The following is a 57,671-nucleotide window of genomic DNA, read 5'->3' as shown; positions in this document are numbered from 1 at the left end:
GGCTCTGAGATAAACTCCAGACTGAAATTTTAAATTATTCCCCGCTATAGTAATCCTATAGCGGTTTTTTTTCATTATATGTATACAAAAAACTTATTTTTCTTATTTATCTTGATAATTGGCGCAACCTTATTATCAGGTTGTCAAAAGATGGAAGCAAATTCAGTCTCAAAAGCATCTAGAAGTTGCCCTGGCAAAGATGCTAAGTTCAGCATTAATTTTTTTAAAACCAATAATCAAGGTGAAAGAAATCAAAGAGGTATTAACAATGTGATTATTTTTAATCCCAAATCAGCAGAATTAGATTTCAAAGTTAATGTTGGTTTATCTCATAAACTCTACGCCAAAGATGCTAGGGGGAAACTCCGTAAAGAATATGTACCAAAACAGTTTCGTGAACTCATCGGCGATGAGAATGCCAAATTAAATGGACAGCTACCCATTGCTGTAATTAATGCCGACTATATAGGTACTGATGATAAACCACAAGGCTTAAATGTTTCTCGTGGTGTCGAGTATTCGGGAGTATTTAAAAATAAGCGTTCTTCCTTTGGGATATCAGGAGGTACACCCAAACAGCGACAGGCTACTATCCAAGCTGGTAGAAGAAAAAGTGATATTCTCAATTACAATTTAGTGGGTGGTAATGGCAGATTCTATCGTCAGGGGAAATTTAAAGATATTTGTCAAGATTTAGGAGAATTTGCCTGTAAAAATGCTAAAAACCGCTCTATGGCAGCTATCACTAATCAAGGGTATGTAATACTATTAGTTAATGACTTGAAAGCTAATTCAGATATTCAATTATCTCAACTTAATCAAGAGTTACTGCCAGAGATGTTTGATAATGTTCTAGAAGGTATTGCTAGCAATAACTGTTTAGGTAAGATTCAAGAAGCGATATTATTTGATGGCGGTATGTCTCCAGGATTGTATTATAACCAGAAAACTTATGTAGAAAACCTTGGGCCGATTGGTTCAGTTTTTTTGATTTACAAGAAATAAAATATTTGTAGAGTTTTATCTTTCAATTCTTTTATTCATAAGACATCTCCAGAAATTAAATATGCGTAACCTGAAACCCTTGTAGAGACGCGAAATTGCACTTCTCTACGAGACGCTCCGCGAACGTGCCGCGACGAAGAAAGCGTCTCTACATTCATTGTCGGAGATGTCTATAATACTCAGAAAGTGACACAAGAGGGGTAAATGCCAGTGAATAATTAACTATCAAGTTGATGGCGGCTGGACAAATTGAGTTATTGTCTAGGAAAATAGACGCGATCGCAGTAAAATTACCAATGGTGTGGTCACTGAGGAAAAACAAGCAACTCATTAGAAATAACTTTCATGCGATCAACGTTAATGGAGATGTTATGGAACCTGCTCTGCCCCTTGCTGGCTTAAACATCCTCGTAGTTGATGATGATGACGATAGCCGCTTTTACATTACTACCGTGTTGGAAGCTGATGGAGCCACCGTCATGGCAGTTGCATCGGCAGAGGTAGCATTGAAAGTATTACCTGAGTTGCAACCAGAAGTTTTGATTTGTGATATTGCGATGCCTGGTGAAGATGGCTACACTCTCATCCGCAAGATCCGGGCGTTGAAGTCCGATCTTTGGGAAAAACTCCCCGCTATAGCTTTAACTGCCTATGGCGATAGCGAGTATCGTAGTCAGGCGCTGGAAGCGGGCTTTCAAACTCATGTGGCAAAACCAGTTGATCCAGGAGAACTAGTTGCGATCGTCGCTAATTTGATTGCTTCTTATAAGAGTTAAGGCTAAGATGCTGTGATTTCAAATTTTAGATTACTTCGCTCCAGTTTCAAAACTAATTTGCTCAGACTTATAGGCTGGTGGCTCAATGTGAATTAAAATCCTGACTGGACGGAACCGTTCTTCTAATCGGCTTTCTACTTCTTCGGTGATGTGGTGAGCGGTTTCTACGTCTGGTGCATCTACTATTAAATGCATTTCAATGAAGACTTGACGACCAAGAACACCGCGAGAAGCAACATCATGACAGTTAATTACACCTGGAACAGAAGTAGCGATCGCATGAATTGCTTCTGGTGCGATCGCCATTTGATCCACAAGCCAAGGCAAATTCTCTTTTAAAACTGACCACCCACTCCAAAATACCAACAAGGCGACAGGAAAAGCTAACACCAAATCCATCCATTGATAACCTAGCCAAACTCCGATCAACCCACCAATTACAGAGATTGTCACCCAAATATCGCTCATGGTATGTGTCGCGTCAGCTATGAGAATTGAGCTACCTACCCGCCTACCCACACTGCGTTCGTAAAACGCCACAAAAATATTTACACCCAGTACAATTAGTAATAACCACAACTCAGGTGGCGATATTCTCACAGGTTCACCACCACCTTTGAGAATTCGCTCGATTGCTCCTTGCAAAATTTCAAAACAGGCTATTCCTAAAAATGCGGCAATTCCTAAAGCTCCCACAGCTTCAAACTTACTGTGTCCGTAGGGATGCTCGCGATCGGGTTGTGGAGAAGAAAATTTGCTTGCAATTAATCCCAAAACGTTGTTAGCGCTATCTGTCACACTATGCAAGGCATCAGCTAGCAAACTCAACGAACCTGTCCAGTAACCTACAAGTGCTTTCAATCCCATTACAAACAGGTTGAGTAGTAGGGTAATAATTAAAACCTTTCGCACTTCGGCGCGGTTATCGTAAATCATAGATAATTTATCACATCAAGTTCTATGACTTCTAATGTAAAACTTAAAATATAAATAAACACTAATAAAATGTATCAAAGTCTTACGCAGTAAGAATTAAGTCTCTCTATAGGCTCTATATTTTATACCATTTTGTTGAGATTATTTATAACTAATAACAGCTACAAGCTTTATAGATGTCAAGAATACCTCTACAGATAACAGCATATTTTTAGCATTAATACCAGAAATATTTTAATTAATTTTGTTATTTATACATCCACTTAGGTCAGACCGAATTGCATTCAAAAAGATGATAACGACCATCAGTAAGCTGTACTTACTTAGGAAAATTAACGAGCCTAATGAGTTTAATTTACTACCTTTAACCAACAGGTAAATCGAAAAACATTTACTTCGGGGAACTAGAATTATGTCTCCCCTCTCCCATCAGATGGGAGAGGGGCTGGGGGTGAGCGAAAAGATTTAAGCCAAAATTGGGATGCTCCCTTTAAATTTCGTTACATAGTTAGGTTTGTTTATGTCCACCTTCTTAGTAAGGGCCAGGCATTGCCTGGCCCCTACGATAAATCTATATATATCAAGGTTTTCGTGAATTGGTATCAGTCCCTTACTTCAATCCCCCCGTTTCCAATACTGCGTAGGTTTTGAAGATTTGTAGGTTGGGTTGAACATTCGTGTTACCCAACAAAGCCTTGATAATGTTGGGTTTCGTTCTTCAGACGACAAGTTTCAATCACGAATACTATGAGTACCAAAAACGAAAAAGTGGGCTTCGTCTCTTCTTCGGGTAATATTAGTACTTATCAAGAAGTTTAAAAAAAAAAGAGATGTCTTCAATTCCTCTAACATTGAACCTAATTGAAGGTTCTGTCTCCTTCAGTTTTTCACCCCAAGCAGCACGAGAATTAAAAGCAGCAACAGATCAATTGATGGAGCGGCTGAAAGCTGTGGCCGCTAAACCCACTCCTGGCGGTGGTAAAGTAACTCCCCAGCCTCCCTTAGAATATCGTTATACGGGTGAAGTATTTTTAGAAATTTTCTGTAATCCTAATATTTGGCCAACACCCTTCGCAGCCAAAATTTTGCTGACTGTCCGCAACGTCAACATCCGCTTGACTACTGAAGCTGAACTTACTCGCATCATTGAAGACATTTCTAATTACTTAGAGCAAGTAGGATAATAGTTTATTTAATTTTTCTGCGCTTTTCGAGATTTAAGAAAAAATACTATACAAATTTTGGATTTTGCGAAAATTGATTGAGCCAATTGCTTCCCTAGGTTCTCTCTGTTGTCGCAACTGGTGACGGTTAGCCCGACGGGAGCAAACTTTTCAAGACGGATTTTGGCTGTGAACAGCAAGCAGACTATTGCTTCCCTGAAGTAAGCAATGCAATGAATTGTCAGTCAAAAGTGAAGTTCCTACACTTACCTGTTAGATAAATGTAGGAACGTCACAGAATCTACCTACTAGACTCAAGCTGTAGCACCAGATTTACAGAAAAAATGGTTCTGATGCCTTCTTTAACTTGAAAATTTGTATAAATTCAGACTCCAATGCTTTTAGGGTCAATGAAAAACGCAAGATTCTATATGGGGCAATGCTCATCAAAAACCAGAGATTATCCCCCAGATTGGGCGTAGGATCGTTGATTGTGACATCCACAAATCGAAAATAAACTCCCAATCCCAAATTTGAAATCAAACATTGATTAGTCGTTGTCCCATTGTTCACGACCAATTAGGTCGCCAATGCGATCGCGTAACAAAAAGTCACATTTCTCTAATTCACATTCAACGCAAACCCATTCTCTCGCTGGAATGTATTGACAGAGGGTATATATTGGCTGTTGTCGGCTAATCATTCCCTTTTGCACCAGTCGGCGTGCTTCGTCTTGAATCAGATCGAGAGAGTAGTAATTGATAGAAGGCACCGTATTCACACTCATGTTTTTTACTCACAAATAAACACTTACGATAGTGTTCCCGTTAATAATTAGGAACAAACATTACAGAAATTAGACTTGTGGCTAATATTTTGTAGTTTGCTATACGGAACTATTTTTATTTTGACGCTAGATATCCTGAAATTATCTCAAGAAATGTTAAGAAAGTCAACGAATGCTGACATTTATCGAAAATCCGCTTTACAAAAAAAATTCCGAGTAGTTAACTTAACCTGCTATGGCGACTGTATGCTTTTTATGCAACAAATCTGAAAGTCCTGCCATTACTATGTTTAGGCAAGATTTGGCGGCTGTCCAGAGGTTTAGGGCGCGAGGCCGAATAGCCCGCCACAGGCATCACTTACATATCAAATAATCACCTTAAAGCCGGATCTAGAACTGCTGGTATTTATCTAAGGGTAAACAACACAAGAATATTTGTCAGATATTAGGGTATAAAGTGTTGCAAAATATAACGGCTAAAGTACACTACGAAGGCTTTTACCCGAGCATCTGTTAACAATTTCTTAAATATAACCGTAATTTTTTTGTTAATTTAAGCACTAATATTACACAGTTTTCTTTGGATAAACATCTGTAGAAGGGTGAGTAAAGGATTTCCAATTGAAGGAGGCAGGGGAGGCAGGGGAGGCAGGGGAGGCAGGGGAGGCAGGGGAAGAAAGAGAGTTATTATTCAGTAATTCTTCTCTCAAGAACAGCTTCTCTTCTCCCCCTGCTCCTCTTGCCCCTTGCTTGAAGAAGGTGCCTCAACCAAGAAATTCCTTAACGGAAGGGTATTGGGGATAGAGGGAAAGAGGAATAGTAGAGTAGAGACGAAAGCCAAGGGAAACAAAAAACGTATATATGTAACTAGCGATCGCTGAAGTAGATTATAGTCATATTAAAACAGACGCGATTTGCTCACGTCTGTAAATTGTTTGGCGGATTTGCTGAGATTAATTGTTCTGAAGTTACATTGTTATTTCAGTTACTTATTCATCAGATGATTCATCATCTTGATCGGTGCTGTCTTCTAGTGTTACTAGATTTTCTGGGGGACGCTGATGGTTAAGTTGGTTTAGTAGTGCCAGTACTTTATTACCACGTTCTATGGAGCGATCTTCGAGAAACAGTACCTCTGGTGTACGACGTAGCCTTACCCGCGCCCCAAGTTCACTGCGGACGTAACCTGTAGCCGACTTTAAGCCTGCCATTGTTTCTGCTTTAGCTTCATCTGTACCATAGATACTGACATAGATTTTGGCGTGTTGGAGATCGCCGGAAACATCAACATCAGTAACACTTACCATTCCTGTACCCACACGGTCATCCTTGATGCCGTTGAGCAGCATTTGGCTAACTTCCCGTTTGATCAATTCAGCAACGCGGGAAACCCGACGATTTGTAGCCATAAAAATTTCGCCTCATCACAGAGGTTGTACAACAAAAATACGTGCAAGTTGAGTAGACAGTACTTAGCGGGAGCAACGCCAAGACCAACCGTCTGTGGGACACAGCCCCGATATAGCGCTAGTCTAGATTGGACTCAAGCCCAGCATTGCCCGTAGGGTGAGAGTAAGGAAGACTAGGCTGCTCACAAAGAAACCCAAGATAGCGATTAAGGTGACTGGGCGCTTCAACAATGGGACTAGCGGCGCAAAGGTGTTCAGAAACAGTCCTAAGACGATACTAATTAAGTACCGGGGGTAGCGAAAGACGTTATCCCAAAATCCGTCAAACATCTGAATGTAAACTGCCTTGTTATATACTTACGTTTGTTTTGATATGCTTTATCTACTCAATTGTAATCTATGCGGCTAGAAAATTAGCCAGCTAATATAAAATATACTTCGTCGGTTATATTGGCTTTATTTAGTCACGATTATTTTCAGTTAAATCGGAAGTAAATGGTAATTCAAATCCCCAAGGAAACTAGCCCGCGTCCATTTTTGAAGTGGGCAGGGGGGAAAAGTAGGTTGATACAGCAATATATTCGTTATTTTCCCAAAAGTTATAAAAATTACTATGAGCCATTCTTGGGTGGTGGTGCTGTTTTTTTCTATCTCCAACCAAGTACAGCAATTTTAACTGATATTAATGCCGAATTAATTAACACTTATTGTTGTGTTAGAGATCGTGTTGATGAATTAATTTCTCTATTGAAAGAGCATAAAATCCGACATGATAAAGATTATTACTATAGTATCCGAAACCACTCTGGTGGTACTGATTTAGAAAAAGCTGCTCGGATAATTTATCTTAATAAGACTTGTTTTAATGGCCTTTATCGTGTCAACTCTCAGGGTAAATTCAATGTGCCTTTAGGGAGATATCAAAATCCTAATATTTGTTCTGAGGTTTTACTAAAAACAGCCTCAGCAGCGCTTTTTCATGCAGAAATTAAACAAGCAGATTTTACAGAAGTCCTAAATCATGCAACTAGCAGTGATGACTTTGTATTTTTTGATCCGCCTTACCATCCTATCAGTGACACTAGCTATTTTACTGCTTATAGCCAAAATTGTTTTAGTAAAAAAGACCAAGAAGTTTTGAGAGATACTTGTGCAGAGTTAGCAAGTCGTGGTGTCAAAGTTATGGTATGTAATTCTGATAGCGAATTTATTAAAAAAATTTATACGGATATTAATTTTGAAACTTATCGAATCAAAGCTGCACGATCAATTAACTCAAACATTAAAAATAGAGGCATGATTTATGAGTTATTAATTACATCTTTTAAAGATTTTTATTTGCCCAAGCAATGAATCTATCTAAGCTAAAAACTGCTAATAAATTATGGTTATCATTAACTCTTGCTTTTAGCCATTTGCTTGCGCCTTCTCGCATACCTTCACCGCCTAAAATAACGATAGTTGGCGCAGGGTAATAGTTCTGGATGTTCATGTTCAAGTAAGGAAACTTTTCATCAACCGAACCGGGGCTTTCTTGCCATTTGCACTCGAAAATTAACCCAGATGGCATTGCAGGTGAGCCAACAACATAAAAATCAACCTTCAGAACAGTATGATAAATTCCAGTTCCAATATAAACTTCTTTTCCATAACGTTTTGGTAATAAAGCAGCATTTAGTATAAATTCTTTTGGGACATAGTTCCCGACTTGGAAATAATTATACCCACTTAAGATTGCTTCTACATTTCCTTCTAAAATATTCCCAGACTTATTTGCCCGTCCGCCTTGAGTCAGAGCCATCCTCAATCCCTCTGCCAAAAGTCTTGTTTATTATAGGATTTCACAGAAGCAGTAAAAAAGGGTCAGTTGCTTAATATGAATTTTTTATTTTGACTAAACAAGGTTGGATTAATGGGAAAAATTTGAAAATATTGGTATTTTTGTACTAAATAAATACAAATGTATTAATAATTTGGATCGGGAATGAGTTAGTAATTTAGATAATAGTTATTTGCGTAGGAGCGTGGGGAATTGAGGGGGAAATTTAAACGCAAAGGGGCGCGGAGGGAAGCGCAGAGGCACGCAGAGAATTCGCTACGAATTAATGAAATGTTGTAGTTGGTGTGTAAGCTAATTCGCGCTCCTCGTGCCAGTGATAAGGTTTGATAATGTCTTTTAGTTATTTCACTTTAGCTTCAACCTGTCTGTGCTTCAGTATGACCGTTGCGGATAGACCATGCTAGTTCTAAGAGTTGAGTCCAGCGTTTTTGTAGCTGTTTGGGGGTGCATTTGATGGTTTTAGCGATCGCTTGGTCGTTTTGTCTTGCAGTTTTTAGCTGTAGTATTTGCTGTTGCTGTTCTGTGAGTTGATTCACAAAGATTTCCCACTGTTGGGAAGATAGACCCAATTTTTGCTCTAAACCTGCGCCTAACCATTGATGTACTAATTGCCAATGGTGTTGTTTGGCAAACTTTTCTACGTGGTATTTAAACCGTTGTTGGAGATAATCGCGCTGACGGCTGGTTAAACCGAGAATTTGGTCAATTTCTGGGGCTGAAAGGTCTTGGAGTTTCAAACTGAGGTAGTTCATACAGTCAGATTGTCCTTGAGAGTCCAGGTATTTCATCAATTCAGTGATGACGCGATCGCGTTCTGACTCTTCTGATGGATCGAAATTAGTTTGGGCAATCATCTGCGATCGCAGCTGCTGCACCGCCGAGTTACGCTGGTAAGATTCTGCTTCTTCACCTTTAGCAGATTCTACGGCCATTTCAATATCCACGGTAGTTTCTTGCGGCTGACGACGAGCAAAACCCTGAGCCCGCAAGATAATCAATTGCTGATTTGCACCACCAGGTAAGTTGATCCGGCGTTTGGCATACTGCTCTGTAAAGGCCATATATTCAGCTAGTTGCAGCTGAGTACGCGGTGTGTGATCGTTAGGTAATTCGTTTTCTCTGCGGAAAGCTTTGATAGCTTCGATATAAAATGCTTGTAAAAAATCTTCAATCAGGCTGTAACGAGCCTCAAAACCCAATTCAGAGCCGGATATAGTTACATGGCGGTAAACCATAGCACCCAAATTGCTATGTAATTCCACCCGCCCTTGTTTTGAACCTAGTTGGTAGTAACGTAAGCATTTGTGCATCCGATGCCTTCCCAACGTAATCTGCCAGGATTTGATTTCCCCAGATGTTTGGATACGGGAGCTTTTATCGCAAATGCGTTCTACTTCTACGGCTATGCGGTTTGCTAAAGCTTCTACGCACCTGGGTGCTGCTTTCACTTGGGCTTGCATTTCCTGACACAGCAATTCAATCAAGGTTTCGCTGCTGCTGTCTGAAAATTCTTCAGTCGAAAGGTGATTATCAAAAATGGGTGTAGAGTTTGGTAGATTAACGACGTTAGATTTCATGACTTTTCCAGGGAGTAGTATTGCACCGTAATTACAACGCAGAGACAGCAATCAAAGCCAGCCTTGGCTTACGAATCTTTAGGCATTCATCCATTAAGGCTTGCCGTATGTAATGTTCACATCTAAAGCTCATATATAAAACTGTAGGAAATACCAGAGAGTTACAGTTATGCCAATGTGTCGGTTTTTTCACAAGCCACCACATTGACGCTAGGACACAAGTAGCCGCCATTTTCTTAAAGTTGTCAAATCCCTTTTAGTACCAACTGTTGCCACCATCCTGTTATTGGATCTATGCTGTCGTAGACATCGGCTTAAAATATGACAATTTAAAAACTGGAGTCGCTTTTATCACAATTTCCGAAACGAAGAGGTGCGCCTGTGAAGTTTAATTCTTATACCCATGCTGCTGCTGCTTCCCAACCTAAACCCCTCCGTAAAATTACTGCTTCGTCTCCCGTCATATCCAAGATGGTAGATACTTCATAAGTAGGTTCTTCGCCAGTATCTACAATTATGTCTACCAACTTGTCCAAACGATCAAATAGCTCTACCCGTGACTGAATCGTTTCTGGATCTATCCGAATCATGCCATTATCTGCTTCATCTGGTGGCAGATGTGCTGAAGTTGAAATAATCGGATTGCCCAAAGCTGCGAGCAACTCCAAACATACAGTATGGTTTGGTACTCTAATTCCAGTACTTTTCCGCTTGGGGCTTTGCACCAATCGCGGTACTAATTTAGTTGCTGGGAGCAAAAACGTGTATGGCCCTGGAATTAGACGTTTCATAATTCGATAGGCTGTGTCACTTACGAAGGCATAAGTTGCCACATTTGAAAGCGAGGGACATAAAAATGTCAGTGGTTTATCATTTGCTAGCTTTTTAATTTGCCGCACTCGTTCTACCGCCGACTTGGCATTCAAATCACAACCGATCGCATAGACTGTATCAGTAGGGTAAAGCATGACTGCGCCACTAGAAAGCGCCGACTTTATTTCCTCTATTCGGCGAACTTGAGGATTATCCGGATGAACTGGGAAAATTTTTGCCATAACGTGGGGAGTGGGGAGTGGGAGCAGGGGGCAGGGGGAGCAGGGGGGAGCAGGGGAAGAAGAACTATTGATTATTGACCAATCCCCAATGCCCAATGACTAATGACTAATGACTAATGACTAATTTATTATGAATAAAATTGCTTATCTTCAATGTCCGACAGGAATTTCTGGTGATATGTGCCTGGGTGCTTTAGTCAGTTTGGGTGTTCCTGTGGAGTATTTAATTGAACAACTGAATGGGTTGGGTATTGAACAGGAATATCAGTTAAGGGGAGAATTTGTTCAACGGAATGGTCAGCAGGCGACTAAAGTCCATGTGGATTTAGTACACGATCGCCACCACCATCACCACGACCACGAACATAGTCACGATCGCACACGCCACCTGCCTGAAATAGAGCAGATGATTCTCAAAGCAAAGTTGCCATCACGGGCAGAAGCTTGGAGTTTGGCGGTATTCCGACAGCTAGCAGTAGCAGAAGGGGCGGTGCATGGCATTTCTCCTGAAAAAGTTCATTTTCATGAGGTGGGTGCTGTAGATGCGATTGTAGATATTGTGGGTACTTGTCTGGGGTTGGATTGGTTGGGAATTGAAAGTAATGAGGAAGGATTGCCCTTACTTTACTGCTCGGCGTTCCCGACTGGTGGCGGCACTGTTCGGGCTGCACATGGTCAGATGGCGGTACCAGTACCAGCAGTATTAAAGCTGTGGGAAATGCGGGGTTGTCCAGTTTATAGCAATGGCATTGACAAAGAACTGGTGACACCAACAGGAGCGGCGATCGCTACTACTTTGGCAAGAGATTTTGGTTCACCACCTGCCTTCGCTATCAAGCAGATAGGATTGGGAGCAGGAACCATAAATTTAGCCATTCCCAATATTTTACGCCTTTGGGTGGGTGAAAGCGCAAGTTTAGAGTCGAATTTCAGTGATTTTGAAGATAGTAGCTCAAATTTAGAAACCATCTCGGTACTAGAAACTCAAATTGATGATTTAAATCCGCAAGCGATCGGCTATGTGTTTGAGGCGTTGTTTGCGGCTGGTGCAGTGGATGTTTTTACCCAAGCGATCGCCATGAAAAAGTCCCGTCCAGGGATTTTGCTGACTGTGATTTGTCATCCAGAAAATTTACTCAGTTGTGAAGCGGTTATATTCAGCGAAACCACTACTTTGGGCATTCGCCGAACAACTCAGCAACGCGCCATCTTACAACGAGAAATTCAACAAGTGGAAATTGAATATGGCAAAGTGCGTGTCAAAATAGCATGGAAAGGACAATCAGCAGAAAAAGTTATTGCAAACGTGCAGCCAGAATATGAAGATTGTGCAGAGTTAGCCCGAAAACATAATATTCCTTGGCGCGAAATTCAACGGTTGGCGCTACAGCGTTGGTATTTAGTCAATGGCTGATACAAATTTCTTTAACCACGTCTATCTTGAAACCTATAGTTATTCCATGATGAAAAGGATTTGCCCTCATCCCCCAACCCCGAATCCCTCTCTCTGGGATTTACGGAGAGGGTGAAAACTACGGCTCTTAACTTAGATAAGGTTTAAATATAGTGGTTCTCAAATGGAAAATACACTTTGACCTCACTTCTTTTAAGGAGAAAGGCTTTAAGTCTTTTGACTTCCCCGACCGCGAGTGCGTCTCGAAGAGAAGGGGCTAGCCTTTAAGATTAAGTTGTGTTTCATTAATCTTTACGATTCAACCCTATTATGGTAAAGAAGTGGGGAAAGTACACTCTTATGATGTTGCTAATTAATAAAGCAATAGGCACAATCTCGCAAAAACCATTTATCAAGCGTGCTCATTACATTGTTTGAAGTTATGTAGCCTTTTGATTACGGCCTATCAACCACTGCGGTAAACTATGCGTTGATTATGATTCTTTCGCAGAGAAGAACACTCGAAAGGAGCGGTTTTTTCAATGTCTCATACCGTAAAAATCTACGATACCTGCATTGGCTGCACCCAATGCGTCCGCGCTTGCCCTACTGATGTACTGGAGATGGTTCCTTGGGATGGCTGCAAAGCTGCTCAAATTGCCTCTTCACCCCGTACAGAAGACTGTGTGGGCTGTAAGCGCTGCGAAACCGCTTGTCCCACCGACTTTTTGAGCATCCGGGTTTACCTGGGGGCTGAAACAACTCGCAGTATGGGTCTGGCTTACTAAAAAGCTCAGTGCAAAGTCACCGAACTTCTGATCGCAATGCGGGTCTACTGCCCAACCGTTCTTCCAGAAGGGTTGAAGCCCAAGCCTTTGCCTTGCTCAGAGTTCTCGCTGAGTTCTGAGTTTTGAGGTCAAAGAAGTAAATCAAAAAAACAATTTCTTGATTCTTCACTCAGCACCCGGAACTCAGAACTCAGTGTTTAAAACTTTTAAAGTCAGGACTTACGCAAAATTAGGGAAAAACGAACCGCGACCGCGAGTGCGTCTTGTTAGAGAAGCACACGTTCGCGCAGCGTATCCAAGAGTTGGAATAGGAGTTTTAGAGGGTTCTTGCGTAATTCCTAAAGTTTCTTAATAGCAAGCATTTTTAAAAATACCTAGTGGCAGAGGGAGTAATTTACTCCCTTTTTTATTTGCAAAACGTCTACTTTATGCTACCAACTATACTGGATCTAATCATCCTGAAAAAAAGTGGTGTGAACAATGTGCGGAATCGTTGGATATATAGGCACTCAAGCGGCGACAGACATTTTACTGGCTGGGCTGGAAAAACTAGAGTACAGGGGCTACGATTCGGCTGGAATCGCTACTGTTTGGGAAGGTAAGGTTAATTGTGTGCGGGCAAAGGGCAAACTGCATAACTTGCGTTCTAAACTCGAACAAATAGAAGCCCCTGCCCAGATTGGTATTGGTCACACACGCTGGGCAACTCATGGTAAACCAGAAGAGTATAATGCCCATCCCCACATGGATACGGCAAAGCGAGTCGCGGTGGTGCAAAATGGCATTATCGAAAATTACCGCGACTTACGCGAGGAACTCAAAGGAAAAGGACACAAGTTTCTTTCTGAAACCGATACAGAAGTAATTCCCCACCTGATAGCCGAATTTTTAAAGAATATTCCCCCCTCATCTCCCTCATCTGCCTCATCCCCCTTATTAGAGGCAATTCGCCAAGCAGTTAACCACTTGCAAGGGGCATTTGCGATCGCAGTTATTTCTGCTGACTACCCCGATGAATTGATTGTTGTTCGCCAGCAAGCACCTTTGGTAATTGGTTTTGGGCAAGGGGAGTTCTTTTGTGCATCTGATACGCCTGCGATCGTTGCCTACACCCGTGCAGTGCTACCTTTAGAAAATGGCGAAATTGCCCGCCTCACACCTTTGGGCGTTGAGATTTACAATTTTGCTGGCGACAGGTTGAAAAAACAACCCCGGCTGCTCAACTTCAACCCTGCAATGGTAGAAAAGCAGGGATTCAAACACTTCATGCTCAAAGAAATCCATGAGCAACCAGGGGTAGTAAGAGCTAGTTTAGAGGCTTATTTTAATCCAGGCGAATCTAGCGAATCGCCAATCAATCTTGGTTTACCTAAAGATTTCTACACCGATTTAGAACAAATTCAGATCGTCGCCTGTGGTACGAGTTGGCACGCAGCATTAATTGGTAAATATTTACTTGAACAACTAGCAGGAATTTCAACTCAGGTACATTACGCTTCTGAGTATCGCTATGCACCATCACCCGTAACGGCTAACACGTTGATTATTGGCGTTACCCAATCAGGTGAAACTGCTGATACCCTAGCAGCTTTGACGATGGAAAAAGAACGTCGCCAAGGAAAAGAAGTTAAATATCAAGCGCGATTACTAGGTATTACTAATCGGCCTGAAAGTAGCCTTGGTCATTTGGTACCCCATATCATCAGTACCTTAGCAGGAATTGAAATTGGGGTAGCGGCGACGAAAACTTTTACCGCTCAATTGATGGCATTTTATGCTTTGGCATTGGATTTAGCAGCTCGTCGTCAAACAGTTTCAAAAGATATTTTAGAGAAACTTATTAATGGGTTGCGGCAAATTCCTAAAGAAATTGAGGCAACTTTGGAAACTCAAGAACGTTTAACTGAACAGCTAGCCCACGAATTCGCCGAAACCAAAGATTTCATTTTTGTGGGAAGAGGAATTAACTTTCCTATTGCTTTGGAAGGGGCGTTGAAATTAAAAGAAATCAGCTATATTCATGCCGAAGGGTATCCGGCTGGAGAAATGAAACATGGCCCGATCGCTCTATTAGATGCGAAAGTACCAGTAGTTGCGATCGCAATACCTGGTAGTGTGTACGAAAAAGTTATTTCTAATGCTCAAGAAGCCAAAGCCAGAGATTCTCGGTTAATTGGCGTGACTCCCGTCAACGATGGCGAAGCTGCGGAAATCTTTAACGATCTTCTTCCCGTCTCTTATATAGAAGAATTACTTTCTCCGATTCTTTCCGTAGTTCCTTTGCAATTATTGGCTTATCATATTGCCGCGCGTCGCGGTTTGGATGTCGATCAGCCAAGAAATTTGGCCAAATCTGTAACGGTAGAATAGTCTATTTATAGAGGTAATACCAATTCTGTATAAAGATGCGCTAAACCAGATTTAAGTACAAGAAAGAAAAACGAACCGCAAAGTTCGCAAAGAACACAAAGAAAGAAAGAAAGAAAGAAAGAAAGAAGAAGTTAAGAGGGTTTGGCGCAGCCTCACAAAGAAATGGTATAAGTAGGTAGACGTAATTAAACATAAGAAAAAACCTCACCCTGCCTCCGGCTTCCCTCTCCGAACTCACGGAGATGGATTGAGGGTGAGGTTTTATATTTAATTTGACCCACTTATTTAGTAGCGTTTAAACGCTACAATTCCAACTATTAGACTGCCACTTAAAGGATACTTCCAAAATAAGTCAACTTGCTTAAAAATATCTTTACAATCTTTTGCCATCTCTCTTACCAGAGATACAGTTGCTATGTAAAGGTGCAAGAATTGAGAGAAGCGATCGCTAATCTTTTCAATCCTGCTCCTAACCCGATCCCAGAAACTGACAATTCAGGTCATGGGTGGTGCAAAACTGTGGCGGGCAAAGAAGAAGTATTTCTATCTACCAGTGATGTACTAAGCTGTTGCACAAGTCTATGGTATATCACCAGAAGTAACAGCATTCATCCTCAAGGCTATTAATAATTGATTCTGTTGGTAGATTGAATGTCAATATTTGGATTGCTATTGTATATTTGTCAGTAAAAAACGTTGCTCAAATAAAAACAATGAATATTCTTGCTTGGATTGTTTTAGGTCTTATTGCTGGTGCTATTGCAAAAGCTATCTACCCCGGTCATCAAGGTGGCGGAATTCTGGGAACAATATTATTAGGAATTATCGGTGCTTTTGTTGGTGGTAGTTTGGGTGTATTCTTCAGTACAGGAACCTTGACATTGGCCGCCCCTACACTCAGCATTCCCGGTATTGCAGTAGCGGTTCTTGGTGCGATTGTCGCTGTTTTCTTGTGGAACTTGCTAAATCGTCGCAGTGCTGTGTAATCAATTAAATCGTACTCAATTAATAGTGAAAAGCTATTAATTCATTTCACTATATTTTATCGCTGAATTTAAATTATTTGAATAGCGCCTGCCTGTATTTAGGTGGGCGCTATTGTTTTGTTGGGGTGCGATGCAATACCCTTCGATTAAGGACTTTTTTGGTTGAGGCAGGCTCTTGGGGGAGTTCGGGAAGAGAAGAATTGCTGAACAATAACCTTCTTTCCTCAAGAGCTTATCGGAACGGTATTGATGAGGATGCGATCGCTCTCAAGCAGTCAAGCAAGGGCATCTCCCTGAAACTTGACGACTGTTCCTTGACTCTTTCCATTCAAAGAGGCTAATTTCCCAGCAGGAGTAGGTTCAGGCGATTGGGATGGCTTAGGAGATTTACCTTTAGAGCCAAAGTCTGTGAGATTTTTGATCACCACATAAAGCACAGGCACTAGCAGCAGACTCATGATCACGGAGACGAATAAGCCGCCAAACACTGCCGTACCGAGGGATATCCGGCTGGCTGCACCCGCGCCGGATGACACTACTAGGGGAATGAACCCACAGAGGGCGGCAATTGTGGTCATTAAAATCGGGCGGAACCGTTGTTCAACTGCATGGAGTGCAGCCTGGGCGATGGTCATTCCTTTTGACCGCGATTGGTTGGCAAATTCTACAATCAAAATCGCGTTCTTACTCGCCAAACCGATCAACATCACCAACGCCACCTGACAGTACAAATCGTTGACCAACCCGCGCACTGAGACGAATAACAACGCGCCTAAAATCGCAAACGGCACAGTTAGTAGGATGATGATTGGGTCGATGTAATTTTCGTACTGGGCTGCCAAGATGAGAAACACAGCCACGATACCAAGACCAAAGATCAGAATCGTTTGTCCGCCAGACTTGGCTTCTTCTCTGGAAATCCCTGTCCAGTCGTAACCCAAACCGGGCTGGTCAATCTCCTTAAATGTCTGCTCCATCGCCGCAATTGCTTGCCCAGAACTGTAACCGGGGGCTGCACTGCCTTGAATCTTGATTGAGCGGAATAAGTTGAAGTGGCTGATGGTTTGCGGCCCTGTAATCGGAGTCACTTTGACGACTTCATTCAGTCGCACCAAATTACCACCTCTGGAACGGACATTAATTTGACCAATATTGTCTGGAGAGTTCCGAAACTGTTCATCTGCTTGGATATATACTCGGTAGCTGCGCTGGGAGAAGGTAAAATCATTGACATACTTCCCACCCATGTAAGCGCCCAGGGTATTCATTGCCTGACTAAAATCGACATCAAGGGCTTCTAAGCGATCGCGGTCAATGTCAATCTGGTACTGGGGGGTACTGGCGGTAAATTGAGTGAACACTTGACGCAAGACGGGGTTTTGATTGGCTTTGGCAATTAGCTGTTGCGCGATCGCCAGAAATTGATCGATACTCAGTTGTCCGTTGGTGCGGTCTTGCAGTTGAAATTCAAAGCCGCCCGTCACGCCATAGCCAGAGACGGCGGGGAGGTTGGAGGTGAAGATCAACGCATCCTGATTTTGGGCGAAGATGCCATTCAGCCGTTGCACGATCGCCTTAACTGTATGTTCTTCACCTTGGCGGTCTTTCCACTCTTTCAGGTTAAAGAAAAATGTCCCCTGATTGGGTCCATTGCCGTTTAGACCAAAGCCGCCAATCACCAGAGACGCTGCCATCTCTGGCACTTCTTTTTCCAGGGTTTTATACACAGTCTGCGTCAGTTTTTCGGTGGAGGCGAGGGAGACACCATCGGGAGCCTGAATCAGACCGACGATAATACCTTGATCCTCATCTGGCACAAATCCACTGGGGACGGACATATAGATAAACACCGTTGCTGCAAGTCCGAGGATAAATACCCCGACTACGAACATGCGAATACGGATCAGGAACTTGGTCAGACCCTCGTATTGCTTCAGCACCCAGCTAAAGCCCCGGTTAAACTGACGAAAGAACCAGCCCAGTGGCCCTCGCCCTTCACCTTCGGCATGATGCAGGAACAGTCCAGACATACTAGGGGTGAAACTCAGGGCATTGAATAAAGAAATGCCGATGGAAAAGATAATGATTAGTGCGAACTGCCGATACATAATACCGGTCGCGCCCGGAAAAAAGGACACCGGGATAAATACTGCCATCAACACCAGGGAGGTGGCAATTACTGCCCCTGAAAGCTCCTCCATCGCCTCAAAAGCAGCTTGCCGGCGGTCTAAGCCTTGTTCCATCTTGGCAGCAATCCCCTCGACGACGATGATCGCATCATCTACCACCAAACCCGTTGCTAGTACCAATCCGAACATAGTCAAGGTGTTGAGTGAGAAGCCCAGGGCATAAGCAAACGCCAATGCACCAACCAAGGATACAGGAACAGCGATCGCCGGAATGATCGTCGCCCGCCAATCTTGCAAAAAGACGAAAATCACCAGCACTACGAGGGCGATCGCTTCCATCAGCGTCTTGACCACCTCTTCAATTGACACTTCCACAAACTTGGTGGTGTCGTAGGCGATGACGGCTTTCAAACCGGGGGGAAAGTTTTTCTCTAACTCTGCAATCTTGGCTTCCACGGCTTTGGCAGTATTCAGCGCATTGCTACCCGGTAGTTGATAGATCAACATCCCAGCGCCGGCTTTGCCTTGTACTAGTGCCGAAGTTGTATAGTCCTGCGCTCCTAACTCGGCTCGTCCCACATCCTTGAGTTTAACCAGTGTCCCGTCGGCTTGGGACTTAATCACCAGGTTCTCAAATTCCTTGACATCTTTTAATCTACTATTGATCCGGAGCGGAAAATTCGATTTCTGATTTTCCTTTGTGGGCGCTTGACCGATCGACCCTGCCCCCACCTGCACATTCTGAGAAATTAGCGCACTGCTGACATCTGTTGCCGTCAAGCCCCGACTGGCTAAAGCGTTTGGGTCAAGCCACAGCCGCATTGCATATTGGCGTTCCCCAACCAGTCTGGTATCTCCTACACCAGGGACGCGCTTGATGGCATCGGTGATGTAGAGGTCAACATAGTTACTCAAAAAGATGTTATCGTACTCGCTATTTTCGGCATAGAAGCCATAAACTAGCAAAATGCTGTTAGAACGTGCTAGGGTGGTCAGTCCAGTTTGCCGCACAGACTCAGGTAAGGTTGGTTGGGCGATCGCGGCTCGATTCTGCACGTTAACTTGGTTAATGTTACGGTTACTCGTTGGGTCAAACTGAGTTGAAATGGTGCTGGAGCCGTCGTTACTACTGGTTGAAGTCATGTACTGCATCCCCTCAACCCCGTTTACTTGCCGCTCAACCAAGGTTGATACGGTATCTTCAACGGTTTGGGCATCTGCGCCAATATAGACGCTGGAGGTTTGTACTTGAATAGGGGCAATTTCTGGTAAGTTGTTAATCGGCAGCAAGGGAATACAGATGCCACCGATCAGCAAGATTAGTATGGTGCAAACTGTTGATAAGACGGGTCGCCGGATGAAATTGTCTGCGATCGACATGGTTGTATAATTAAGGGTTGGATTTTAAACGCATAGGCGCTTCGCCTTCCCGCAGGGTAGGGACGCAAAGGGAAGCGCAGAGGTACGCAGAGGGAGGAGGGAGGAGAGAGGGGGGAGGTTTTTAAGGTTGTGGTTGGACGGGTGCGCCATCTCGGAGTTTGAGAATGTTAGACACCGCTACGCGATCGCCTGTTTTAATTCCTTCTAAGATGGGGTAGCGATCGCTTTGCACTTCACCCAACTTCACAGGTTTTTGATGCACAACGAATTGCGGTTTTTGTTTTGACTTGTTTTCTTCCACCACATAGACAAAACTCTGTCCGCCAATGCGATTCACGACTTGAATCGGAATCAAAATCCCCGCTTGCTGGCTCCAGATAATCCGGGCGCGAACATATTGCCCATCCCGCAATTTGCCATTTGAATTAGTAAATCGAGCTTTGACTAAAATAGATTGGGCAGCTGTACTCACTTGCGGCGCAATAAAGTTAATGCTGCCAGTGGTCAAACGCTTACCTGTATTGGCATCCAGTAGTTCCACAGCTAATCCCTGACGCAGTTGAGCAGCATTGTTAGACGGCACCGAAATTCGCATATCCAGGAGATCGTTTTTGGTAATTGTGGTCAAGTTGCCGCCAGTATTCACATAATCGCCCACTTTGACGGAGAAATCACCGACTATACCATCAAGTGGTGCAACTATCTGCTTCTGGTTCTGATTAACTTGACTTGAGGCAACTTGAGCCTGGGCTTGCTGCACGTTGGACTGTGCCTGATTGATGCTGGCTTGTCCGGCATTTACCTGCTTTTGGGCAGTATTTAGGGTGGCGATCGCTGCATCTAGTTTGTTTTTAGCAATATCGAGTTCTTGCCTTGCCTGTGCGCCTTCAGTTACAAGTATCTTGGTTCGCTGGAACTGCACTTGCTGTAATTTCACATCTGCGGCGGCTTTAACTTCATCGGCTCGTTTGCCTTCTAGCTGTGCTTGGGCGGTTGTTACAGCCGCACGATTCGAGTTAACCACAGCAACAGCACTGGAGATATTAGCCGTAGTCTGATCTAAACTTAAAGATACAATTGGCATTCCTTTGGTGACGCGATCGCCACTGGCTACAAATATGCGTTCGATTCGCCCCTGAGTTTGCGGTTGCAGCGAAACACGTTGCTGGGCTTCTAGGGTGCCAACAAATTCAGAGGTAGACCGAATTTGACTCGATTCCATAGTTTGCACCTTAACCGGCAGAGGCGGTAGTTGTGGTGGTGGGGCTTCTCGGTGGCCTAAGAATCGCCAGCCCACAAAGCCCACACCCCCAAGTACAACAATGGCAAGTATTCCTGTAAGCCATGTTTTCCGCTTTTTAGGGGGTTTAGTAGAGGTTTCTTTAGTAGGAATCGGCTCTGCTACAATTGAATCGGAACCTTTGACAGGATTACTTTTCAAATCGTGACTTTGATCAAAAGATCCAGATGAAATTGGCTGATCGACTGACATAAAATATTTAACTCCGTCAAGATTCGTAAATTTGGGTTTCTAGGTTTGAATCTGTCGCAAAGATTTTTAAAATTGGTATAAATTGCACAAAGTTTTAATTTACAGCAGTCAAGTTTTAGATTATTTTTGGCAGGGTTGGAATAAAAAATTTTGACTTTTAATCAATAAAGAGGTCAAAGTTACCATCCCAAAAGGTTTGCTTGCTTTGTATTGGCATTAAAAAAAATAATTACGAATTACGAATTACGAATTACGAATTACGAATTATTTAGTCTCTGCGTTCATCTGTCATTTGCCAAATTCTCTCTAAGAATTGAATTTGCCGCAGTCGGATTGCCATTAGTTCGTGATGTCTTATATGCCGCTTTCCAACCCTAAATCCCATATAGAAGAAGACTGCTGCGATACAAACACAAGCCACAAATAAAAGGCTTCCAGACAAACTCTCAATCTGGTCGTGGTCGAGTCTATAGATGAGGTGAGTTTGATCGGGTTGTTCAATAATCGGAGTTGGAAATTGGGGGGATGCTGTAATCTCAGCCGAGGAGAACCTATTCATCAAACTATGCTTTTCTAAAGTGTTACTGCTTTATACACGAGTAATTTGCTTCAAAACTTCCTCTGTAAACCATCCCGTCCGCTTGACAAAGTTCAGGGCTGGAGTCGGCATAAGTTCGAGATAGGTTGCTAAACGAATTGCTTGACCTAAATTGCCTTTTACCTCATAACGGTCAAAAATTTCCACAGCACTCTCATGCAGTCCCAATTTCATCAACGTACCGCGTAAATTAACGCTGGCTGGAGTAGGAGCTTTCCCGGACAAGATCGCCTTAATATTGTGAGCGATCGCTGCTCCTTGTTGATAGGCAACCTGAGCGATCGCAGGCTGTGGATTCAACGGATCGATTGCACAATCTCCGGCGGCAAATACCTCTGGAAATTCTGGTAGTTGCAAAGTCGGTTTCACCATCAGGCGATTGTGTTTATCCCGATTTTCAGGCGCAATGGGAAGCGAGTCAATCACTGGATGAGTCGCATTCCCAGTTGTCCATATTACTGTAGCGGCTGCTAATCTTTCTAGCTGTCCATTGCGTTCAAATTCTATGGCTCCCGGATGAACCGCTTTTACATCAGATTCTAACAACACCTCAACGGGGGCAGTTCGCGCTTTTAGTGCCAACTGTGCAGTTTCACGCAGGCGATCGCTTGTGGACTCTTTGAGAATCTCAGAGCCACGCTGCAAAATCACAATCCGAATATCCTCCGGTTTTCCACCTAAAGGTATGTACCAAATTGGCAATAAATCCGCCAGTGTTGCCGCAATTTCTACCCCAGATGCACCAGCACCCACAATAGCAACAGTAAGCATTGCCTGCCGTTCTTCTATGTTTTCGGTTTGAGCTGCAAGCTGCAAGCGGTTTCTTAAGTGCTGTGCCAATGCAAACACGTCATAAGCTGTGCGGAATGATCGGGTATGTTCTTTTGCCCCAGGTATGCCCAAGTAGCTTGTAGTGCTGCCCAATGCCACTACCAAATGACTGTAGGAATATTTTAAGCCAGAGTTGAGCCTAACCTGCTTTTGATGCAGGTCGATCGCCTGTACTGTACCAAGCACAAAGGTAATACCGCTATTTTGCAGCAATTGATCGTAGCGGGGACAAATCAACTCTAGTTTGACTTCGCTAGTAAGCAGTTCATATAACAGTGGCTTAAAAACAAAGCTCCACGATTGGTCAATCAAAATAATCGGACAAGAATGTAAATCCCTGAGATGCAGTGCTGTAAACAATCCTCCAAAACCACCCCCAAGAATCACAATCGGCAGATCATTTGTTTCATGTATTTGTAATGGCGATCGCATAGTTCAACCTACCTTTTGCAGCTTTGTGACCTTTTCATCGCATTATCTCAAACAAAACGAAACAGTTTCGTTTCATTTTAGTAAAACAAAACTGTTTCGTCTTGTCAATAGGTTATGATAAAAATCAGTCAATAGTATTAGTGGATGCCGAGCAAAGCGGAAAAATTGAGTGATGAGTAACTTTGTTAAGAGTACTGAACGGGAGTTATCCGCAGAAAAAACTGAAGCGATCCTGCGAGGAGCGATGCAGGAGTTTATGGAGCATGGGTATGCAGGAGCCAGGATCGATAAAATTGTGGCAGCCGCAGGGGTTTCTAAAGCCACAGTCTACCGACGCTTTGCCGATAAGGAGACATTATTTAGCGCTTTAATCCAACGAATGGCGGAGAAAGTCAACTTTTTTGAGCAACAAGACTTTCCCTCATCCCAAGAAGAACCCGTTGTATTCTTGAAACGTCATGCTACTAAAATGCTTAACTGTGCTGCTGAAAACCCGCAAGATATAGCACTTTTCCGAATTGTCATTGCTGAATCAGGTCGTTTTCCAGAACTAGGACGTGTTTTTCTCCAAAATGTTGAGAAACCAAATCTTGACTTTATCACCCAATACTTTGCTACTCATCCTAAACTTCAACTTGCTGACCCAGAAGTTGCAGCGCGAATGTTTATCGCAACGCTGCTTCATATTGTGACTACGCGAGATTTGCTGCATGGTGGAGATATTATGCCAATAGATTGCGATCGCCTGATCGATGGCTTGCTTTTACTGATTATTCATCCCAGCCAGAGCGTGAGATTATGACTGGGGGAAAAAATCAGAGTCGAGGACTTGTTCTAGTGTAAAGGGAGATTGTTCGGGGAAGGTTGCAATGGCTAATCCAGTTTCAATTACAGCCAGTTGTCTAGCGGTTTGGTAGCTTTCATCGAAAATCTGAGCAAAGTGAGGCTTTAAACTCGGACTTTCCTTGAGTGCCTTTTGGACTCGTCGGCGGTGTTCCAATATTTATTGCGTACTGCCAACTTTTTGAGCGCCTTTCAGTTTGAATTTGGTATTTCAGCAGATGCATCAGCAATACTTCCAGATTGCTCTCCAATGCCCGTTTTTCACTTCTGCCCATCGTTTCAATTTCTTCAATCAAATTCTCTAAATCCAGTTCTGTGAGCCGACCTTGTTTGAGCAGTTCTGCTGTGGTTTGAATCCACAGGTAAAAGTCTTGCTCATACAAATCTGAATTAGATGTTATTTGAGATTGGGGCAGTTGGGCAGTCATAAGCATCTTTAGAGATGTCTAGGAAATAAATATATCCAAATGAACGAACCGCAGAGGCGCAGAGAACACAGAGGGAAGAGAAATAGAGAAGATTTTTGTGTTAAACCACGTCTATCTTGAAACCTATAGTTCTTCCATGATGAAAAGGATTTGCCCTCATCCCCCAACCCCGAATCCCTCTCTCTGGGATTCGGGGAGCCAGAATTTCAAACTCCCTCTCCCAGAGAGAGGGAGAGGGATTTAAAGAGAGGGTGAAAACTACGGTTCTCAACTTAGATAAGGTTTAGTTTGGTAATATTTTTTACTTGGAATTCCCTTAGTTAGCCCCGACTACACTTTATGTTAGTACACAATGACATTGCGGAAAAAATTACCACCCTTCGCCAAGTCGAGGAGAAACTAGGGTTAACACTAAGTAGCGATCTCTGAACTAGATGTTGTTGGAGATTGTGGCAGTCACGTCGCTACGCTGCGAATTAAAAATTAAACATTAACAGTACTGAGTTAAATTCCCCACTCCCCACTCGCAATTCCTGAATGTTTGGTCATTTGATGAGTATTGCGTTAGAATAAGCGATCGCTATCGTAATTAAGTAATGCCCGGAAATTCCCGGAGGTGTGATTGACCAAGTTTATATTGAAAATTCTGTGGTTAGACGAAAACGTTGCTCTAGCAGTCGATCAAATTGTCGGTAAAGGCACCAGTCCCTTGACTAAGTACTTTTTTTGGCCCAGAAATGATGCTTGGGAAGAGTTAAAGAAGGAATTAGAGTCCAAACATTGGATTACTGACGTGGATCGTGTCGAGTTGCTTAACAAAGCAACAGAAGTGATTAACTACTGGCAAGAGGAAGGCAGAAACCGTCCAATGGCAGAAGCGCAGTTGAAATTTCCAGAAGTTGCCTTCACAGGTAGCGCCTGATATTACAATATTAGCGATGTCTACGACGGGCTACGCCTACGCGCTATTCTACAAGCTGCCACAGTTTGATAGTCTTGTCTTTGCTGCCACTTGCAATTAATTGTCTAACTTGGCTTACAGCAACAGCAGATACTGAGTCTACATGACCAGAGAGAGTCATAATCTCTTCTGCTGTGCTTACCCTCCAAAGTTTAACCGTTTTGTCGCAACTTGCACTTAGGAGTGTCTCGCCATCGGCAGTAAAAGCCACAGCCACCACAGACCAAGAATGGCCCACAAGTGTGCAAATTAGCTGACCACTGTTTACCTCCCACAATTTAATAGTGTTATCATCACTACCCGTCGCCAAAATTCGACCATCAGGACTAAAAGCGACTGTCAAAACCGCCCATGCATGACCCGAAAGGGTGCTTAACAAGCTATAGCATGGGCGGTTTTGAATTTCTGTTGGGAAACTTTCTAATGCAGGTATCTGCCACAGCCGAATCGTTCTGTCATAACTAGCACTGGCTAAAATCTGTCCTTGGGGACTAAATGCTACTGAATTTACCTGTAATTGGTGTCCAGTTATGGTGCAAATTTCTTTACCAGTCTTGACATCCCAGAGTTTAATTGTCTTATCCCAGCTAGCACTAGCGAGAATTTGCCCATCTGGACTAAAAGCAACTGATTTTACAGCGTGGGAGTGTCCCAATAAGGTGCAAATTTCTTTTAATGTCTCAATCTGCCATAATTTAATAGTTTTATCATCGCTAGCACTAGCGAGAATTTGACCATCTGGACTAAAAGCAACTGATTTTACAGCATGGGAATGTCCTGATAAGCTACCTAAGATTTTTTGAGTATTTAAATCCCACAACTTGATGGTTTTGTCATCACTACCACTAGCTAGAGTATAACCGTCAGGGCTGATGGCAAGGGCATTCACACTACCCAATGTCCGAGAATGCCCAGTTAAGGTATGCAAGCATTGCTGAGGAGGATTTGGTAATTTCAAATTTTGAGTTTTATATTGTATACCCATTGCTTGCATAACTTCATCGGCTGATTGAAAGCGGCGATTAACAGAATTTTGCAGCAGCTTGTTGAGGATTTGTGCCAAGCGATCGCTCACCTTAGTAGTAAGATATTGTTGCCAAACCCAACAATCATTGGCAATATCAAATAAATCAAAGGGAGAAATCTGAGTAAGTAAGTAAATACAAGTTACACCCAAGCTATATAAGTCACTAGCAAAAACGGCTTTTCCCTTGGTTTGTTCTGGTGCAGCGTATTCTGGACTGCCAATACTGGTATCGGATATTAGCGAGTCGATTTCTGTAACGATTTTCGCAGTGCTAAAATCGACTATGACGAAATCTCCCTTTTTTGTAATTGGGGATCTGCGGATGATATTGTGGGGTTTAATATCGCGGTGGATAATGTGGCGTAGGCGTAGCCCGCCGCAGGCATCGCTCATTAACTGAAGAACCGGCAAGACATCTTCTAAAAGTTGCCAAATCTGAGTTTGATTAAAAGCCCCTTCCTCCTCAACCACCTGAGCTAAATTAGTGCCTGTAATAAATTCTTGCACTAAATAAAAATGCCCATTCTGCTGAAAATAAGCCAACAAAGCGGGAATTTGCGGATGATTCCCTAATTCTTCTAGCTGTTGCGCCTTTTGCTGAAAAGTTTTAAATGTTTCGGATTCCGGCGATAATTCTTGAACAACGCAAGGAATTGGCGGAAACTGACCCTCATTTACAGCGAGGAAGGTTTTACACAATCCCCCTTTACCAATTTGCTTGAGTAAACGATAACGTTCTTGTAAAAGCAAAATTTCTCCGTCAGAGTTACAGCCAAGGCGAATAAGCTAAAAATCTTTTAATTTGCATCCTCCAAAAAATAAATCTCTTGTAGGATGGGTGTCCTCACCCGTCCAGATTTAGGGCGGGCAAGATGCCCACCCCACAAAATGGATAATTTATTTCTTGGAAGTCCCTAACCGCCCCTTTTAACGTTAATTTGACTTATCTACAGGAAAATTCACAACTATCGGCGGTAGACCGTTTTCTGAGGTTGGTTGGGCTTTGGTAACTAATGGTTGCGGATGCAAAGGTGTTGGTGTCAATTCACCTTTACCAGTCTGATTCCATAAAATCAGAGATAGTAACCCATCCACTAAACCGTTATTAGTACCATTACCACTAACTAAGACATCTGGTATTAAGCGGACATTGCGATCGCCTATAATCTGCATTAACTGCATAGCTGTATAACCTTGCGACCCCAAGGCTTCCACACCAGCTTGGTAAGTTTCAGCTTTAGCGTTACCTGTCGCCCGAATCCCTTCAGCCTCAGCCATTGCGCGGAGTTTTGTCCCCTCGGCTTCACCGTTCGCCTGTTTAATTTGGGCTTGGGCTTTCAAATCAGCAATTTGTACACTCTGCTCTGATTCCACCATTTCTTCTTGGATATTAGCTAGTGCTGTCTCCCGCACAAGCTGCTGACGTTGGGTTTGCGCCATCTGCTGAACTTCGTAAGTTTTGCGTTTTTCTTCAGCAATTTTCCGGTCTGTCAATGTGTGCATTAACTCATCTGGCGGAGTAATCAAACCAATTAATGAATCCACCGCTTGCACATCATAAGCACGCAAGGCAGATTTAACGTATTCTGAGGCTTCAACTTGCCGCTCACTTCGCGCAGTCAAGAAATCTAAGATAGTATACTCTTGAGCCGAGTTACGGAAATAATTACCCACAATTGGACGTAAAACTTGGTCGATGACGTTTTGCATCGAACCTAAGCGAGAAATCACCTTCGGCGCATCGGAAGCACCAATGTGGATAATTTGGAATATCTCTAAATCAAAGGTAAAACCGTCAAATGATAGTAGTTTCAGCGCCTGCAAGTTTGTATCATAACCGTGTTTTCCGGTAATCCTTTCAGTAAAGTTTAAGACAATATTTGTGGTCGGGACTAGCTCAATTTTCATCACCTTAGTGTTGAGCGGGTGTTTCCCCGGATACAATGGCTCAACCCAAACGCCCTTATGTCCTTGGTTGACCAAATTTCCGTGGGTGAAAGCTGCTCCACTGACATCTTGATGTTCTTTACCTACGAAAGAAATCACTACACCCACATAACCGATAGGGATTTCCGTCATCGGGACTTGTTCAATATGTACTAACCAAGGGTTGAGGTTCCACGAACCTGATAATAATACCTGTTCTTGTAAACCCCGTTGTCCGCCAGCGTCGATAAATTTTTGACCATTTTGGAAATTATCATGCCCATTAATGATGCGTCCAGCGATTTCACCAGCTGCGATCGCTGAACCATCTAAAGTAGTAACAATACCAACTTTCTCTGCGGCTATTTCATAAATCTGCAACTGTTGTGCAGTCATACCATGAGCGTTAGCATTTGCAGCTGTAATCACTTTAAACAGCGCCGTGTTGATGCGGTAAGTCCCGGCGGTAAGAAAGCTCATTTGTCGCCCTTTTTCCCCACCTTGGGTAAGGAATTTTCGGGCATCTTGGAAGTTTTCACAATTGACGATTTTACCCAAAATCCGCTCTGGTGGGTTGGATGCGCCATCTGCTGCTACAATTAAAGCGATTTCCCCTTGAGGAACCACGATTACCGACTCTTTTTTTACAGAATACTGCCAAGGCCAATAGCCCCAATGCCAACCAGGAGCTAAAGTATCAGCTTGCAAGCCGGCTTCCCCGTTAAGGGCAATTAAACTACCGGCAGGGAGTCCACGCCCAGAAAGGGTAAATTTCCTTACCACAATCCCAACTTCACGCTCACCAATTACTACAAGTCCGCCAAAGAATAGGGGGACGAATATGACGAAACCGCCAACAAGTAGGATGGGAACCAGTCCAAAACCATCAATTCCAGCAGCTTGATATTGAGTCTTGCTAATTTGTAACTGGGGAATATTTAGTGTATTCTGATTTAGTTGGGCTGATTCTGAAGTAATTTCTTTTGCAGTAGTTATTTTTATCGGGGTAGCATTGGCAGAATGAATACTACCAGCGTTCGTCAAAGACGTTAGCGAAGCGATCGCTAAGGTTGCTGCAATAGAGGCTGCAAAACGAGCTACTTTATTTTGTTTGTGAGTACCAAGCAAAGAAGAAAAGCTTTTCATAATTTTTGCCACTTTGGGCAATTAATTAGCTAAGTTATCACTTCAACAGCGCTTGCCTCGATTTCTTAAACTTGGCGTAATTTTTTTAAAATTTAATATAGCAGTTTTTGCTTAAGTGCAGTACAGTTTTAACCTCTCTCCAAACCTCTCTCCTAAAAGGAGAGAGGCTTTGAGTCTTACTCCCCTTCCCTCGTAGGGAAGGGGTTGGGGGTTAGGTCTGTACCGCACTCAACTGAGAACCGCTATAAATAAAAATTTGTAGGTTGGACATTGCCCAACCTACAAAGTTGCAATAAAAAGTAAAATTAGACCAAACCGCCAGCAGCTTGAAACCGAGCGCGGGCGCGTTTGAAGGCTTGATTTGCTTTGATTTGGGCTTGGCGATCGTCTCCTGAAACTTGACTCAGTGCTGTTTCTGCTTGATTATAAGCAGTACGGGCTTCATCAAGGTTAATTTTGTCGCCACGTTCAGCGCCGTTAACCAAAATTGTCACTTCATTTTCTTCGACTTCTGCAAAGCCACCCAAAAGAGCGATCGCTTCCCAATTCTGATTTTTCGCGCCGCGAACTCGCATTACACCGATATCCAGGGCGGTTAAAAGTGGTGCGTGTCCAGTCAGGATACCTAGTTGACCAGTGGTGCTAGGCAAAACTACTTCTTCAGCTGGGGCATCCCATACTGTTTTGTCTGGGGAAATTACACGAACGGTTAATGTCATTTGTCTTTTGTCCTTTGTCCTGTGTCTTTTGCAATTTGCCATTAGCCATTAGCGGTTGAACTAATGACTAATGACCAATGACTAATGACTAACCTTTCATTTTTTCAGCTTTAGCGATCGCTTCGTTAATATCGCCAACCAAGTAGAAAGCCTGTTCTGGCAAAGCATCCAACTCACCAGACAGAATTTTTTTGAAGCCTTTGATGGTATCTTCCAACTTCACATACTTACCCGGAGAACCGGTAAATACTTCTGCTACAAAGAACGGCTGAGACAAGAAGCGCTCAACTTTCCGCGCCCGCGCTACGATTAGACGGTCTTCTTCAGACAATTCATCTAGACCGAGAATGGCGATAATGTCTTGGAGTTCTTTATAACGTTGCAGAGTTGATTGCACCGCCCGGGCTGTATTGTAGTGTTCCTCACCGACAATATTTGGTTGAAGCATGGTGGAAGTTGAACCAAGGGGGTCAACTGCGGGATAAATTCCCTTAGATGCCAAACCGCGAGACAGTACTGTGGTTCCGTCCAAGTGGGCGAAGGTGGTAGCAGGTGCGGGGTCGGTGAGGTCATCCGCAGGTACGTACACTGCCTGAATCGAGGTAATGGAACCCTCTGTAGTCGAGGTAATCCGCTCTTGCAGTTCACCTACGTCGGTTCCCAATGTGGGCTGATATCCTACCGCAGAAGGCATCCGACCTAGTAGCGCGGATACTTCCGAACCTGCTTGCACAAACCGGAAGATATTATCAATAAACAGCAGCACATCCTGCTTGTTCACATCCCGGAAGTATTCTGCTACTGTTAATCCCGAAAGACCAACCCGCATTCTCGCTCCGGGTGGTTCGTTCATTTGACCGTAGACTAGAGCAATTTTTGATTCGTTGAGGTTCTCGTTATTGATTACCCCAGACTCAATCATTTCGTTGTAAAGGTCATTGCCTTCACGGGTGCGTTCACCCACGCCAGCAAATACGGATACTCCACCATGCTGGGTAGCGATGTTGTTGATCAACTCCATCATGATCACGGTTTTACCAACACCAGCACCGCCGAATAGACCAATCTTACCGCCGCGTCGATAGGGAGTCAGAAGGTCAACAACTTTAATCCCAGTCTCGAACACCGAAGGTTTGGTTTCCAGGTCGGTGAATTTGGGAGCAGAGCGGTGGATGGGTAAACTTGCCTCAGCATTTACAGGACCCCTGTTATCCACAGGTTCGCCAAGGACGTTGAAAATTCGACCCAAAGTCGCTTTACCAACTGGTACGGTGATAGGAGCGCCTGTATCGGTGACTTCAAAACCGCGCACTAAGCCTTCGGTGGAACTCATCGCAACAGTTCGCACCTGGTTGTCGCCCAGCAGTTGCTGTACTTCAACGGTGATGTTGATTTCCTGTCCAGCTTCGTTGGTGCCAACGATTTTCAAAGCGTTGTAGATTTGTGGCAATTTCCCGCCGGGAAATTTAACGTCTACAACTGGGCCAATGATTTGGGTAATGTAGCCAATGTTTGTTTTTTCTGCGGTTGTGACCATGCTGCGCCTAATGATTGAAGCTATATTTCAGATCCGGTCGGAGAAGACATAAGAATAAGCAATGTCACCTTTCACTGTAGCACCGGACGGGGACATAACTCCCTTAGTAATTCCTTAAAAAGCAGCTTGGCTGTTTTAGCTGCAACCCCGATTCTGAAAAGCTTGTCTAGACAAGCGGATAGTTTTTCTTTATCCAGTTAACACTCTAGTTTTTCACCAAGCTCATTTTAAGCCGCGATCGCCCTTGGCGTTGGCAAAGCCATCGCTTTGGTTCAAGCGTTATCACAAAAAAATGCTGTGTCTGGCGATCGCACACACAGCGAATATCACAATAACCTGATGATAAATTTAGCCTTTAGCTACGGCGTTATTTTGCTGTTTGCGTTTTCGGGATGAAGTCGCACCAAAGATACCGAATCCTAAAATCCCTAACATAGTAGTGGGTTCGGGAACACTTTTTGGTGGTTGGGCAGAAAAAGTACCACCTTGAATAAACACAGCAGAATCAAGAACACTATCTCCCGCATCTGCAATTGCCAGTTTAATGGTGTGCTTTCCAGCACTCAGTCCTTTAGCGCTGGCAGTAAATACTTTAGTGAAACCGTCATATTGAAGATTGAAGAATGGACCGCCGTCTGATAAATCATTATTGATAAAGAACTGAGAATTATGGGCGTTAATTCCTAATGGGTTGCCACCATTAACGTTATTAATAGAAACTGGCGTATTGGTTCCAGGAAGCACAGCAATGTTAACTCCATCTAAGAAAAAGCCAAATACGTCATTATAATTACTATTGACGTATTCGTTGTATTCTTCCGAGGCAAAGACGTAGTTGAAAAAGAGATCGCCTGTAGCCGAGATAAAATCAAATTTGAGAGTACTTGCATCGAAAGTATTAAATCCTGGAATCAAGCTGTTTAAGTTAGCATCTCCAGGTAAGCCATTGTTGCCTGTGGCGTCATCTTGAGTATTTGGCCCACAAGCAAGGTTAGCATTACCGGAAGTGAGAATGATGCCTGTGTCTATGCCAATTCCTGAGGACAATCCATTTGTGAAAGTTCCAGACGCTACAGATGCGCCGTTATATGTAACATTTGAGACGGTGATTCCAGAACCCAAAATACTGTTAACTAAAACATTGGCATTGCTAGTGGTAGTGATGTTAACAGCATGAGCAGGAGCAGTTACTAGTCCTAAACCTAACAATGCAAATGCGCCTTGCTTCAGAAATTGAGTCAATGAGTTCATGAGGTTTGTCTCTTAAAAAAAGTGAATTTTAACAGTGGAAATATCCTCAATTGCAAACGCAAAAGTTTCAGCGTTGTACATAACGCCTCAATTACGACAGGTAAAATTTCAACCTCTCGCAGCGATCGCAGATATAAGTAGTAATAAAAATGACTAAAGCTTTAAAATTGGCTTTTGGTTTTGTCTTCTAGTTATTTAAGCAGGTTACGAACAGTGTTTTCCTCAGTAGCTTATTTACTTAGATTACTGGCGATTTTATTTTATGGCGAGAGTTTGTACGTGTATTCACATAAGAATTACATTCTAAATTAGATGAGATAACAGCCCAAACTTAGATGTAACGAGACTTATATAAGTAGATCGGCGAGAAAAAACCAAACTATGTAACAAAAAGTAAAATCTTTGTATTTGGCTCGTAGTTGCGCCCTCTTGCGCTTTAGCGGAACTACAAACCAGTGATGATTATTTGCGCCGACTTACTTATGCAGTGTGAACTGAATAATTGACTAAAACTTTGTAAACTTAAGTTGTTGCTTTAAGTACGTAGGCGTAATTAAACATAAGATAAAACCTCACCCTGCCTCCGGCTGACCCCGACAATAATAAGGAGAGGGATTGAGGGTGAGGTTTTATATTTAATTTGACCCACTTTACTTACTGACCGATTAAAGTCACAGTGGTTAAAAACTTAGGATAGTGATGCCTGCGGCGAGCTTGTCTACGAGACGCTTTGCGAACGCTAACGCCTGCTAAATTCCGTTAGGAAAGTTTACATAAAAAATCTGCTTTTTCTGCGATCGCAGAAAGAGCAGCGTAATACCATTTATTCAAATAGTTAATACACATCCTCTCAACGCCATTTCGGAATCTGGGTAATTAATAATCACTAATTTGGTACTTTGATTTATATTGCTCAAAACAGATTTAGCACAACTCTTTACCATAAAAAAATATTTTAGTCAAGATAAAAAGCTACATTAACCTATTCTCATCCCCTAGATAGATTAATGCCATAAAACTTATGCACAAACTAGATTTCCAAATCTTCTGAATATCCCTAATATAAAAATAGGTACAAAAAACTGTTTTCAGTTCAGCCAAGCCGCTCTCGCTTCATCCTCACACTTCCACCAAGCAACAGCTTATGAATTTATCGTCAGCACGACAATATTTTTATCAGGAGATTCAACAGTCTGACGAACGCATTGACCTAGCAAAGGCAGCTTTGTATATTGCACAAGAAGAATATTCCAATCTAGACCCAGAGGAATATCTCAACGCCCTTAATACAATGGCCTGGGAGCTTCAAGAACGCCTGCCTGATTCCCGATATCCTTTGCGGATAGTTCAAAGTATTAATCAGTATCTCTACGAGGATTTAAAGTTTTCTGGTAACCAAATTGACTATTACGACCCGCGTAACAGCTTTTTCAATGATGTAATTGACCGACGATTGGGTATTCCCATTACCTTAGCGCTGGTTTACCTGGAAGTTGCCCGACGGATTGATTTTCCGATGGTGGGTGTGGGGATGCCGGGACATTTCCTAATCCGCCCAGATATTCCAGATATAGAGATTTTTGTGGATGCCTTCAATAGCGGTGAAATAATATTTGCCCAAGATTGCGAGGAACGACTATCTCAACTTTATCAGCAACCTGTGACGCTGCAACCAGAATTTTTAGCTGTAGTCAGTAATCGGCAATTTTTGGCGCGGATGCTGACAAATTTAAAGTTTATTTATATGAAACAGCAACAGTTAGAAAAAGCACTGGCAGCAGTTGAACGAATTTTGTTACTGTTTCCTGGTTTAACTTTAGAATTGCGCGATCGCGGTCTAATCTATTATCAACTCGGTTACTACCCGCAAGCCGTAGACGACTTACAAAATTATTTAGCAAAAGTTCCCGATGCCCAGGATGCATCTGTGATTCGGCGGCTACTTACCGAATTGGGGAAAGGTGGGTAGGGGATGAGGGATGAGGGATGAGGGATGAGGGAGCAGGGGAGGCAGGGGGGGCAGGGGAGGCAGGGGAGGCAGGGGAGGCAGGGGGAGAATAACTATTAACTCGTAACTCACCACTCAGCACTGTTTTGTCGAATGCCAAATTACAAATTACAAATTTTCTGCAACTCGTTTGAGGCGGCGGAGTTGGCCTTGCATATCTTCTTTTGTCCAAGAGGCAGCAAAGGTGTTGAAACCCCAACTAACTAAGGGGTTAGGGATATCGTACTCAAAGCGGTTGAGTAGGAGCGTTCCCAATTCTTTTGGTTGACATTCCCAGCGATCGCGCCCTTGAAAAAATCCCTGAAATTCCCAAACTACCAAACCCGGTTGTCGTTCTATAACAACGCTATTCAATGTGGGTTTGAGTAGAGGAATTTGAATAATAAAACGACTTTTACTACCAATATCAGTACTCCAAGCTTCACCCACAGGTTCGCAACGGAGAACGGGGTTGAGCCAGCGATGCATGAGAGCTAAATCGCTAATACAGCGCTCCACCACCGTAGCTGTAGCATTAATTTGAATCGATTGCTCCAGAACTTGGGACATTCTATATCTCTGCTGCTGTTGCTGCAATTAGAGTAACGCAAAATTAAGCACTGTCAGTAGATTAAATCAAATATTAGTAACAAAGTCAAAAATTACTCTTGATATCAATGGCATAAATGTATGTTTTTACTGGTAAATTGATAGGCAAAACACTGACTCAGTGTTTGCGGTGAATACTTAAGCTTAATTCCCGAAAACCATGAACACAACTTGGCAAGAAATAACCCAGGTGATAGGAGTTGCTTTGTCCACCAGGGTACAGCAATTTTTGGCACAATCGCCCAACGTGTACCTGACACCACCAGCAGTGAATCAAGGAATTGCTGATGTAGAAGGTATTGTTCAACAGTTAATTCTGTTTACACCCCGTCTGCTAGGGGCAGTAGCAATTTTGTTAGTAGGTTGGCTAATTGCAGCAACAGCAGCAGCAGTGACGCGAGGAATCCTGAATCGCACAAACATAGATAACCGCATTGCCGCAGGGATAACGGGTCGTCAAGATGTTCCGCAAGTGGAGAAATTCATCTCCAGTTTAGTCTTTTGGAGCATTATCCTATTGACGGCGGTAGCTGTTTTACAGACATTGGATCTGGAAATTGCCTCTCGACCCCTGAATAATTTTCTCGATCAAGTTATTGGCTTTTTGCCAAAATTAGTTGGTGCAGGAATCCTTTTGGGAGCGGCCTGGTTTTTGGCAACCATTGTGAAGATTATCACTGTGCGCTCATTACAGGCATTTAACCTCGATGAGCGTTTGAATCCAGAACCACAAGACAGCGCACCCAGCATCAATCAGGTGTCTCTGAGTGAGACGATTGGTAATGCTCTGTATTGGTTTATATTTTTACTGTTTCTCGCCCCAATTTTAGATACTCTTGGACTCAGGCAGGCTCTACAACCAGTACAAGCTCTAATTACACAAATTCTGCTAATTTTGCCGAACATTTTAGCAGCGATATTAATTGCTGTAGTTGGCTGGTTCATAGCTAATGTGGTGCGGCGGATTGTAACAAACTTGCTGGCGACAACTGGTATCGACCATTTAGGTAGTCGGTTGGGATTATCTTCGGCTGCGGGGGTGCAACCTCTATCGAATATTATCGGCACAATTGTCTATGTTTTGATTTTGATTCCTGTGGCGATCGCAGCGCTAAATGCTTTGCGAATTGATGCGATATCTGTGCCTGCGATCGCAATGCTGCAACAGGTTCTCAATGCCCTACCTGGCATCTTTACAGCCGTGGCAATTTTGATTGTTGCCTATTTCGTGGGGCGGTTTATCGCGGATTTGGTTACAAGTATCCTCACCAATTTAGGCTTTAATAACATTTTCACTATTTTGGGTCTGACAACACCCAGCAGACGAATCGTAGTTTCAACAGAATCAACAACCCCCCCGATTTCAACCCGCACACCATCAGAAATTGCAGGTATTGTTGCCTTAGTGGGAATCATGCTGTTTGCAACGGTGGCGGCGGTGAATATCTTGAATATTCCAGCCCTGACAGCATTAGTTTCGGGAATTGTAATCATATTCGGGCGAATTTTGGCGGGATTGGTGATATTTGCCATTGGTTTATTCTTAGCAAATCTGGCTTTTAACATCATTACCAGTTCTGGCGATCGCCAAGCCCAGATTTTGGGACAAGTAGCACGGATTGCCATCATTACCTTAGTTTCTGCAATGGCACTGCAACAGATTGGAGTTGCCAGTGATATTGTGAATTTAGCCTTTGGACTTTTACTAGGTGCGATCGCAGTTGCTATTGCTCTAGCCTTTGGTCTTGGAGGGCGCGATATTGCCCGTGAGCAAGTTCAAGAATGGCTTGACTCTTTCAAAGGTAGGAACTAATTCCTCTGTGACATCTCCCACCACTAAATCGTCCTTCCCGATTTTGGTGGGGGCTTCTAAGATAATCTGGCTACTGCTGTGCGTAGGCTCTTTTTTGCTTTAAAGAGAGAATAATCTGCCCTGTTATTTAATATGTGAGAGCTTTCTGCTGTTTTAGATAAATAACTGACTCTGCATTTTAATATGCGATCGCTCTCTGGTAACGTAGTAGATAAAATCGCCCACCAGATATCTCAAGGTATGACTAACATTCAGATTTCCTTACCTGAGCCGATGAAAGTCTTTGTCGAGGAACAAGTAGCTAAAGGCGGTTATAGTTCAGCCAGTGAATATCTTCAAGAGCTAATTTTTCAAGACCAACAGCGCAAAGGTCAAGAAGAAAAACACGCTGAATTGATGGCGAAGCTTCAGACACAAGGTCAACTGAATAATGAGGAGTTTGAACTAATTGCAGATAAGTTAGCTGACGAATTTGCCCTATGTGTTGGGTCAAATTTACCAGTGCTGTCAGATTATGCTGTGACTCGTGAGAGTATTTACGAGGATCATCCTTAACAGTGGTATACCTCATAGATACTAATATTCTACTGCGTTTTGTAGATCGCACTCACCCACTACACCCAACAATCCGAACTGCGATCCGAAAATTGCGACGTGATAGACATACACTGCAAATCACGGCGCAAAACTGCGTTGAGTTTTGGAATGTTGCTACAAGACCAGCCACGAAAAACGGATTTGGCTTGACACCAACTGATGCTGATCGGCTACTACGACTAATTGAGCGCCTGTTTCCATTGTTGCCTGATATGCCTACTATTTACCCTGAGTGGCGTAAGCTTGTTGTCGCATTCAGTGTATCAGGTGTCCAAGTCCATGATGCTCGTCTCGTTGCTAATATGAAGGTAAATAGTATGATGCATATTTTGACATTAAATACTAAAGATTTCATCCGCTATGCCTCTGAAGGAATTGTAGCGGTTAATCCAACAATACTGTAATTATTATTTTTCAATGTGCGATCGCCTGTTTGATAGAAAGAAGGTTGTAGTCAGGATGCTAAGAACCAGGAAATTCTAACTCACCGCTTCCCCGTCCTAACTGCGCCGTCTGAGGTGGTAGATGTTGCTCCAACCAATCTTCCAAATCAGCCAGTACCTCGCGGTAATTGAGGTCACATTGAATTTCGTGATAGGCTCCCGGATACTCGATTCTCAGCTTATCTGTGCAGTTTACCCGTTGGTAAAAGATGTCACTTCCCGCAGGTAAAGCTACTCGGTCTGCACCACCGTGGAGAATCAACAATGGTAATTGCCAATCAGCTGCATGAGCATTAATCCAATCAAGTGTTGCAAAGAATTCTGTAGCCAGACGGGCAGTAGCTTGGGTATGTCGCAGTGTATCCTGAGCGGATGCGGCTAAAACCTGCTGATCTCGTGAACCAGCACTCAGGTCAATGCCTGTATTCAGGGTAAAACGCGGCCATACCCGTGAGAGCATTTTTCCTAAAAGTACCCGAATCGGTGAAACCCCAACTTTGCCTAAGCTTGGCGCTAGAACGATCGCACCTTGCAAAATTGATGCTTGTTGAGGATGGCGCAGAATATAATCTAAGACAATTACCCCACCTAAACTATGACCCAAAAGAAAAATTGGGCATACAGGATTCTGAGCCTGAATTAACTGTAAAAAAACTGCTAAATCTTCGCAAAACTCACTCCAAGCGTTGATATAGCCTCGCTGACCTGATGAGCGTCCATGACCACGCAAATCTAAGGCGTAGACAGCATATTGTTTAGGTATCAAATGCTGAACTATATTATTGTAGCGATCGCTATGCCCTCCGAGTCCATGCACAATGGCTAATATTGCCCCTACTTTACCCTCAAGATGCCAGCTTTGGTAATACAGGTCAAGTCCTCCAACACCCTGAAATCTGCCTTCTCTACGAGACACGACGCGATCGCTATGGTCAATCATCGGGTTAGTTTTTTACATATTTTCTCAGTAAGCTACTAACATGTCAACTAATTATTATAGCGGTTCTCAGTTGAGTCCAATACAGACCTAATACGAATTACGAATTACGAATTATTTCCTCTGCCATAATTGCCGTAACGACTGAAAAATCTTTACAAATCTCTCTTCTAGCCAGAGCATAACATAGTCAACCCATTCCAAAAGTTGCTCTAAGGGGTGCTTCTCGTAACCTATTGAAGTTGCTTTGGTTTCTATCCAGTCTGGCTGCGCCTCAACTTGAGTGCTTTGGTGAAATTGCTGGTGTAAAATTTCCCCTTTACGACTCTCGCTTTTAGTTTGGGAAATGCTAGTTTGGGTTTGTTTTGCAGAAACAATTCCAGATTTTTTTTGACTTCTTCGCACCAAACCAGATCCAACTTTAGGTTGTTTTACAGTCAAATTATTTTGTGGAAAATTTGCTACTGATATTGAGGCTAAAGCAGGATTTGTCCTCTCAGGAAGTGTAACTGGCTTTTGGGCAATGGTTTCGGTGTCGCCAAATAAATCATTCCATGTTAGCCAAGGATCATCTGCTAAATCCTGGTTCTCCAACTGAGAGCTTTTGGATAAGGGCTTTTTAAGGCGTGATGATAAGAGTTTACCTGGCAATAGCTCATTACTAGTTCTTGACTCAAGTGTTTTTCTATTCCTAACACCAAAAAAGTAATTAAGCGCTGCCTCAATCAAAGCGTTAAGATTCAGTGTATGAGTTTCTAAACCGTCAGCATTGGCTGTAATTTCTCCCTTAGCAGCTAATTGCTCTTTGCCATAAAGAAATATATTTAACTGAGTTTGGGCAACTTGAACAATTTCTTGGCTACGTTCTTGCACAGGTACTAAAGCATTTGATTCCAATTTAGCAACGGCTATATCTATAAATGCTAATAATCTATCTGTATTAAGTAAATCTTTTGGTATACCCTCAGCTAAAAATTCAGTTTTAGCTGTATTTCCATCAGTGAGTTTTGCTAATAAACGGTTAATTTGTGGTAACAATTCCGTTTCTTTTTTAGCTAAAATCAACTGCCAAGACTTCCAGTAATTAGCAACTTCGTTAATAATCCGATCTTCTAATTTTGCCTGCTGCTGGGGTGTCAAAATATCTAAAATTTCATTATCGGCAGTAACAAGTACTAAACTCCGATCGCTCAAATTTGTGGCAATTCCCCGCACTACTGGGAAATGTTTATTGAGAGCATTTTCTAGCTGTAAAGGGTTAAGACTTATGGGCTGATTCTCAGGAATATTTGATAATTGAGTAAAATGAGCATTATTTGTAAACTTATTATCAGCGAATTTCAGCCGTAAAACTCCCAAGAAAGCCAAGGGTTTGAAATATTCAACTGTTTTTGCAGGAGTAGAAGCAGCTTCATTTGATGACAGATTATTGACTGTTTCTAGTACATGTTGAATGGGACTATCAACATTTGGAATTTCCGACTGAAAATCGGTATCATTTGGTTGTAACTTTAGTCTAGTTTGTGGTTCTTTGGTCTGTAGCGTTTTCCCAGATGATTCAGATGACTGAAACAGTAGATACACTGGGTAAAGTAGTGCCTCCACACCCCACTTAGTGGCAACTTGCAAATGCCGGAAGGTGTGTTCCCACTGTTGTGTCACCCGCCGAGATTGCTGGTGGACAAAGTTAAATAGTCTGCTTTGATAACGACTAGAGGAACCAGAAGACATAGTAGTAATTTTTTAGTTCAAGTCTTGTATAAGTTGTGAGACTCGCGCCAAACAATAAAAACGACCAACACCTCATCTTAGCGAAAATATGACCCCGACTGTCTCTCAATCCCAGACCAAATTTATCTCACAAGCAATTGAGCAACTGCGCTCTTTTTGTCAAGTTAATCTTCAGTCTACTTGGCTATACCAGGAATCTGACCTGATTATTACTGATGTTATAGCTGCTGATTTGTCTGATTGGCAACCTGTCGAGTTGAATGCTAAAGAACATATCGCTTGGACAGGCAAGAAAAAAGTTCTATGGCTAGTGCAAAGATTGGTGGTTCCCCAAGATTTACAGGGCTATCCCTTAGCTGGGTTATCTTTGCGGCTGGCGCTGGTTTGGTGGGCAGATTCTGCTAAGATTTATGTGAATGGGGAGTTAGTGCTGGAGGGTGATTTATTTGATTGTTCGCCTAGAGTGCTTCTGGGCCAAGGGGTGACGCCAGGGGAAGAGTTTATTGTGGCTTTGCGGTTAGTGAGTCCGGGACATTGTGATGGTGCTTTAGTGCGATCGCTCCTAGTTTATCAGTCTACTGTTGATAATAATCCCGATCCGGGTTTTGTGGCTGATGAGTTAGCTGTGGTGCAACTTTATTTGGAAAAGTTTGCGCCACAGAGGTTGGATGTTTTGGTGGCGATGGTGGGGGAGGTTACGAACCGCAGAGGCGCAGAGGACACAGAGGAAGAGTTAGTAAGATCGTTTTTGTCTCTACGTCAAAATTTAATTCAATCTGACATTTTAGCCCCGTTTTTGCAGGGGGATCAAAAATCTAAAATTTTCTTGTTGGGTCATGCTCATTTAGATTTAGCATGGTTATGGCCTGTGAGTGAAACTTGGAATGCGGCGCAAAACACTTTTGAGTCGGTTTTGAAGTTGCAAGAAGATTTTCCTGAGTTAATTTTTTGTCATTCGACTCCCGCACTTTATGCTTGGATTGAAGAACATCGCCCGGATTTATTTGGGGCAATTCAAGCACAGGTAGCGGCTTTCCGTTGGGAAGTTGTCGGCGGAATGTGGGTGGAACCAGAACTCAACTTGATTGCTGGTGAATCAATAGTCCGTCAGCTATTGTATGGTCAACGCTACATTCAGGAAAAATTTGGTAAGCTTTCAACTGTGGTGTGGGTTCCAGATTCTTTTGGTTTTTGTGCAACTTTACCGCAGTTTTTCGCTAATGCCGGAATTGAGTATTTTGTCACGCAGAAGTTGCGGTGGAATGATACTACTAAATTTGATTATGGCGCTTTTTGGTGGCGATCGCTTGATGGTAGCGAAGTCTTTAGTTTTATGTCTGCACCCATCGGTGAAGCTATAGACCCAGTTAAAATGGCATCCTACGCTCTGGAATGGCAATCCCAAACTGGTTTAGCAGAATCCCTCTGGCTTCCCGGTGTCGGCGACCACGGCGGCGGCCCCACCCGTGATATGTTAGAAACCACCCAACGCTGGCAAAAGTCCCCTTTCTTCCCAGACTTAGAATTTACAACGGCTGAAAAGTATTTACAGCAAATCAAATCAGGAGTCAGGAGTCAGGAGTCAGGAAGCAGTACTTATGATTCTTCCCCTACTTCCCCATCCCCCTCATCCCCCATCTGGAATGACGAACTATACTTAGAATTCCATCGCGGTTGCTATACTACACATGCAGATCAAAAACGCTGGAATCGTCGTTGTGAAAATTTATTGTATGAAGCTGAACTATTTGCTACTTTGGCAACCCTAAGCTGTGGTCTGACATATCCCAAAGCAGAAATCGAAGCAGCTTGGAAGCAGGTTTTATTTCAACAGTTTCATGATATTTTACCTGGTTCTTCAATTACCCAAGTTTACACGGATGCTTTAGCCCAGTGGCAGCAAGTGGAACAAATGGGAACGAAGATATTACAAGAATCACTTTTAGCGATCGCATCTCACATTACCCTATCAGAACCACCAAAACCCGATAGTTTGCCTATTTTCGTTTTCAATTCTCTCAATTGGCAACGCTCTGAGGTAGTCTCTGTAGACTTACCCACGCCAGACGAATGGCAGATTTACGATGCTTCTGGAAAGCAGCTTGTCTCCCAATCATCTAAAGCATCAACCTTACTATTTCTCGCCACCGAAATTCCACCAGTAGGCTACCGCATATTTTGGCTTTCCCTCTCATCCCCCCCATCCCCCTCATCCCCCTCATCCCTCTCATCCCCCCCACTCCAGACAGACTGGATTTTAGAAAATGAATTTTTGCGAGTTGTTATCGATCCTGACACGGGAGACTTGTCAAGTGTTTTTGACAAAACTTATCAACGAGAAATTTTAAGTGGGGCGGGGAATCAACTACAAGCTTTTAAAGACAGTGGTCAATATTGGGATGCTTGGAATATAGACCCCAATTACGCTCAACATCCCTTACCCTCAACAAATCTTCTATCTATTCAGTGGTTAGAACAAGGCCCAGTGCAAAGTCGTGTGCGCGTGGTGCGTCAGTTGGGTGAATCGGAATTTTGCCAAGATTATATTCTGCAAGCTGGTTCACCTGTGCTGAAAATAGCTACTACCGTTAATTGGCAAGAAAATCATGTATTGGTGAAAGCTGCTTTTCCTTTAAATCTTGAAGCAGACTTTGCTACTTATGAAATTCCCTGTGGCGCAATTCGCCGTCCAACTAAACCAAAAACTCCTGTAGAACAAGCAAAATGGGAAGTTCCCGCTTTGCGTTGGGCTGATTTAACAGCAAAAGACACAATCCAAAATCCAAAATCTAAAATCCAAAATCGTTATGGTGTTAGTTTGCTGAATGATTGTAAATACGGTTACGACAGCAAACCAAATCAACTCCGCTTAACACTCCTCCGCAGTCCTAATTGGCCAGACTCAGAGGCTGATAGGGGTTTTCACGAGTTCACATATACCTTGTATCCTCATGCTGGTAGCTGGGAATCAGCCCATACAGTCCGGCGGGGCTATGAATTGAATATACCGTTGCAAGTGATATTGAATCCCGTTAATCAAAATTCACAGAAAAATTATCCCTTCTTTGCTAGCCAAGACGGTTTGTGGGTGAGGTTCCTAGATTTATCAGCTGAAAATTTAATCTTGATGGCGTTCAAGCCATCTGAGGATAATCCACAGGAGTTAATTCTGCGGTGTTATGAATGTCACGGAGAAACAGCCGAGTTATCTTTGCAAAGTGATTTAGGGTTAAATCTAGGAGATACAGTAGATTTATTAGAGCGTTCCTCTACTACTGAATTCTCATCTGAGCAACAAATCTTGACGATACAGCCTTGGAAAATCGCCAGTTTCAAGGTGATACCAGCGATTAATCCCAGGCTGGAGTAATCAACTAGTGCTATGTCAGTAGTCAGTTGTGGTTTTCCACAGACCATTGACTAATGACTAATAGACATCTCCAGAAATTAAATATGCGTAACCTGAAACCCCTGTAGAGACGCGAAATTTCGCGTCTCTACATTCATTATCGGAGATGTCTAATGACTAATGACTCTTTTAATCTTCATGATCGTCATACGGATCGTTCAATTCCTTGCTAGGAGGGCCAAAGGAGGTATAAATCGAAATTCCGGTGATGGCTACCACCACGGCAGCCACAGAAATGCTAAGAACTATTGCGGGTTCCATAATTGAGGAATAGATGATGAGTGCTATTCTTATAGAATATTACAGAAGATTAAAAAAAGCTTTGGCAAGTAATATTAGGTGAAGTATGGCACAAAGGACTAGGTTGGGAGATATCCTGAAACCACTGAACTCTGAGTATGGGAAAGTGGCTCCAGGTTGGGGTACTACCCCTGTGATGGCTGTTTTTATAGGGCTATTTTTCGTATTTCTGCTGATTATTCTGCAACTTTACAATAGAACACTGTTGGTTGAGGATGTAGTAGTCGATTGGCGGAGTTTAGGACGCTAACGGATACACCGCTATCAAGTTTGGATAACAAGTTAAGTTACACCCGGTTCTTCCGGGTTTTTTTGTGAGTTGCGATTTGCTACTTGACAAAAATCCTGAATTCTGATATTAATATTAGGTATTTCCAACCAATAAATTATTCAACAGGTCGCGGCGTTAGCGATAGCGCAGCGTCTCGTAGAGAGGAACAAGCGGCGGTCTTCTCCCACCATATATATCCCCCACCATACATAAAAGTTAGTGTTCTTGAAGAACGCAATAAGGGGTGGGTACTTCCGGTGGCTGCGGGGTGGTTCTTGCAACAACAATCCGAGGAATTGCCGCTCTGCGTATCGTAACAACAACATCAGTTTTCAGGTTGTTGTTTTTGCTGCGAGCCCTGCTCTGTGCCAGAGTTGGATTATGGGAATACGTCGAGCGTGTTAAGAGTAGTCCAGACCTGTTGTTCAACTCTACAAACGAAATTGTCTGCTCAGGTGATTGATTTAATCAAACTCAGGTGGCCACAGTTCTATGATTGCTAATTCCCAACCTGGAAGTAATTCTGGTATTGTCAGTTTATCGTTATTTTTTAAAACTACTGGTTCAAGGTTAGGGCGATAAACTGTTACTAAAAATTTGTCAGGGTCAATGAGAATACCCACTGTAGATCCAAGTTCTACGAATAGTTTAATTTTTTCTTGGAGTGGTTTAATGCGATCGCTTTTGGATTTGACCTCAACCATTAGGTCTGGTACTAACTGCACAAAGTCACGCTGAGTCTTCTTGAGTCGTTCTGCTCGAACAAACGAAACATCTGGAGCGCGGAGGTTTCTTTTTTCCGGGTCGCCTCCAGTATCATCGCGTTCAATGCTGGGTAAGATAAAACCAGCACTAGAACCAGTAACACGTCCCAGTTTGCGAGGCATGACCCATATATTCAAAAACGTTAGCAGACGAGAACCAATTTCGTCTGACTCATAATCGGATGGACCCATAACGATAATGTTTCCCTCTACTAGCTCCATCCGAAAATCAGGATTTTGTGACTGTAATTGTTCTAAGTCTTTAATTGTCAGAGACATAAAGCATCACTCGCTCGTGGGGCGATCGCTTTCTATGATAGATGATTATTGAGTAGACTACATAATAATATGTGAGTCTATGTAGTGGTTTTAGAGTTTATAGGAGACAAAAAATGAATATATTTGGTATCGGTCTGCCGGAAATGGCTGTAATTATGGTAGTAGCCCTGTTAGTCTTTGGCCCCAAAAAGCTGCCAGAAATTGGTCGGAGTGTAGGTAAAACAATTCGTAGTTTTCAAGAAGCTTCCAAGGACTTTCAAAACGAGTTTCAAAAAGAAGCAGAACAGTTAGAAGAAGCTGTCAAGACTACTGCTGAATTGGAACCTAAGCAAATCCACGCTGCTAAATCTGAACAGGATACCGCTAGTTCTTCTCAACCTAGTTAGGAGAGTGCAGCAGATAAATTGAATCTAGGCAAAATGACAGAAGCAGTTACGCAACCAGCTTTGGTGATTCCCCAGCTAATTGTCGGGTTGGGAAATCCAGAAGCTAAGTACGACCAAACACGCCATAATATCGGCTTTGCTGCTGTAGAAACTCTCTGCCGTTCTTGGCGGATTCCCTTAGCAGAAAACCGCAAGTTTCAGGGTGAGTATGGCGAGGGTATAGCCCCAGGTAGAGGTAAGATTCGCTTGCTAAAGCCGTTAACTTATATGAATCGCTCAGGACAATCAATCCAAGCTGTGACGAGTTGGTATAAATTGCAGCCTGAGTCAGTGCTGGTGATTTACGATGATATGGATTTGCCCTTGGGAAAAACTCGTCTGCGTTTATCTGGTTCGGCTGGGGGGCATAATGGGATGAAAAGTGCGATCGCACATCTGAGTACCCAAAACTTTCCTCGTTTGCGAATTGGTATTGGTAAACCCAAAGGTGCAGATAATAACGATGATTCTAATACTGTCTCCCACGTGCTGGGGCGATTTTCTGCGGCCGAAAATCAGCAGATGTCTCTTGTACTTCAGTTCGTGGTTGAGTGTATTGAACTAAGCCTCAATTCGGGAGTAGAAAAGGCGATGAATGTTTGTAATAGCCGCACCATTAATAATTCTGAATCTTAGGGTTGGATGAATATTATCTTGTAAGTTTGGCAAAGGCGCTTATTTTGGTTGATGGGCAGCGATAATAGCCTTGCTCCATCTAACTGAGATAAAGCCTTAACGCCTTCTGTAGATAGCAAAAGTGACTCATCTACACCCTAATTTATGGGTGCGGCATAGTTTGGTTTATTTTTGTAAGAATAACGGCGATGTCTACGAGGGGCTAGGACTAAGTGTTGTTGCCTGTTTGAGGTCATAACCTCATAGCAACGCCAGTATCACATCAAATAGGTTTATTTAAAACGTCTTGTGCGTCTAGCTACCACTGCCTTACGTTTGCGCTTCTCTATCGGTGTTTCAAAGTGCCGATGATATTTCACATCAGCTAATATCCCAGCTTTGAAAACCTGACGTTTAAACCGACGCAAAGCTGAGTCTATGTGAATATATTGAATTACAGTCCCAGAGGTCTGAAGATGTCAGTACAAGTAATCAAGATTTAGATAAAGTAAGCTGAAAATCATCTAAATTGAATAATCAAATAAAATAAAACTCTTGTGGGGTGGGCAACATGAGCGCCCTAATTATACAAATTAAATGCAGAACAGCTTAGTCCTTGCCAGCATTTCATCAAGGTGCTTTAATAGCGATCGCATTGGGCAAAACAGCCTACTTACAGAATATCTACAAGAGGCGCAGCGAATCGACATCAGACATCGCTGCTGGTGTTGATAAAATTAGAGATTCAAAACATTAAACTCAAAGATATGACAAGCTATTAGCATATCCTTGACACTAAATTCTCCCGAAAGCTGAATAGGAGTATATATGGAGCCAATCATTTTTATAGTTTTAGTGCTTATAGGTTATGCCTTAGGTTCTGCAAAACTGATTAATCAAGGTAATGAAGCCCTAGTCGAACGCCTGGGGCAGTATCATCGGAAACTTAAACCTGGGCTGAACTTTATTGTTCCCTTGGTAGATCAGGTTGTAATGGAAGATACCACGCGAGAGCAAATTTTAGACATCAAGCCTCAAGATGTGATCACCCAAGATAATATTTCTGTGGAAGTGGACGGTATTGTATACTGGCGCATTAAAGATATTATGAAAAGCTTTTACGAAATTGAGGATCTACAAGGAGCATTGACACAGGTGACTACAACCACGCTCCGCGAAATCATTGCCCAGAACACTCTAGAGCAGACCAATGTCTCCAGAGTGGAGATGCACTCAGCTCTGTTATTCGAGTTGAATAATATAACCAAAGATTGGGGAGTTGAGATTCTCCGGTTAGACCTTCAAAAAATTACCCTACCTGAGAGTGTACGGAAGTCTAGGGAAGAGGAGCAAGCTGCTGTAATCAAAAAACGGGCGCTGATTACCGAAGCAGAAGGGGAAAAAGAAGCTGCCATTAAAAAAGCAGAAGGAACTATGGCCTCAGTGCAAATCATTTCTCAAGCTCTCCGTTCCAATCCAGATAGTAGGGATATTCTGCGGTATCTCGTGGCTCAAGATTACGTAGATGCTAGCCAAAAACTTGGTGAAAGCACTAATGCCAAAATTGTCTTTGTAGACCCAGCCAACTCAAGTGAAATGTTTCAGGAGTTGATAGCCCACCCAACAGAAAATCCCGAAGGTAACGGCAAAAAACACGAAAACGGTAATACTTAACAATCACCTTGTGCGGCTTGTCTCAGTAGGGCATCAGCTACTAGTGAAACATCGCGCATTTCTTGAACATCGTGAACTCGGAGGATATCAGCACCATTAAAAATAGCAGCACAACAAGCTGCTGCCGTTCCCCAAACTCGTGCTTTGGGATCTGGTTGATTTAAAATCCGACCAATAAAACTTTTACGAGATGCTCCTACCAAGATAGGGCAATTGAGTGTTGAGAGCGATCGCAAGCGGCGAAAAATTTCTAAATTTTGCTCATAGTTCTTAGCAAAACCAATACCAGGATCAATAATAATTTTATCCCGGTCAATGCCCGTAGCACTTGCTACCCCAATTTGCCGATCCAAAAAACTATAAATCTCTGTGAGCAAATCTTGATAATCAGTCTGTTGTTGCATTGTCTGTGGTGTTCCCCGGATGTGCATTAAAATAATCGGCACACCTAACTCTGCCACTGTTGGTAACATTTCTGAGTCAAAAGTGCCGCCAGAAATATCATTAATAATATCCGCTCCAGCTTCCACAGATGCCCTGGCCACAGCAGCACGAGTTGTATCTACAGAAATCGGGACTGAAATTTCTGGTCTTAGCACCTGTAACACCGATAACACCCGCTCAAGTTCCTCCGCCAGAGTTATTTGCTTTGCCCCTGGTCGAGTTGATTGACCGCCCACATCAATAATGTCAGCACCAGCAGCCACCAGTGCTTGCGCCTGTACTAAAGCGGCAGAGGTAGTGTTAAACTCACCCCCATCACTAAAGCTATCAGGGGTTACATTCAAAATCCCCATTAAATAAGTGCGCTGTCCCCACTCAAAACAGCGTCCTCGAATTATTAACTTGGTTGACATAAATCTACATTAGGCATTCCCATGCTCTGCATGGGAACGAGAAGAAAGCACATCACAGCGACTGAAAATTCACAATTCGAGCGAAACTCTCAGCATCCAAACTTGCTCCTCCTACTAAAACACCATCAATTTCTGGTTGAGCCATGATCTCATCAATATTATTCGGCTTAACTGAGCCACCATATTGAATTGATACATTTGGATTACTCAACTGGCTACGAATTAAGCCAATTATCCGATTCGCCTCCGTTACTTCACAAGTGTCACCAGTACCAATCGCCCAAATCGGTTCATAAGCAATCACCAAATTATGTTGATCGATATCTACCAAGCCTTTGTCAAGTTGGAGAGAAATCACTGATTCAGTTTCTCCCGCATCTCGTTGTTGTTTAGTTTCGCCTACACAGAGAATTGGGGTCAAACCAAACCTTTGAGCAGTTCGGAGACGTAGATTAACGGTTGCGTCCGTTTCACAAAAGAATTGCCGTCGTTCGCTATGACCGACAATCACAAAGCGCACACCAAGTTCTGTCAGCATTGGCCCAGAAATTTCACCCGTATAGGCTCCATATTCTTCCCAGTGGACATTTTGTGCGCCCAGTTGGATGAGGCTACCGTGCAAACTCTTGGACAAAACACTTAAATCAGTGAACGGAGGACACAATATCACTTCTCGCCCTTGGGAGGTTTCCTCTAAGTGGGGCAGAAATCCTTGTAAAAACTCCTGGGTATCTGCCTGGGTTTTGTACATTTTCCAGTTGCCGGCAATAACGATTTTCCGCACAGGTAATTTAGTCAAGATCCTAACGAGTTAAATAGATGCATTTTTTAGTTTATGACTTTTTGTTAGTCATTAGTCATTGGGGAGTGGGAAGTGGGGAGTGGGGAATAGGTAATAGGGAGTGAAATATTGGGCATTGGGCAAAACAGTTCCGTTAGCGGATAGCTATGGTTTAGCCCGTTCCGAATTCTGACTAGAGAAGTGAGATGTCTTACTCGATAGAGGCTAAACCATAGCTAACAACACTCATGAGGGGCATTGGACATTGGGAAAATTCTTATCCTTGTTCCCCCATTCCCCACTCCCCACTCCCCTCTCAAAAATAACTACGATAAGAGACAGGGCTAATTGAAAAATCCCAAATTTTAAATCTCAAATTAATATGACTTCGACATTGCCCATGCCTGAACCTCATCAAAGTGATTCCGCCAACACTGACGCAAATTCTCTCAGTTGGGAGGAAGAACTGGATAGTGCCATTTTTAGCTTTGAAGACATTCAAACAGAACTGAACTATAAACAAGCACAAACGGCGCTGCGAAATCTGGTAACGAATCTCGACCTCACCCCCCAAGAAAAAACCGGGTTAGAGGCCCAAATTGCGGATTTGGAAACTATGCTGGGGAAGTTAGACCGCATGGTGGTGCAGATTGCAGCTTTTGGCATGGTAGGACGTGGTAAGTCTTCGCTACTCAATGCTTTGGTTGGACAAACAGTATTTGAAACTGGGCCGCTGCATGGTGTCACCCGTGCTGCACAAAGAGTTAATTGGAGTATTAGTGAGGAAGCGATTGGGGAAACTGAACGGGCTTTGCGAGTTACTCTCCCTGGTGTCGGTCAATCGCAGGTGGAATTAATTGACACTCCTGGGTTAGACGAAGTAGATGGTGCAACCCGCGCCGCGTTAGCTGAACAGATTGCAAAACTTGCGGATTTAATTCTATTTGTGATATCTGGCGATATGACGAAGCTAGAATACATGGCTCTTTCTCAGTTGCGGGAAGCAGGTAAACCGATCATTCTGGTGTTTAACAAAGTAGACCAGTATCCAGAAGCAGACCGGATGGCAATTTATCACAAAATCCGAGATGAGAGGGTGCGGGAATTACTTACACCTCTAGAAATTGTCATGGCTGCGGCATCGCCATTGGTGAAGACGGCGATTCGTCGCCCTGATGGTACTAGGGGCATACAGTTGCGTACAGGTAACGCCCAAGTTGAGGAACTCAAGCTGAAAATTTTGGAAATTCTGCACCGTGAGGGTAAAGCTTTGGTTGCTCTCAATACTATGCTTTATGCCGATATTGTAAATGAGCAGTTGGTAGAGCGAAAAGTGATGATTCGAGAACAAAATGCCAATGAGTTGATTTGGAAGGCTGTGATGACTAAAGCATTAGCGATCGCACTTAATCCCGTAACTGTGGTAGATATTCTGAGTAGTGTGGTAATTGATATTGCTCTGATTTTGGGTTTATCTAAACTCTATGGCTTCTCCATGACTGAAGCCGGGGCTGTACAATTGCTACAAAAAATCGCCCTGAGTATGGGCGGAATTGGTGCTAGTGAATTGTTAGCAAATTTGGGCTTAAGTGGATTAAAAACTTTACTTGGTATCTCTGCAACAGCTACCGCAGGTGCTGCCCTTGGCCCTTATATATCGGTGGCAATCACGCAAGCAGGAGTAGCTGGTGTTTCTTCTTACGGAATTGGACAAGTTACCAAAGTTTATTTAGCCAACGGGGCAACTTGGGGGCCTGATGGGCCAAAAGCAGTGATTAATCGGATTTTGGCAAACCTGGATGAGACTTCAATTCTCAACCGGATTAAAGATGAATTATTCCACAAAGTAAAACTCAAAAAGTAATGCATAAATGTGGAGTTAAACCACGTCTATCTTGAAACCTATAGTTATTCCACGATCAAAAGGATTTGCCCTCATCCCCCAACCCCGAATCCCTCTCTCTGGGATTCGGGGAGCCAGAATTTCAAACTCCCTCTCCCAGAGAGAGGGAGAGGGATTTAGGGAGAGGGTGAAAACTACGGTTCTCAACTAAGATTTGGTTTAATAAAGGTTTTGTTAGCCATTATTAATGATTACGCTACACTTTCTCAGATGTCATATTATCTGAAAAATACGTTACTGAAGATTGAGGGTTTTTTCCAGCCAAGATAGGCTCTCCCTTTACTCCTCCACGGCTAAGAGTACAAATCTTATAAAGGTTTTCGCATTCAAAGATTGCCATAACTAGCTCTTTCCCTGTTTGATAAGAAGATGGTAAGGGTTTACCTACCTCGCATTCCATATCAATTTCGTTATCACGCCACTGTAACTTCCAAATACGCTTTTCGGTTATTGGTGCTTTGACAGACTGAGCAAAAGCACTATACACCTGCTCTGCTTTAATATCATCCTTGGCTGCTGGCACAAAAAACTTCATAGGCTTTGGTTACAAGTAACGTAAATTTCACGGTTCTTCAGCGTAACGCAGTTACCAAGGCAATCGGCTTCCATCCCACGAGAAAAACTGTCCACTATCGCCTTCTTGAAGCTGTTCGATGACAGTCAATAATTGAGTAACAGTGCGTTCGACTGTGAATAATTTTTCCGCAGGTACATTTACCTGAAAAGGACGGGAAAGGCGCGTATCAGTTGTACCAGGATGCAATGTCACTATTAATGTTTTAGGAGAACTTCTTTTATACTCAATTGCCGCAGTTCGCATCAACATATTGAGTGCTGCTTTAGAAGCGCGATAGCCATACCATCCACCAAGTTGGTTATCGCCAATACTGCCCAATTTAGCAGAAATAGTGGCAAACACGCTGCGTTCTCCATGACGAAACAAAGGCAATAGATGTTTAGCTAGTAAGACAGCACCAATACTATTTATCTGAAAGTAGCGCAGCAAATTTTCTGAATTGATCTGTTTTAAGCTTTTTTCCGGTTGGAAATTATCTTCATGCAACAGTCCTACACAGTTGACTACCAGATGCAGTTTGTCAACTTGGGTACGTATTTTTTGAATAGTTTCAACAATCTGCAATTCGTCAGTAATATCCATCTTTAGACAAATTAATCGCTCAGAATGTTCCCTTGCAAGAGCTATTAAATCAAAGGCTGATTCCGGTTGACGAGAAGTTGCATAAACTTTGGCTATTCTGTCATCTTGTAGCAATTTTTTTACAAAACCCAAACCAATACCTTGGCTGGCTCCCAGAATCAATGCATTCACAGGATTAATTTCATTGATAAAAGACATATTAATTTAGGATTTTACAAACGTTAAACTTAATATAGCGGTTCTCAATTGAGTGAGGTACAAGAACCCCACCCCAAACCCCCTCCCCGCTAGCGAGGAGTTTGCTCTGATCTACCTCATTTGATTAGGAAAAACTATGAAAATTAGGATAACCTATTGGGTTTTGGTTCGCTTCAGCCAACCGAATAAAGGTAACAAGCTTAGAATAATTTTGGTTTATTTACCAATACAAAACAGTAAATGCTTGCATACCAAGGCTTTTCTGCTTTTCGGTTAGTATACTACTCATTTGCTGCTCAATTGAGCAACTTTTACCCTTATTTTTAGTGATCGCTGCTTGCGATCGCGCTACTCAAATGCTACTCATTTAGAGCAGCAGTCTCTTAATCTATTGGTTGCGCTTTCTTATCCCTCGTCACCCACTTTTAATGTATTTTGTACATTAACTAATTATTTGTCATTGTTAACAGATTATTGTCACTTTTCACTAATTAATGTCATTGTTAAGAAATTAATATCCTCTTTGAGAAATTAATGGCACTTTAGAGAACTATCTTGTAACTTTCCTATAATACACGAGCGTATAGCTAGCAAGTTGAAAGATTAGACTTCAGCAATTTGGAAGTGTGTTGGAGTGTCTCTCAACAAGAGATATACTGGCAAAGCATTAATCTCAGAACTTCAACATCTACTATGGGCAAGCTCACACTGCCGCAACTAGAACGTCATCTTTTTTCTGCTGCTGATATTCTGCGCGGCAAAATGGACGCTTCTGAGTTCAAAGAATACATCTTCGGGATGCTTTTTTTAAAACGCGCCTCCGATGTCTTTGAGCAGCAGTCCGAGCAAATTTTGCAGCAGAATTTGCAAAGGGGACGCACACAAGCAGACGCTAAAATCAGGGCAGAAAACCCCCTGACTTACAAAGAAACTTTCTTTGTACCAGAAAAAGCGCGGTGGGCATATATTCGTGATGAGTTACATAAAAACGTAGCTGATGGATTAAATAAAGCTTTGGCAGCACTTGAAGAAAGTAACCAAGCATTGGCGGGTGTGCTGGGACATATTGACTTCAATCGTCAAGCCGGTAAAAATCGGATTCCTGATGTCAAGTTGCGCGAACTGATTAAACACTTTAGCAAATATCGCTTGCAAAACGAAGATTTTGTATTTCCTGATTTGCTGGGTGCTGCTTACGAGTATCTAATTAAAGAGTTTGCAGATTCAGCCGGCAAAAAAGGGGGCGAGTTTTATACGCCGCGTGAGGTGGTACAGTTGATGGTACGCCTGTTAAAACCCCAACCTGGGATGTCAGTTTACGATCCCTGCTGTGGTTCTGGAGGAATGTTAATCCAGTCCAAGCAATATGTAGAAGAATGCGGCCGTGATGCTAGAAATTTAGCATTATCTGGTCAGGATAATAACGGCGGCGTATGGGCAATTTGCAAAATTAATATGCTGCTGCACGGTATTCGAGATGCAGATATACACAATGACGATACTTTATTTAATCCTTTGCATATTGCTGACGGTGAACTGCTACGCTTTGACAGAGTAATTAGTAATCCGCCTTTTTCGCAAAATTATAGCCGTGAGGGAATGCAATTCCCTGGACGCTTTACGCATGGTTATTGTCCTGAGACGGGTAAAAAAGCAGATTTGATGTTTGCCCAACACATGCTAGCTGTTCTTAAAATTAATGGGATGATGGCTACAGTAATGCCGCATGGGGTGCTGTTTCGTGGCGGTGAAGAAAAGAAAATTCGGGAGAGTTTTATTAAAAACGATCAATTAGAAGCGGTGATTGGTTTACCGCCTAATTTATTTTATGGTACAGGTATCCCCGCCTGTATTTTAGTAATGTGTCCCCAAGGGGCGAAACCTGTTGAACGCCAGGGAAAAGTTTTGTTTATTAATGCTGATGCTGAATATTATACAGGCCGCGCTCAAAATTATTTGCGTCCTGAGCATATAGAAAAGATTTCCTGGGTGTTTGAAAATTTTCTGTCTTTACCTGGATATTCGGCAGTAGTAACTAAGGAAGAATTAAAAGATAATGATTACAACTGCAATATCCGCCGCTATGCTGATAACGCGCCACCCCCAGAACCGCACGATGTACGGGCGCATTTGTTGGGGGGGATTCCTAAAGTAGAGGTAGAGGCTAAGTCAAATCTATTAGCCGCGCATGGGTTTGATGCAACTAGAATTTTTGTGGAGCGCAATTAATTATGACTGCTTTAACCTTACAATTACCTCCTAATCTGCAATTTACTGATGATGAATTTGCCCAGATTGTATCTGTGAATAAAGAATTACGACTAGAATTAACTGCTGAAGGGGAATTAATTATTATGGCACCTACCGGGGGAGAAACGGGAAACCGTAATTTTGAACTGTATCTTGATTTAGGGGTTTGGAATCGACAAAATAAGCTCGGAAAAGCTTTTGATTCTTCTACTGGGTTTAAATTACCAAATGGGGCAACTCGTTCACCTGATGCTTCTTGGGTGAAAATAGAAAGATGGGATGCTCTTACACCAGAACAAAGAAAGAAATTTATCCCTTTGTGTCCTGATTTTGCAGTGGAATTAGTTTCTGAAAGTGATGATGTGGAAGATACTAAAGCTAAGATGCAAGAATATTTAGCAAATGGCTTACAACTAGGATGGTTAATTAATCCTAAAGATAAACAAGTAATAATTTATCGCTGCAATCAAGCACCAGAAATTTTACAAGCCCCTACAAATTTATCGGGTGAAGATGTTCTCCCTGGTTTTGTTTTAAACTTACAGCAGATTTTGGCATAGATGACTGATTATCTAGATTTTATCTCTACAATTACAGAACGATCGCAAATTAAAACTTTTATCGAAGCTGATACTGGTGTGCAGCAACAAGAAAGCAAACTTTACGGTGTTTTTGCTGCTTGGTGGCAAGTACATTCTATTAGTTTGGGTGAATTGCCTAAAACTAAAAAAGTGATGGAACTCCGCACTGAATTTTGGAGTTCTTTCGTAGATACTTTAACACCAGTGGGATTACTTGACCGCTTTAAAGTGGCTGGTGTGGTTGCTAGTTGGTGGAATGAACAAAGGTATGAACTGAGAACTTTATCAGAGTCAGATTTTGGTGGTTTAGTTGATAGTTGGATAGATACTATTAAAGATGCTTTAGAGCAAGATGATGATGAGAAGAAAAAACAGGCGAAGTTTGACCCTTTAAATCATAAATTGGTTGGGCGATTGATGCCAGATTATTTACAAGATATTGCTGAGGCTGAGGCGAAAATTGCCGAATTAGAACAGCAAAAATCAGCTTTTGAGCAGGGAGAGGAAGCTGAGGCGGATGTTGAAGAGGGTGAAGAATCAGAAGCGGTTAATATTGTCAAGGATTTAGAGACAGACCTTAAGTATATAAAAAATTTGATTAAGGAGCCGAAGAAGGAACTGAAGACTTTAAAGAAAGTACCTTTATTAAATGGGGCTAAAATTACAGAACTTGAGGTTTTTATTGCAGAGAATGAAGCGGAAATTGCAGAAATAGAAGCGCAATTGGAACCCTATAAGGAAATTGTTAAGCAGTTGAGGGAAGGGAAGGCGAAATTAAAGACGTTAAAGAATGAATTGGTGAAGCGTTTGGAGGCTGCGCGGGCTGCTTTGAGTGATGAAGATTGTCAGGAGTTGGTGTTAGCGATTTTCAAAGATGGGTTAATTGCTGAATTAGAGCGATATGTTACCGCGCACCGTCAGCAGGTGATTGCGGCGGTAGAAAATTGGTGGGATAAGTATCGGGTGACGTTGCAAGATATTGAGACAGAACGGGATGCGGCGGCGGCGAAGTTGAGTGAGTTTTTGCAGGGGTTGGGGTATGTTTAAGTCGTGTCACCATAGAGGTAAGTTTAAGAGGTTGTTTGGAAAGTAAAGGCTGTGTGATACTAGGCACTTATTGATTCCCCCTTAGAAAGCTACGGTGTATACACAAGTGGGAAAGTAGCTGTATATCACTGGTTTTACCCCACCCTAACCCTCCCCTTATAAGGGACTTCCAAATAAAAAAATACTCAACTACTTCTTGTGGGGTGGGCATCTTGCCCGCCTTTGTATATGGGCGGGCAAGATGCCCACCCCACAA

53 protein-coding genes are annotated in these 57,671 nt (G+C 42.8%); 25 read left to right on the top strand and 28 right to left on the bottom strand.

Annotated features, from left to right (window positions below; genetic code table 11):
• The first annotated feature begins 78 nt into the window (after nucleotides 1–78).
• Together V7K32_RS08440 and V7K32_RS08435 are read left to right on the top strand one after the other, a co-directional pair.
• Nucleotides 79–1,005, top strand: a complete 927-nt coding sequence (locus V7K32_RS08440; RefSeq protein ID WP_334992088.1) for a phosphodiester glycosidase family protein — start codon at nucleotides 79–81, stop codon at nucleotides 1,003–1,005.
• A 371-nt stretch (nucleotides 1,006–1,376) separates the two neighbouring features.
• Entirely contained in the window at nucleotides 1,377–1,781 is a 405-nt protein-coding gene (locus V7K32_RS08435; RefSeq protein WP_334992094.1) for a response regulator, read from the top strand.
• A 30-nt stretch (nucleotides 1,782–1,811) separates the two neighbouring features.
• On the opposite strand, the gene V7K32_RS08430 is transcribed toward V7K32_RS08435, so the two are convergent.
• Nucleotides 1,812–2,717: a cation diffusion facilitator family transporter gene (locus V7K32_RS08430; protein ID WP_334992086.1), complete on the bottom strand. Its 906-nt coding sequence runs from the start codon at nucleotides 2,715–2,717 to the stop codon at nucleotides 1,812–1,814.
• A gap of 830 nt (nucleotides 2,718–3,547) precedes the next feature.
• On the opposite strand from V7K32_RS08430, the gene V7K32_RS08425 reads away from it, so the two are divergent.
• Nucleotides 3,548–3,901, top strand: coding sequence for a hypothetical protein (locus tag V7K32_RS08425; protein WP_334992084.1), 354 nt, complete (start codon nucleotides 3,548–3,550; stop codon nucleotides 3,899–3,901).
• Nucleotides 3,902–4,430: 529 nt separating this feature from the next.
• Here the strand turns inward: V7K32_RS08425 and V7K32_RS08420 are convergent.
• From V7K32_RS08420 to V7K32_RS08410, 3 genes are all read right to left on the bottom strand, one after another.
• The gene (locus tag V7K32_RS08420; RefSeq protein WP_012407481.1) at nucleotides 4,431–4,667 is read right to left on the bottom strand and encodes a DUF4327 family protein; all 237 of its coding nucleotides are present in this window, start codon (nucleotides 4,665–4,667) and stop codon (nucleotides 4,431–4,433) included.
• A gap of 989 nt (nucleotides 4,668–5,656) precedes the next feature.
• On the bottom strand, nucleotides 5,657–6,076 hold the full coding sequence (rbfA, locus tag V7K32_RS08415; protein ID WP_334992082.1) for a 30S ribosome-binding factor RbfA: 420 nt from the start codon (nucleotides 6,074–6,076) through the stop codon (nucleotides 5,657–5,659).
• Between the two features lie 123 nt (nucleotides 6,077–6,199).
• The gene (locus V7K32_RS08410; protein ID WP_229469154.1) at nucleotides 6,200–6,406 is read right to left on the bottom strand and encodes a DUF751 family protein; all 207 of its coding nucleotides are present in this window, start codon (nucleotides 6,404–6,406) and stop codon (nucleotides 6,200–6,202) included.
• A 165-nt stretch (nucleotides 6,407–6,571) separates the two neighbouring features.
• Between V7K32_RS08410 and V7K32_RS08405 the strand changes: the two genes are divergently transcribed.
• Nucleotides 6,572–7,429: a DNA adenine methylase gene (locus tag V7K32_RS08405; protein WP_334992079.1), complete on the top strand. Its 858-nt coding sequence runs from the start codon at nucleotides 6,572–6,574 to the stop codon at nucleotides 7,427–7,429.
• Here the strand turns inward: V7K32_RS08405 and V7K32_RS08400 are convergent.
• The 3 genes from V7K32_RS08400 to V7K32_RS08390 all read right to left on the bottom strand — a co-directional run bounded on the left by V7K32_RS08400 (nucleotide 7,401) and on the right by V7K32_RS08390 (nucleotide 10,548).
• Entirely contained in the window at nucleotides 7,401–7,877 is a 477-nt protein-coding gene (locus V7K32_RS08400; RefSeq protein WP_334992077.1) for a PD-(D/E)XK nuclease superfamily protein, read from the bottom strand. The two genes, V7K32_RS08405 and V7K32_RS08400, sit on opposite strands and share 29 nt — an antisense overlap.
• 395 nt (nucleotides 7,878–8,272) lie before the next feature.
• Nucleotides 8,273–9,493 (bottom strand): HetZ-related protein, encoded by a 1,221-nt coding sequence (locus V7K32_RS08395; RefSeq protein WP_334992075.1) that lies wholly within the window; start codon nucleotides 9,491–9,493, stop codon nucleotides 8,273–8,275.
• Between the two features lie 395 nt (nucleotides 9,494–9,888).
• Nucleotides 9,889–10,548 (bottom strand): L-threonylcarbamoyladenylate synthase, encoded by a 660-nt coding sequence (locus V7K32_RS08390; RefSeq protein WP_334992073.1) that lies wholly within the window; start codon nucleotides 10,546–10,548, stop codon nucleotides 9,889–9,891.
• 130 nt (nucleotides 10,549–10,678) lie between these two features.
• On the opposite strand from V7K32_RS08390, the gene larC reads away from it, so the two are divergent.
• The 5 genes from larC to V7K32_RS08365 all read left to right on the top strand — a co-directional run bounded on the left by larC (nucleotide 10,679) and on the right by V7K32_RS08365 (nucleotide 16,085).
• Complete coding sequence (gene larC, locus V7K32_RS08385; protein ID WP_334992071.1) at nucleotides 10,679–11,962, top strand: nickel pincer cofactor biosynthesis protein LarC; 1,284 nt, start codon at nucleotides 10,679–10,681, stop codon at nucleotides 11,960–11,962.
• A 521-nt stretch (nucleotides 11,963–12,483) separates the two neighbouring features.
• Complete coding sequence (gene psaC, locus V7K32_RS08380; RefSeq protein ID WP_012411495.1) at nucleotides 12,484–12,729, top strand: photosystem I iron-sulfur center protein PsaC; 246 nt, start codon at nucleotides 12,484–12,486, stop codon at nucleotides 12,727–12,729.
• A gap of 480 nt (nucleotides 12,730–13,209) precedes the next feature.
• Nucleotides 13,210–15,099 carry a glutamine--fructose-6-phosphate transaminase (isomerizing) gene (glmS, locus tag V7K32_RS08375; RefSeq protein ID WP_334992069.1) on the top strand — a complete coding sequence of 630 codons (1,890 nt, stop codon included), beginning with the start codon at nucleotides 13,210–13,212 and terminating at the stop codon, nucleotides 15,097–15,099.
• A gap of 423 nt (nucleotides 15,100–15,522) precedes the next feature.
• Complete coding sequence (locus V7K32_RS08370; RefSeq protein WP_334992067.1) at nucleotides 15,523–15,726, top strand: hypothetical protein; 204 nt, start codon at nucleotides 15,523–15,525, stop codon at nucleotides 15,724–15,726.
• Between the two features lie 86 nt (nucleotides 15,727–15,812).
• On the top strand, nucleotides 15,813–16,085 hold the full coding sequence (locus V7K32_RS08365; RefSeq protein WP_069068080.1) for a GlsB/YeaQ/YmgE family stress response membrane protein: 273 nt from the start codon (nucleotides 15,813–15,815) through the stop codon (nucleotides 16,083–16,085).
• Between the two features lie 275 nt (nucleotides 16,086–16,360).
• Here V7K32_RS08365 and V7K32_RS08360 read toward each other — a convergent pair whose 3' ends face one another.
• The 4 genes from V7K32_RS08360 to V7K32_RS08345 form a co-directional block, all read right to left on the bottom strand.
• Nucleotides 16,361–19,594: an efflux RND transporter permease subunit gene (locus tag V7K32_RS08360; RefSeq protein WP_334992065.1), complete on the bottom strand. Its 3,234-nt coding sequence runs from the start codon at nucleotides 19,592–19,594 to the stop codon at nucleotides 16,361–16,363.
• Between the two features lie 121 nt (nucleotides 19,595–19,715).
• On the bottom strand, nucleotides 19,716–21,086 hold the full coding sequence (locus V7K32_RS08355) for an efflux RND transporter periplasmic adaptor subunit (protein ID WP_334992063.1): 1,371 nt from the start codon (nucleotides 21,084–21,086) through the stop codon (nucleotides 19,716–19,718).
• Between the two features lie 268 nt (nucleotides 21,087–21,354).
• On the bottom strand, nucleotides 21,355–21,645 hold the full coding sequence (locus V7K32_RS08350; RefSeq protein WP_334992061.1) for a hypothetical protein: 291 nt from the start codon (nucleotides 21,643–21,645) through the stop codon (nucleotides 21,355–21,357).
• 30 nt (nucleotides 21,646–21,675) lie between these two features.
• Nucleotides 21,676–22,947, bottom strand: a complete 1,272-nt coding sequence (locus V7K32_RS08345) for an NAD(P)/FAD-dependent oxidoreductase (protein WP_334992059.1) — start codon at nucleotides 22,945–22,947, stop codon at nucleotides 21,676–21,678.
• A gap of 172 nt (nucleotides 22,948–23,119) precedes the next feature.
• Between V7K32_RS08345 and V7K32_RS08340 the strand changes: the two genes are divergently transcribed.
• Nucleotides 23,120–23,749 (top strand): TetR/AcrR family transcriptional regulator, encoded by a 630-nt coding sequence (locus V7K32_RS08340; RefSeq protein ID WP_334992057.1) that lies wholly within the window; start codon nucleotides 23,120–23,122, stop codon nucleotides 23,747–23,749.
• Here V7K32_RS08340 and V7K32_RS08335 read toward each other — a convergent pair.
• Together V7K32_RS08335 and V7K32_RS08330 are read right to left on the bottom strand one after the other, a co-directional pair.
• Nucleotides 23,744–23,947, bottom strand: a complete 204-nt coding sequence (locus tag V7K32_RS08335; RefSeq protein WP_334992055.1) for a DUF29 domain-containing protein — start codon at nucleotides 23,945–23,947, stop codon at nucleotides 23,744–23,746. The two genes, V7K32_RS08340 and V7K32_RS08335, sit on opposite strands and share 6 nt — an antisense overlap.
• Complete coding sequence (locus V7K32_RS08330; RefSeq protein ID WP_334992053.1) at nucleotides 23,868–24,218, bottom strand: DUF29 domain-containing protein; 351 nt, start codon at nucleotides 24,216–24,218, stop codon at nucleotides 23,868–23,870. The genes V7K32_RS08335 and V7K32_RS08330 overlap by 80 nt, the downstream gene beginning before the upstream one ends.
• Nucleotides 24,219–24,840: 622 nt before the next feature.
• Between V7K32_RS08330 and V7K32_RS08325 the strand changes: the two genes are divergently transcribed.
• On the top strand, nucleotides 24,841–25,140 hold the full coding sequence (locus V7K32_RS08325; protein ID WP_069071048.1) for a 30S ribosomal protein PSRP-3: 300 nt from the start codon (nucleotides 24,841–24,843) through the stop codon (nucleotides 25,138–25,140).
• A 43-nt stretch (nucleotides 25,141–25,183) separates the two neighbouring features.
• Here the strand turns inward: V7K32_RS08325 and V7K32_RS08320 are convergent, their stop codons facing one another.
• From V7K32_RS08320 to V7K32_RS08300, 5 genes are all read right to left on the bottom strand, one after another.
• Nucleotides 25,184–26,956 carry a serine/threonine-protein kinase gene (locus V7K32_RS08320; RefSeq protein WP_334992051.1) on the bottom strand — a complete coding sequence of 591 codons (1,773 nt, stop codon included), beginning with the start codon at nucleotides 26,954–26,956 and terminating at the stop codon, nucleotides 25,184–25,186.
• 183 nt (nucleotides 26,957–27,139) lie between these two features.
• Nucleotides 27,140–29,278, bottom strand: coding sequence for a flotillin family protein (locus tag V7K32_RS08315; protein ID WP_334992049.1), 2,139 nt, complete (start codon nucleotides 29,276–29,278; stop codon nucleotides 27,140–27,142).
• 305 nt (nucleotides 29,279–29,583) lie between these two features.
• Entirely contained in the window at nucleotides 29,584–29,997 is a 414-nt protein-coding gene (gene atpC, locus V7K32_RS08310) for an ATP synthase F1 subunit epsilon (protein WP_334992048.1), read from the bottom strand.
• 88 nt (nucleotides 29,998–30,085) lie between these two features.
• A complete protein-coding gene (gene atpD, locus V7K32_RS08305; RefSeq protein ID WP_334992046.1) occupies nucleotides 30,086–31,534 on the bottom strand; it encodes a F0F1 ATP synthase subunit beta in 1,449 nt (482 codons plus the stop codon).
• Nucleotides 31,535–31,882: 348 nt separating this feature from the next.
• Nucleotides 31,883–32,785, bottom strand: a complete 903-nt coding sequence (locus V7K32_RS08300; protein ID WP_334992044.1) for a choice-of-anchor L family PEP-CTERM protein — start codon at nucleotides 32,783–32,785, stop codon at nucleotides 31,883–31,885.
• A gap of 1,144 nt (nucleotides 32,786–33,929) precedes the next feature.
• Between V7K32_RS08300 and V7K32_RS08295 the strand changes: the two genes are divergently transcribed.
• Complete coding sequence (locus V7K32_RS08295; RefSeq protein ID WP_334992042.1) at nucleotides 33,930–34,754, top strand: SirB1 family protein; 825 nt, start codon at nucleotides 33,930–33,932, stop codon at nucleotides 34,752–34,754.
• A gap of 147 nt (nucleotides 34,755–34,901) precedes the next feature.
• Here V7K32_RS08295 and V7K32_RS08290 read toward each other — a convergent pair whose 3' ends face one another.
• Nucleotides 34,902–35,342, bottom strand: coding sequence for an SRPBCC family protein (locus V7K32_RS08290; protein ID WP_334992040.1), 441 nt, complete (start codon nucleotides 35,340–35,342; stop codon nucleotides 34,902–34,904).
• 199 nt (nucleotides 35,343–35,541) lie between these two features.
• Here V7K32_RS08290 and V7K32_RS08285 point away from each other — a divergent pair, with 199 nt between their 5' ends.
• From V7K32_RS08285 to V7K32_RS08275, 3 genes are all read left to right on the top strand, one after another.
• Complete coding sequence (locus V7K32_RS08285; RefSeq protein ID WP_334992038.1) at nucleotides 35,542–37,194, top strand: mechanosensitive ion channel; 1,653 nt, start codon at nucleotides 35,542–35,544, stop codon at nucleotides 37,192–37,194.
• Nucleotides 37,195–37,377: 183 nt separating this feature from the next.
• Entirely contained in the window at nucleotides 37,378–37,749 is a 372-nt protein-coding gene (locus tag V7K32_RS08280; protein ID WP_334992036.1) for a ribbon-helix-helix domain-containing protein, read from the top strand.
• Between the two features lie 2 nt (nucleotides 37,750–37,751).
• On the top strand, nucleotides 37,752–38,195 hold the full coding sequence (locus tag V7K32_RS08275; protein WP_334992034.1) for a type II toxin-antitoxin system VapC family toxin: 444 nt from the start codon (nucleotides 37,752–37,754) through the stop codon (nucleotides 38,193–38,195).
• Nucleotides 38,196–38,253: 58 nt separating this feature from the next.
• Here the strand turns inward: V7K32_RS08275 and V7K32_RS08270 are convergent, their stop codons facing one another.
• Together V7K32_RS08270 and V7K32_RS08265 are read right to left on the bottom strand one after the other, a co-directional pair.
• On the bottom strand, nucleotides 38,254–39,174 hold the full coding sequence (locus tag V7K32_RS08270; RefSeq protein ID WP_334992032.1) for an alpha/beta hydrolase: 921 nt from the start codon (nucleotides 39,172–39,174) through the stop codon (nucleotides 38,254–38,256).
• A 111-nt stretch (nucleotides 39,175–39,285) separates the two neighbouring features.
• Entirely contained in the window at nucleotides 39,286–40,902 is a 1,617-nt protein-coding gene (locus V7K32_RS08265) for a hypothetical protein (RefSeq protein ID WP_334992030.1), read from the bottom strand.
• 88 nt (nucleotides 40,903–40,990) lie between these two features.
• Here V7K32_RS08265 and V7K32_RS08260 point away from each other — a divergent pair, with 88 nt between their 5' ends.
• Nucleotides 40,991–44,272 carry an alpha-mannosidase gene (locus V7K32_RS08260; protein WP_334992028.1) on the top strand — a complete coding sequence of 1,094 codons (3,282 nt, stop codon included), beginning with the start codon at nucleotides 40,991–40,993 and terminating at the stop codon, nucleotides 44,270–44,272.
• 168 nt (nucleotides 44,273–44,440) lie between these two features.
• On the opposite strand, the gene psbN is transcribed toward V7K32_RS08260, so the two are convergent.
• Complete coding sequence (psbN, locus tag V7K32_RS08255) at nucleotides 44,441–44,572, bottom strand: photosystem II reaction center protein PsbN (RefSeq protein ID WP_334992026.1); 132 nt, start codon at nucleotides 44,570–44,572, stop codon at nucleotides 44,441–44,443.
• Nucleotides 44,573–44,657: 85 nt separating this feature from the next.
• Between psbN and psbH the strand changes: the two genes are divergently transcribed.
• Nucleotides 44,658–44,861, top strand: a complete 204-nt coding sequence (gene psbH / locus V7K32_RS08250; RefSeq protein WP_322650287.1) for a photosystem II reaction center phosphoprotein PsbH — start codon at nucleotides 44,658–44,660, stop codon at nucleotides 44,859–44,861.
• A 485-nt stretch (nucleotides 44,862–45,346) separates the two neighbouring features.
• On the opposite strand, the gene V7K32_RS08245 is transcribed toward psbH, so the two are convergent.
• On the bottom strand, nucleotides 45,347–45,925 hold the full coding sequence (locus V7K32_RS08245) for a Uma2 family endonuclease (RefSeq protein ID WP_334992022.1): 579 nt from the start codon (nucleotides 45,923–45,925) through the stop codon (nucleotides 45,347–45,349).
• 113 nt (nucleotides 45,926–46,038) lie between these two features.
• Here V7K32_RS08245 and V7K32_RS08240 point away from each other — a divergent pair, with 113 nt between their 5' ends.
• Together V7K32_RS08240 and pth are read left to right on the top strand one after the other, a co-directional pair.
• A complete protein-coding gene (locus V7K32_RS08240; protein WP_334992020.1) occupies nucleotides 46,039–46,311 on the top strand; it encodes a TatA/E family twin arginine-targeting protein translocase in 273 nt (90 codons plus the stop codon).
• Nucleotides 46,312–46,344: 33 nt separating this feature from the next.
• Complete coding sequence (pth, locus tag V7K32_RS08235; protein ID WP_334992018.1) at nucleotides 46,345–46,986, top strand: aminoacyl-tRNA hydrolase; 642 nt, start codon at nucleotides 46,345–46,347, stop codon at nucleotides 46,984–46,986.
• Nucleotides 46,987–47,258: 272 nt separating this feature from the next.
• Here the strand turns inward: pth and rpsU are convergent, their stop codons facing one another.
• Complete coding sequence (gene rpsU / locus V7K32_RS08230; RefSeq protein WP_334992092.1) at nucleotides 47,259–47,420, bottom strand: 30S ribosomal protein S21; 162 nt, start codon at nucleotides 47,418–47,420, stop codon at nucleotides 47,259–47,261.
• A gap of 161 nt (nucleotides 47,421–47,581) precedes the next feature.
• On the opposite strand from rpsU, the gene V7K32_RS08225 reads away from it, so the two are divergent.
• Both V7K32_RS08225 and V7K32_RS08220 read left to right on the top strand, forming a co-directional pair.
• Nucleotides 47,582–47,722 carry a hypothetical protein gene (locus tag V7K32_RS08225; protein WP_334992016.1) on the top strand — a complete coding sequence of 47 codons (141 nt, stop codon included), beginning with the start codon at nucleotides 47,582–47,584 and terminating at the stop codon, nucleotides 47,720–47,722.
• Between the two features lie 71 nt (nucleotides 47,723–47,793).
• Nucleotides 47,794–48,639 carry an SPFH domain-containing protein gene (locus V7K32_RS08220; RefSeq protein ID WP_334992014.1) on the top strand — a complete coding sequence of 282 codons (846 nt, stop codon included), beginning with the start codon at nucleotides 47,794–47,796 and terminating at the stop codon, nucleotides 48,637–48,639.
• Here V7K32_RS08220 and folP read toward each other — a convergent pair.
• Both folP and tpiA read right to left on the bottom strand, forming a co-directional pair.
• Complete coding sequence (gene folP, locus V7K32_RS08215) at nucleotides 48,636–49,496, bottom strand: dihydropteroate synthase (RefSeq protein ID WP_334992012.1); 861 nt, start codon at nucleotides 49,494–49,496, stop codon at nucleotides 48,636–48,638. The two genes, V7K32_RS08220 and folP, sit on opposite strands and share 4 nt — an antisense overlap.
• Before the next feature lie 52 nt (nucleotides 49,497–49,548).
• Nucleotides 49,549–50,280 carry a triose-phosphate isomerase gene (tpiA, locus tag V7K32_RS08210; protein ID WP_334992011.1) on the bottom strand — a complete coding sequence of 244 codons (732 nt, stop codon included), beginning with the start codon at nucleotides 50,278–50,280 and terminating at the stop codon, nucleotides 49,549–49,551.
• Nucleotides 50,281–50,659: 379 nt separating this feature from the next.
• Here tpiA and V7K32_RS08205 point away from each other — a divergent pair, with 379 nt between their 5' ends.
• Nucleotides 50,660–52,141 carry a GTP-binding protein gene (locus V7K32_RS08205; protein WP_334992009.1) on the top strand — a complete coding sequence of 494 codons (1,482 nt, stop codon included), beginning with the start codon at nucleotides 50,660–50,662 and terminating at the stop codon, nucleotides 52,139–52,141.
• A 235-nt stretch (nucleotides 52,142–52,376) separates the two neighbouring features.
• Here V7K32_RS08205 and V7K32_RS08200 read toward each other — a convergent pair whose 3' ends face one another.
• Both V7K32_RS08200 and V7K32_RS08195 read right to left on the bottom strand, forming a co-directional pair.
• The gene (locus tag V7K32_RS08200; protein ID WP_334992007.1) at nucleotides 52,377–52,715 is read right to left on the bottom strand and encodes a hypothetical protein; all 339 of its coding nucleotides are present in this window, start codon (nucleotides 52,713–52,715) and stop codon (nucleotides 52,377–52,379) included.
• Between the two features lie 51 nt (nucleotides 52,716–52,766).
• Entirely contained in the window at nucleotides 52,767–53,537 is a 771-nt protein-coding gene (locus V7K32_RS08195) for an SDR family NAD(P)-dependent oxidoreductase (RefSeq protein WP_334992005.1), read from the bottom strand.
• A 693-nt stretch (nucleotides 53,538–54,230) separates the two neighbouring features.
• On the opposite strand from V7K32_RS08195, the gene V7K32_RS08190 reads away from it, so the two are divergent.
• The 3 genes from V7K32_RS08190 to V7K32_RS08180 are packed head-to-tail and all read left to right on the top strand — an operon-like array spanning nucleotide 54,231 to nucleotide 57,415.
• Complete coding sequence (locus V7K32_RS08190; protein WP_334992003.1) at nucleotides 54,231–55,766, top strand: type I restriction-modification system subunit M; 1,536 nt, start codon at nucleotides 54,231–54,233, stop codon at nucleotides 55,764–55,766.
• Nucleotides 55,767–55,768: 2 nt separating this feature from the next.
• The gene (locus V7K32_RS08185; protein ID WP_334992001.1) at nucleotides 55,769–56,347 is read left to right on the top strand and encodes a Uma2 family endonuclease; all 579 of its coding nucleotides are present in this window, start codon (nucleotides 55,769–55,771) and stop codon (nucleotides 56,345–56,347) included.
• The gene (locus V7K32_RS08180) at nucleotides 56,348–57,415 is read left to right on the top strand and encodes a hypothetical protein (RefSeq protein WP_334991999.1); all 1,068 of its coding nucleotides are present in this window, start codon (nucleotides 56,348–56,350) and stop codon (nucleotides 57,413–57,415) included.
• Nucleotides 57,416–57,671: the final 256 nt, after the last annotated feature.

It is taken from the genome of Nostoc sp., assembly GCF_036917635.1.
Lineage (GTDB): Bacteria > Cyanobacteriota > Cyanobacteriia > Cyanobacteriales > Nostocaceae > Nostoc.
The sequence above is the reverse complement of the archived record's forward strand: the minus strand, read 5'-3'. Positions and strand labels throughout refer to the sequence as shown.

What these genes read in the sequence shown, in the direction of transcription:
- V7K32_RS08440 (WP_334992088.1), top strand. Translation starts at nt 79, where the DNA reads ATGTATACAAAAAACTTATTTTTCTTATTTATCTTGATAATTGGCGCA.
- V7K32_RS08435 (WP_334992094.1), top strand. Translation starts at nt 1,377, where the DNA reads ATGGAACCTGCTCTGCCCCTTGCTGGCTTAAACATCCTCGTAGTTGAT.
- V7K32_RS08430 (WP_334992086.1), bottom strand. Translation starts at nt 2,717, where the DNA reads ATGATTTACGATAACCGCGCCGAAGTGCGAAAGGTTTTAATTATTACC.
- V7K32_RS08425 (WP_334992084.1), top strand. Translation starts at nt 3,548, where the DNA reads ATGTCTTCAATTCCTCTAACATTGAACCTAATTGAAGGTTCTGTCTCC.
- V7K32_RS08420 (WP_012407481.1), bottom strand. Translation starts at nt 4,667, where the DNA reads ATGAGTGTGAATACGGTGCCTTCTATCAATTACTACTCTCTCGATCTG.
- rbfA (WP_334992082.1), bottom strand. Translation starts at nt 6,076, where the DNA reads ATGGCTACAAATCGTCGGGTTTCCCGCGTTGCTGAATTGATCAAACGG.
- V7K32_RS08410 (WP_229469154.1), bottom strand. Translation starts at nt 6,406, where the DNA reads ATGTTTGACGGATTTTGGGATAACGTCTTTCGCTACCCCCGGTACTTA.
- V7K32_RS08405 (WP_334992079.1), top strand. Translation starts at nt 6,572, where the DNA reads ATGGTAATTCAAATCCCCAAGGAAACTAGCCCGCGTCCATTTTTGAAG.
- V7K32_RS08400 (WP_334992077.1), bottom strand. Translation starts at nt 7,877, where the DNA reads ATGGCTCTGACTCAAGGCGGACGGGCAAATAAGTCTGGGAATATTTTA.
- V7K32_RS08395 (WP_334992075.1), bottom strand. Translation starts at nt 9,493, where the DNA reads ATGAAATCTAACGTCGTTAATCTACCAAACTCTACACCCATTTTTGAT.
- V7K32_RS08390 (WP_334992073.1), bottom strand. Translation starts at nt 10,548, where the DNA reads ATGGCAAAAATTTTCCCAGTTCATCCGGATAATCCTCAAGTTCGCCGA.
- larC (WP_334992071.1), top strand. Translation starts at nt 10,679, where the DNA reads ATGAATAAAATTGCTTATCTTCAATGTCCGACAGGAATTTCTGGTGAT.
- psaC (WP_012411495.1), top strand. Translation starts at nt 12,484, where the DNA reads ATGTCTCATACCGTAAAAATCTACGATACCTGCATTGGCTGCACCCAA.
- glmS (WP_334992069.1), top strand. Translation starts at nt 13,210, where the DNA reads ATGTGCGGAATCGTTGGATATATAGGCACTCAAGCGGCGACAGACATT.
- V7K32_RS08365 (WP_069068080.1), top strand. Translation starts at nt 15,813, where the DNA reads ATGAATATTCTTGCTTGGATTGTTTTAGGTCTTATTGCTGGTGCTATT.
- V7K32_RS08360 (WP_334992065.1), bottom strand. Translation starts at nt 19,594, where the DNA reads ATGTCGATCGCAGACAATTTCATCCGGCGACCCGTCTTATCAACAGTT.
- V7K32_RS08355 (WP_334992063.1), bottom strand. Translation starts at nt 21,086, where the DNA reads ATGTCAGTCGATCAGCCAATTTCATCTGGATCTTTTGATCAAAGTCAC.
- V7K32_RS08350 (WP_334992061.1), bottom strand. Translation starts at nt 21,645, where the DNA reads ATGAATAGGTTCTCCTCGGCTGAGATTACAGCATCCCCCCAATTTCCA.
- V7K32_RS08345 (WP_334992059.1), bottom strand. Translation starts at nt 22,947, where the DNA reads ATGCGATCGCCATTACAAATACATGAAACAAATGATCTGCCGATTGTG.
- V7K32_RS08340 (WP_334992057.1), top strand. Translation starts at nt 23,120, where the DNA reads ATGAGTAACTTTGTTAAGAGTACTGAACGGGAGTTATCCGCAGAAAAA.
- V7K32_RS08330 (WP_334992053.1), bottom strand. Translation starts at nt 24,218, where the DNA reads ATGACTGCCCAACTGCCCCAATCTCAAATAACATCTAATTCAGATTTG.
- V7K32_RS08315 (WP_334992049.1), bottom strand. Translation starts at nt 29,278, where the DNA reads ATGAAAAGCTTTTCTTCTTTGCTTGGTACTCACAAACAAAATAAAGTA.
- atpC (WP_334992048.1), bottom strand. Translation starts at nt 29,997, where the DNA reads ATGACATTAACCGTTCGTGTAATTTCCCCAGACAAAACAGTATGGGAT.
- atpD (WP_334992046.1), bottom strand. Translation starts at nt 31,534, where the DNA reads ATGGTCACAACCGCAGAAAAAACAAACATTGGCTACATTACCCAAATC.
- V7K32_RS08300 (WP_334992044.1), bottom strand. Translation starts at nt 32,785, where the DNA reads ATGAACTCATTGACTCAATTTCTGAAGCAAGGCGCATTTGCATTGTTA.
- V7K32_RS08295 (WP_334992042.1), top strand. Translation starts at nt 33,930, where the DNA reads ATGAATTTATCGTCAGCACGACAATATTTTTATCAGGAGATTCAACAG.
- V7K32_RS08290 (WP_334992040.1), bottom strand. Translation starts at nt 35,342, where the DNA reads ATGTCCCAAGTTCTGGAGCAATCGATTCAAATTAATGCTACAGCTACG.
- V7K32_RS08285 (WP_334992038.1), top strand. Translation starts at nt 35,542, where the DNA reads ATGAACACAACTTGGCAAGAAATAACCCAGGTGATAGGAGTTGCTTTG.
- V7K32_RS08280 (WP_334992036.1), top strand. Translation starts at nt 37,378, where the DNA reads ATGCGATCGCTCTCTGGTAACGTAGTAGATAAAATCGCCCACCAGATA.
- V7K32_RS08270 (WP_334992032.1), bottom strand. Translation starts at nt 39,174, where the DNA reads ATGATTGACCATAGCGATCGCGTCGTGTCTCGTAGAGAAGGCAGATTT.
- V7K32_RS08265 (WP_334992030.1), bottom strand. Translation starts at nt 40,902, where the DNA reads ATGTCTTCTGGTTCCTCTAGTCGTTATCAAAGCAGACTATTTAACTTT.
- V7K32_RS08260 (WP_334992028.1), top strand. Translation starts at nt 40,991, where the DNA reads ATGACCCCGACTGTCTCTCAATCCCAGACCAAATTTATCTCACAAGCA.
- psbN (WP_334992026.1), bottom strand. Translation starts at nt 44,572, where the DNA reads ATGGAACCCGCAATAGTTCTTAGCATTTCTGTGGCTGCCGTGGTGGTA.
- psbH (WP_322650287.1), top strand. Translation starts at nt 44,658, where the DNA reads ATGGCACAAAGGACTAGGTTGGGAGATATCCTGAAACCACTGAACTCT.
- V7K32_RS08245 (WP_334992022.1), bottom strand. Translation starts at nt 45,925, where the DNA reads ATGTCTCTGACAATTAAAGACTTAGAACAATTACAGTCACAAAATCCT.
- V7K32_RS08240 (WP_334992020.1), top strand. Translation starts at nt 46,039, where the DNA reads ATGAATATATTTGGTATCGGTCTGCCGGAAATGGCTGTAATTATGGTA.
- pth (WP_334992018.1), top strand. Translation starts at nt 46,345, where the DNA reads ATGACAGAAGCAGTTACGCAACCAGCTTTGGTGATTCCCCAGCTAATT.
- V7K32_RS08220 (WP_334992014.1), top strand. Translation starts at nt 47,794, where the DNA reads ATGGAGCCAATCATTTTTATAGTTTTAGTGCTTATAGGTTATGCCTTA.
- folP (WP_334992012.1), bottom strand. Translation starts at nt 49,496, where the DNA reads ATGTCAACCAAGTTAATAATTCGAGGACGCTGTTTTGAGTGGGGACAG.
- V7K32_RS08205 (WP_334992009.1), top strand. Translation starts at nt 50,660, where the DNA reads ATGACTTCGACATTGCCCATGCCTGAACCTCATCAAAGTGATTCCGCC.
- V7K32_RS08200 (WP_334992007.1), bottom strand. Translation starts at nt 52,715, where the DNA reads ATGAAGTTTTTTGTGCCAGCAGCCAAGGATGATATTAAAGCAGAGCAG.
- V7K32_RS08195 (WP_334992005.1), bottom strand. Translation starts at nt 53,537, where the DNA reads ATGTCTTTTATCAATGAAATTAATCCTGTGAATGCATTGATTCTGGGA.
- V7K32_RS08190 (WP_334992003.1), top strand. Translation starts at nt 54,231, where the DNA reads ATGGGCAAGCTCACACTGCCGCAACTAGAACGTCATCTTTTTTCTGCT.
- V7K32_RS08185 (WP_334992001.1), top strand. Translation starts at nt 55,769, where the DNA reads ATGACTGCTTTAACCTTACAATTACCTCCTAATCTGCAATTTACTGAT.
- V7K32_RS08180 (WP_334991999.1), top strand. Translation starts at nt 56,348, where the DNA reads ATGACTGATTATCTAGATTTTATCTCTACAATTACAGAACGATCGCAA.